The following is a 57671-nucleotide window of genomic DNA, read 5'->3' as shown; positions in this document are numbered from 1 at the left end:
TAGAGTTAAAATACTTTGCTTCACCTTGTGGGTTAATCCATTCTCTTCCTCTTAAATTAATAGAAACCTTTACATCTTGTCCTACTTGATAATTGTTTAATAAATCACATTTATCTTGAATAAACTCAATTAATATCATTTGAGGATATTGTTCATCGGTAGTTACTACCATTTCACGTTTTCTAAACCCGTTAGAACCAAATGTTTGTGTCTCGTTAATTAATTTAATTTTTCCTATTACTTCCATTTCTTATCTATTTAATCAAAAGTACTTTCCAAGCACTTTCTACATCATTATTTTGTAAATACTCTTGTGCAAAAGTATGTTTTTTTTCAGTTGAAATCCCCACAAATTGCGCATGTTCTTTTGCAAAGTTATTAACAGCTTCTTCTGTGGGTAACTGTTCTACATTGCCTAACATGCCTAAATTATTGCCTGTTAATATGGTACTGTTTCTTATTTCTGTAGGTATTTGGTCTACCCCAATCCCTAGGGTACTTAACGGTTTGGGTATTTCAAAAAAACCATCTCTAGCTCTACTGTAATAACTTCCTCCTGCTCTGGCTACTAAATCTATTTTATACTGGTCTATACTTCCATCTTCGGCGAGCACTTCTTCCTTAACGTGTAATTTTACCACTTCACATACAATTAAGTTCCCTGCTCCGCCTTCTTCTCCTGTGTAAATTATATCTTTTACTTTACATTCAAATTGCACGGGAGACTCAGCGACTCTAAACGGCTTTACTTCATCTGAAGGCAACATGGTAAAACCAGCTTTTATAAATTCGTTTACCCCTTTTGGATACATGGTACTACTCAACGACATTTGTTGCACCATGGCGTAGTTTACAATATTAATCACTACTTCTTTGGTTGCTTCAGCATTATCTAAGGTATGTTTTGTTTTATTACCCCTTACGCTACGTGCAGGAGAGAAAATCATAATGGGAGGGTTCGCTCCAAATACGTTAAAGAAACTAAATGGTGATAAATTTGGATTTCCGTCTGCATCTATAGTACTTGCAAAAGCAATAGGTCTTGGAGCCACAGCTCCTAATAAGTATCCATGCAGCTTAGAAGTTGGTATCTCTTTAGGGTTTATTGATAACATACTATATTTTTTAGTGTAAATATACTACCTATTTATAAATTTAGTTATTGTAGAGAATAGTTTATATTTGATTGATGGCTTTTTTTACAAATACGTATTGGGTAAAACGAATTGCAATTAGCATCTCTTTACTTACCGTTTTATTTATTTTATGGAATACTTATGTGTTTTTCCAAAAATTTAAAAAAGATGAGCGTGCTAAAATGGAGATTTATGCTACCGCAATTAAAGAAGTAGCTTCTAGCCCTAATTCTGATGGTAATTTTAATTTAGTAAACAAAGTTTATGAAACCATAGAGAATATTCCCTCTATTATGGTGGGTAAAGACGGAAAAATAAAACAGTTTCATAACTTAGACTCTGTAAAATCTACAAACCCTGCATACCTTCAGAAGCAATTGAGTATTATGAAAAATCAAAATGAACCAATTGCCATAGAGTACTTAGGAATTAAAGAGTATATTTATTATAGAAATTCAGACCTTTTATACAAACTTAAATACTATCCGCTTGCCTTAGTTTTAATACTAGGACTATTTCTTACCATTTTATACATGGTATACAAGTCTAGCAAAGTTGCCGAACAAAACAAATTGTGGACCGGTATGGCGAAAGAAACAGCACATCAAATCGGAACACCACTTTCTTCATTATTGGGTTGGATAACTATTTTACGTACTGAAAATGTTAATAGTGATTATGTTGACGAGATTGAAAAAGATGTAAAACGCTTAAATACGATTGCGAATCGTTTTTCTAAAATAGGTTCACTACCAGAATTAAAAAAGCACAATATCGTTTCGGTTACCAAAATTGCTTTTGATTACTTACAAAATAGAAGTTCTAAACAGATATCTTTTTCTTTTAGTACTGAAGCAGAAGAAATTTTTACAAACCTAAACTCAGAACTTTACGGGTGGGTTATAGAAAACCTGCTAAAAAATGCTATTGATGCTATGCAAGGCAAAGGAAGCTTATCTGTGGGCATTAGTGAAAATTCTAAAAATGTGAAAATTAGAATTTCAGACACGGGTAAAGGAATTCCTAAATCACAATTTACACAAATATTTACACCAGGTTTTACGACAAAAAAACGTGGTTGGGGACTCGGATTATCGCTCTCTAAGCGCATTATTGAAGATTATCACAACGGAAAAATACACGTACTCAAATCAGAACTAGGCAAAGGAACTACTTTTGAAATCTTATTGAATAAGGTTTAGTAATTCCTTCTCTCTTATTTAATGTTGCCTTAATTAATAACCAACTCTGTTGTTACTGTAATTTCTTTTGATGAATTCTCATCTTTTAACTTAGCTACTAACCTACATGGATTGCTAATTTTCCCCTTAGAGAAACTAATTTTTGCTGTTAATTGGTTTTCTAAAGCTTTAGGGTCAACTCCTTCCTTATAAGCACTCAATAGATTCGGGTTAGAAATGATCTTACCTCCTTTACTATCTGAAAGTTCAAGCGAAAAAACAGGAAAAACTTTGTTATCGCTTAACTCTAAACCTTTTGCTCCCTCAATTATTAAAATAAATAAATGTTCAGGACTTATATTTTTATTAAAAACGGGTTGTTTAAGCGTCTCATTCCACAAATAAATATTTGTATACTCAATATCATTATTTGTTATTTTAAGTAAATCGTTTTCCTTTACAGTAAATGGTAATTCATAGTTGAACTTCCCTTCCCCTTTTTTATCCCATATTTGTACATAAGCCTTATACTTTTCGTTATTTTGATATGGTAATGCTGCTCTAAAGTTAGCTTGTAGTTTAAGAGGAAAAAGTGCTGTTCCATCAGTTATGTTTCCTAGTAAATCAGGGTTAGAGAGCACAGTGTCCTTTTCATTTTTAACAATATACATTGAAAGCCCAGGATACGTTTTTTTATCTAATTTTGTTAAACCAGTAACATTATTAAAAACTAAATTTACTTTTTCGCCAAAAACAAATTCATTTCTCTTTTCAACTTTACCATTAACTTCTATAATTACATCATCAGATCCTAATCCGTCTCCTCTTGAATATGCTCCTGTTATTAAATCTTTATTTGCTGATTGATTAAATTGACAAGAACTAAATAGTATAGTGAATGTTACTAAAATAGGTATGATAGTTTTCTGCATTAATTTTTTTCTTATTTGGTTACTTAATCTTTTGTGTTTATAATCTCGTTAAAATAAATGATAACTCAATTACTCAAAATTCTTAGCAATCCCTTCAGCAACAGCTACAAACTCTTCGTTTGTTAACTTTTCTTTCTTTACAAATCGGATATCCTCCATGGTTTGTAACGGAATTAAGTGTACGTGTACATGAGGTACTTCTAAACCAATTACACTCATTCCTACACGTTCGCACGGAATCGTTTTTTCAATCGCTTTTGCTACTCTGTAAGAGAAAGACATTAATCCGTCATACTCTTCTTTTGATAAATCAAATAGTTTATTTTCTTCACGTTTAGGAATTACTAACGTATGTCCTTTTGCATTTGGATTGATATCTAAAAAAGCAAAATAGTTATCATCTTCAGCTATTTTGTACGATGGAATTTCTCCGTTTATAATCTTTGTAAAAATACTTGCCATGTTTTTTAATTTAATTTTACAGTAAAAGTAAAAAAGAAATCGGGTTCTAGCGAAGCTAAAACCCGAATAAATCTTTACTCTTTTGTATTTGTTTTTTCTCTTATCGAGAAATTTCCATAACTTCAAATTTCATAATTCCGTTAGGTACTTGTATTTCGGCAATATCACCTACTTTTTTACCTAGCAAACCTTTACCAATTGGTGAGTTTACAGATAATTTACCGTTTCTTACATCACTTTCGCTATCTGCTACCAAGGTATAGGTAAACTCCATTCCGTTCACTGTATTTTTAATTTTAACAATAGAATGAATTAAGATTTTTGACAAATCTAATTGACTTTCATCAATAATACGAGCATTGGCAACTACGTTTTTTAGCTTTGCTATTTTGGTTTCTAATAACGACTGTTCTTCTTTGGCAGCATGATACTCTGCATTCTCGCTCAAATCTCCTTTATCACGAGCATCTGCAATTTCTTGAGAAACACGTGGTCTTTCTACTTGTTCTAAATGTGCTAACTCGTTCTTTAATTTCTTTAATCCTTCTTCTGTATAATATGATACATTACTCATCTCTTTTCTTTTTAAATCATCAAACTATATATACTTTTCATGTAAAGATAAAAAGCATACAACTTTTCTCCCTAAAACCCTGTGGGTTAAACTTAAAAATCTCATGCCGCAAGGAATGAGATTATCTTACAAATGTACAAAATATTTGTAACTTAGTAGCGTTACAATACTAACTCTATGTAAAAAAATGAAAAAAGTCTGTTATTTGTTTCTTCTTATAATATGTTTCGGCTGTAGTGAAAATACACCTATAAACAATTGCTTTTCAGGAGTAAAAATGAATGCGATTATCGATTTATCGCTACCTGAATTTAGTGGACTATTGGTTCCTGGCGGAGAGTCGCAAAATGTAATACAAGGAAGAAATGTTTTTATTTTTAGAACAGGAGCTTCTGGCTACAGAGCTTTTGACCAACAATGTCCTGAGCAAAACTGTAGCTCTTTAATGACTTTTAATGGAGTAGAAATTAGTTGCCCTTGCGACGACAAAAAGTACAACTACCTTTCAGGAGGTGCTCCCTTAGATGGTAAAGGCTGTAATGCGTTACTGTATTTTGTTACTCCTATTAGTAACAATCAGCTAAGAATATCTCGTTAATACTATTCGTACTAACAATTAGATTCTTATTTTTGCAACAACAACACAATTAACACTTTTATCGTGAAAAACTACTTTTCTTCAAACTTTAAATTGGGTGTGCTAGGAGGCGGTCAATTAGGAAGAATGTTACTTGCCGAAACACAAAAATTCGATATTTATACTGCTATTTTAGACGGAAACGCCGATGCACCATGCGCACAAATATGTAATGAATTTCATCAAGGAGATTTATTAGATTATGATACTGTTTACAATTTTGGTAAACAAGTAGATTTGCTAACCATAGAAATTGAAAACGTAAATATTGATGCCTTAGATGCCCTAGAAGCTGAGGGATTGACTATTTTTCCGAAGCCTAAAAACTTAAGAATTATTCAAAATAAAGCACACCAAAAAGTATTTTATCACGACAACAGCATCCCTACGGCTGACTTTTCGAGATTTACCTCGTTAGAAGAGTTAAAACACGCTGTTAGTAATGAAGCGGTTACCTTTCCTTTTGTATGGAAATCTGCTCGATTCGGATACGATGGTAATGGTGTAAAAATAGTTCGTACAATTAGTGATTTAGAAAGCCTGCCTACTAGCGAATGTATTTCTGAAAAACTAATTCCTTTTAAAAATGAATTGGCAGTTATTGTCGCTAGAAATACCAATGGCGAAACCAAAACCTATCCAGTAGTAGAAATGGAGTTTCACCCAGAAGCCAATCAGGTAGAATACGTAATTTGTCCTGCAAGAATTGAAGCTAACGTAGCACAAAAGGCACGTGAAATTGCTTTAAAAGTTGCCGACACTTTTAATTTCGTTGGCTTATTGGCCGTTGAAATGTTTCAAACAGAAAACGATGAAATACTTGTGAATGAGGTTGCTCCAAGAACTCATAATTCTGGACACTATTCTATTGAGGCCAGTTATACCAGCCAGTTTGAACAGCACCTACGCAGCATTTTAAATCTTCCATTAGGAAATACAGAAAGCAAAGTTGCTGGTATTATGGTAAACCTCGTCGGTGCAGAAGGATATACAGGCGATGTAATATACGAAAACATCGAAGAAATTTTAAAAATTGATGGAGTTACTCCCCATATATACGGAAAAAAAACAACCAAGCCTTTCCGTAAAATGGGACACGTAACGATTGTGAATGAAGACATTAACGAAGCGAGAAAAATCGCACAACAAGTAAAAGAAACGATTAAGGTAACAGCTAAATAAAAAAACGTCATTACGAGTGAAACGAAGTAATCTCACCATTAACAGATTGCTTCGTCATTAATTCCTCGCAATGACAAAAACATAAATTTATGGTAGGAATAATTATGGGAAGCGATTCAGATCTTCCAATCATGCAAGAAGCAATTAATATTTTAGAGAGTTTTGATATTCAAGTAGAAGTAGATATTGTATCTGCACACCGAACTCCAGAAAAATTATTCGATTACGCTAACAATGCACACAAACGTGGTGTAAAAGTAATTGTTGCTGGTGCTGGAGGTGCGGCTCATTTACCTGGAATGGTAGCGAGTATGAGTCCGTTACCCGTAATTGGAGTTCCTGTAAAAAGTAGAAATTCCATTGATGGTTGGGATTCTGTCTTATCCATTCTTCAAATGCCAGGAGGCGTTCCTGTGGCTACAGTGGCTTTAGACGGAGCTAAAAATGCAGGAATCTTAGCTGCACAAATTATTGGAGCTTCTGACAAATGTGTGTTAGATAAAATCATCGCTTATAAAGAAGGCTTAAAAATAAAAGTTGAAAAAGCTTCTGAAAGAGTACGTAAACAATAAGCAACAGATTCATTAACACTGTTTCAATAAATCATTGCCTCAGTAATACATTAAATCATTGTCTCATTAACACATTAACCCATTGTCTCATTAAATCATTAACTCATTGAACATAATGAATCCACTTTTACAAGACTTTAATACCCCTCCTTTTTCTCAAATCAAAGAAGAAGATTATAAACCTGCTATCAAAAAAGCCATACAAATTGCAAAGGACGAAATTGATGCCATTGTTAAAAATGTTGAAGCTCCAACTTTTGAAAACACAACTGTTGCTTTAGATAATACAGGGAATACATTAGACAGGGTTACTGCTATCTTTTTTAATTTAAACTCTGCGGAAACCAATGAAGAAATTCAAAAAATAGCAAAAGATATTTCGCCTTGGTTGAGTGAGTTCAGAAACGATATGATTTTAAATGAAGGATTGTTTACACGTGTTAAAGCGGTATACGATCAACTTTCTGAGTTAAACTTAACTCCAGAGCAAGAAATACTACTCGATAAGCAGTATAAAAGTTTTGCACGCAACGGAGCCAATTTAAAAGAAGCTGACAAAGCTGAGCTTCGTAAAATTGATGCTGAGTTGGCTAAATTATCGTTACAGTTTGGAGAGCATGTATTGGCAGAAACCAATGCTTTTGAGTTATTGATAACCAACGAAGCTAAATTAGCAGGCTTGCCAGAAAGTGCCAAAGAAGCTGCCAAAGAGCTTGCAAATTCAAAAGGTAAAGAGGGTTGGATGATTACCTTAGATTACCCAAGTTACATACCTTTTATGACCTATGCTGATACTAGAGAATTGAGAAAAGAATTAGCTATTGCTTTTGGTAAAAAAGGATTTCAGCAAAATGACTATAACAATGAGCAAATTGTAAAAGACATTGTTACTTTACGTCATAAACGTGCCAACCTACTGGGTTATAAAACCCACGCTCATTTTGTATTAGAAGAGCGCATGGCTGAAACTCCTGAAAAAGTGATAACGTTTTTAAACGAACTACTAGAAAAAGCGAAACCTGCGGCTCAACGTGAGTTTACTAATTTAGAAGCCTACGCTAAAAAATTAGACGGAATTGACCAATTACAAAAATGGGACGGTGCTTACTACGCTGAAAAACTAAAGAAAGAGTTATTCAATCTAGATCAAGAGTTACTCAAACCCTATTTTAAATTAGAAAATGTAATTGATGGGGTATTTACCATTGCTAACAAATTGTATAACTTACAGTTTGAAGAAATTGATACTATTGACAAGTATCATGAAGATGTTAAAACTTATACGGTAACAGATACGAATGGGGATTTTGTTTCGTATTTGTATGCTGATTTTCATCCTAGACAAGGAAAACGTGATGGTGCTTGGATGACTTCTTATAAATCACAATATAAGAGTACTGGTACGAACGAAAGGCCGCAAGTCTCTATCGTTTGTAACTTTACCAAGCCTACCAAAACAAAACCGTCGTTACTAACTTTTAACGAAGTTACTACCCTATTCCACGAATTTGGTCATGCCTTACATGGTATGTTGGCAAACACCACCTATAAAAGCTTATCCGGAACTTCTGTTTCTTGGGATTTTGTAGAGCTACCGAGTCAAGTATTAGAAAACTGGTGTTACGAAAAAGAAGCCTTAGAATTGTTCGCAAAACATTACGAAACCGGCGAAGTTATTCCGATGGAATATGTTGAAAAAATTAAAGAATCTGCTAGTTTTCACGAAGGAATGCAAACCTTACGTCAAGTAAGTTTTGGGTTGTTAGATATGTCTTGGCATTCTGGAAATGCTCCTGAAAACATAGCTTCAGTAAAAGAATTTGAAATGAATGCTTTTGCTGCAACGAAACTATATCCAGACGTAGCAGAAAACTGTATGAGCACCTCTTTTTCTCATATTTTTCAAGGAGGATATTCTGCTGGATATTATTCTTATAAATGGGCAGAAGTTTTGGATGCTGATGCTTTTGAATATTTTAAAGAAAAAGGTATTTTTAACAAAGAGGTTGCCAATAAATTTAAAGATAATGTATTGTCTAAAGGTGGCACAGAAGAACCTATGGAATTATACAAACGCTTTAGAGGAAGAGCGCCAAAACCTGATGCTTTGTTAAAACGTGCTGGGTTGATTGACAAAAATTAACAAATAAAATTTTATCACTTTAAATAAGTCCCTATTTTTATGGAAACTATTTTTCATGAAAAAGGGACTCATTCTTTTACTGCTTTTGGTAAGCTCAATATCGTTTTCTCAGATTGTAATTAAAGGAAGTGTAGTATCAGAAAGGAACGAACCCTTAGAAGGAGCTTCTGTTTACTTTAACAATACCACCAAAGGCACCATAACGAATGCTGAAGGGAAATTTGAATTAAAAATTAAAGAGGGATATTACACCCTCGTTATTTCTTTTTTAGGGTATGCAACCAAACAACTTTTAATTACCCCACAAAGCAAAAACAAAAACCTACATATTACACTTAAAGAAGATAGCAGTGTTTTAAATGAAGTGGTCATTAGAAAAACCATTTATGATGATAACTGGAAATATAATTTAACACGTTTTAAGCAAACTTTTTTAGGAAGAACAAAACTCGCACAAACCTGCAAAATAGTAAACGAAAAAGACTTGCACTTTGAGTATAGTACCAAAACCAATACACTAACAGCATTTGCTAGAAAACCGCTTACAATTAAACATCAAGGTTTAGGTTATATCATTACCTATGATTTGGTTGATTTTACCCTAAAAGAAGACCGATTATTTTTTAGCGGATTTGCACGTTATAAAAACCTTCGAAAGAACATTAGAAGAAAGTGGAAACAAAACAGGCTTGAAGCTTATAACGGTTCGCAAATGCATTTTTTAAGAAGTTTGACTTCAAAAAAGCTTAAAGAAGATGGTTTTGTAGTCAATCAGTTCAAAAGAGTACCAAACTCCGATAGACCTTCTGAAGAAAAAATAAAATTTGCTAGAGAGTTTTTTAAGCTCTATAGTAGATCTGTCAATTTATCTAAAAAAATCACCCATCCAAAAACTACGTTAGATAGTGTAATCGTTACCCTTCAAAAAGCAAAACTCCCCAAATATCGAGATTACCTATATCAAAAAAACGTTCCTTATGAAGATATCATTACCTACGATAACAAAACACCCTATTTGAGTTTTAAAGATTACTTAATGGTTATTTACACTCAAGAACCAGAGGAAGAAAATTATGTAATCGGAATGTTTGGAAAACGTAGAAAAGCCAATGGTGTGCAAACCTCAAATATTGTTTTATTAGAAGGAAAAGCCCAAATAGATATCCAAGGGGTTCTTATGAATCCTGAGGCTGTATTCAATGAAGGGTACTGGGGCTTTGAGGCTTTTGCGAATATGTTACCTTTAGATTATCAACCCACTAAAAACTAATTACTTATTCTTCTCTTCAATCCACTTACTCATAAACTTTGTAGCTTGTAGGGTTTGAAGTTGTAACATGCTTCCTAAAAAATTTTGTGTGCGATGTACCTCAAGATTTTCTTGGATTTTTTTCAACCTATTTAAAAAAGAAGCGGCTAATTTTTCTTTATCATATAGTGAGTTGATCATGTTAACTCCGTTTTGCTGCGATTCCAACCAAAGGTTTTTATCAGTATACAATCTTACTGCTTTATCCGCAAACTCTTTAAAATCATTTTCAACAACCCCATTCCAAGGCAAGCTGCCGTGCATTCCTTCTGCACCTATTTGAGTAGTTACAGAGGGCGTTCCGCACTCCATCGCTTCGGTTAACTTCCCTTTAATTCCTGCTCCAAAACGAATGGGAGCAAGCACTACTCTAGCACTTTGAACCACCGCTAACGCATTTTCTACAAAACCTTTAATTATAAATCCTTCTTTTGGTTTATGCAATTGCTGAATTTGCTGCGTAACATAGGCCCCGTAAATATGCAATTCTGCATTGGGTAATTTCTTCCTAATATTTTTCCAAATGGTTTTTAATTGTAAAACAGCATCGACATTGGGTGCATGAAAAAAGTTTCCTACAAAGACAAAATGTGCTCGTTCTTCAAATGGCATCCAGTTTTCAATTGCCTTTTCATTAATCCTATTCAATAAAAAAGGAAAATGATAAAGCAACGCTTCATCAATATTAAAAACTTCTTTCAACAATTGGATTTCATAAGAGGATATAATCAAACTCATATCACAACGTAGTATAGCCGCTATTTCTCGCTTCGCTTCGTCCGATTGCAACAATGCTTTTGTAGAAAAAGATTCTCCTTTTTTTAATTGTACATGACGCGTTTTACGTAAAAAATGCAAGTCTTCCGTATCTAAAATCCGCAAAGCTTTGGGACAATATTCAGCAACACGCCAACCGAATTGTTCTTCCATCATAAAGCGATCGAATAACACAACATCAGGTTTTAGTTTGCTAACAAAATCATCAAAAGTAGGTGAATTTAGTTCAATAGATTGCTCTTGAACTCCTAATTCGGTTAGATTTAAAGAGTTTTCCGTTTTTTGGGCAGGGGTCGCAAACGTAATGGTGTAGTTCTGCTTTTTAAAAACGTTGAGCAACTGTAACATTCGATTCCCAGCTCCCGTAGTTTTTTCTATCCAAACGTACCCAATTATTAACAGTTGTTGCATTAATTTTAGTCTGCTAACTGCGTTTTGTAATCACTTTGTACACTTTTAGCCCAGTTAACTACTTGTGCTACTTCTTCTTTTGTTAAACGAGCATTGGCGTGCGTCCATCTGTACGAATCTAAGGGCATTTTTCCTTTTTCTACTTCCTCCCAAATCTCTTCCATCTTATGCTCTTTTCTTTTCAAAGAATAAGTAGCCCACTCAGAAAAGTTCAACTCTTCTTTTCCTTCTTTTATATGGTTTGCCAACCAATAATTTACTGGCGTAATACTACTGTACCAAGGGTAACGAGTTGAGTTACTATGACAATCAAAACACACTGTTTTTAATATTTTATGTACCTCGTCACCTGGTTTGGTTTCTTTTATAAAAGGTTCGACCGAAGCGATTTTACCCTCGTTTTTTTGGGGTTGAAAAAACTGTGCGATGACTAAGAGTATTAGTAAAAATCCTATAATTTTTTTAAAAATTTTCATACAACGAATTTAAGTTTTAAAGATATGAAAACTAATTTTATCGACAAATAATTGTACTTTTGTACTTCATTTTTATAAAAGCTCATAATGAGCATCTTGCAAGCAATGGTGGTAGCCAGTAAGAATACTTAACTTATTAGCAACGGACATTGTGCAATTTAAATGGATGAAATAATAAAACACAACTCATGAAATACGATTTAATCGTTATAGGTTCTGGTCCAGGAGGGTATATTGCTGCTATCAGAGCCGCTCAATTAGGTTCTAAAGTGGCTATTATCGAAAAATACTCGACTTTAGGCGGAACTTGTCTAAATGTTGGATGTATTCCTTCAAAAGCGTTACTAGATTCTTCACATCATTACTATGATGCCGTACATCATTTTGAAGAACACGGAATTTCTGTTGAAAAACCTTCTTTTGACTTCGGAAAAATGATAGCTCGTAAAGCAAATGTAGTAGAAACTACTACAGGAGGTATCAAATATTTAATGGATAAAAACAATATTGAGGTTTACGAAGGTTTAGGTTCTTTTGAAGATGCTACGCACGTAAAAATCACTAAAAATGATGGTTCTGAAGAAACTATTGAAGCAACTAACATTATTATAGCTACAGGTTCTAAACCGTCTTCTTTACCTTTTATTACGCTTGATAAAGAGCGAATTATTACTTCTACTGAAGCCTTAAAACTTCCTGAAGTTCCTAAACATTTATTAGTAATTGGCGGTGGTGTTATCGGTTTAGAGTTAGGTTCTGTTTTCAAGCGTTTAGGCGCTGAGGTAACGGTTATCGAATATGCACCTACGATTACGCCAACCATGGATAAAGATGTTTCTAAAGAATTGACGAAGGTTTTAAAGAAACAAGGAATGAAAATTAACGCAAGCCACGGAGTTACTGCTGTTGAAAGAAAGGGTGACGAAGTTGTGGTAACAGCGACCAATAAAAAAGGAGAAGAGGTTACTTTTACGGGTGATTACTGTTTGGTAGCGGTAGGTCGTCGTCCGTATACCGAAGGATTGGCTTTAGAAAATGCGGGTGTAAAAGTTACTGAAAGAGGCATGGTTGAAGTAAATGATCACTTACAAACCAACGTTTCGAACATTTATGCCATTGGTGATGTAGTTCGTGGAGCGATGTTAGCACATAAAGCAGAAGAAGAAGGTGTGGTGGTTGCTGAATATTTAGCGGGACAAAAACCTCATATCGACTATAACTTAATTCCTGGAATTGTATACACATGGCCAGAAGTAGCGGCTGTTGGTAAAACTGAAGACGAATTAAAAGAAGCTAAGGTGGATTACAAAGTAGGAAAATTCTCTATGCGTGCCTTAGGACGTTCTCGTGCGAGTGGAGATTTAGACGGATTTGTAAAAGTTTTGGCTGATAAAAATACCGATGAAATTTTAGGAGTACACATGGTAGGTGCTCGTGTTGCCGACTTAATTATGGAAGCAGCCGTAGCGATGGAATACAGAGCTTCTGCGGAAGATTTAGCACGTATTTGTCATGGACACCCAACCTACTCTGAAGCGGTAAAAGAAGCCGCGAAAGCTGCTTGGGACGGACAACCTTTAAATGCTTAAAACATCATTGCGATACTTTTAAAGTTGAAGCAATCTTATCATATTAAAAAGCAACCTTCTTTGGCTACGCTCAGTACCAAAAGGTTGTTTTTTTATTTTGTTTCAGTTAATTTAGTTATTGATAAATAAGACCTTAAGTACAAAAATTACAAATCTATATGAAAAGAAGAATAACTCTTTTACTTTCTATATTTTTCTTTTTTAATCTAACTTCTTGTAAAACAAACAGAGAAAACATTGAAAAAGAATTTTATTATCCTCATTCCTCCGATTTCTCATTAAATGAAAATTACCAATATGTAGACCTGAGAGGAATTACTGATTTTAACCAGTTGGTCGATAGCCTTCAAAGTTTAAATTATGAAGAAAAAAGAGCTTATTTAAAAATTTATAATAATAAAACAAGATATAACGTTCTAGTATCAACAACTTTTGGCAAATGTTATCCTATATTTATAAAGCGCAATAATGTTTTAAGTATTTCAAGAGATAGTTTAAAAAAAGAAAAGAGTTATCCAATCCATAATTTAAAAAATATTCTTAAAAAAGACTTTTCAAATTTTGGTAAAGATTACAACTATTCAAACTCTCCAGAGCAACTTATTATTTCTTTGACATGCAAAATATCCGAACTGGATAGTTTAATTGTAATAGTATGTAAAACATTTAATGAAATCAAACAAGAATCATCTGACTCACTAATGTAAGCTTCCCTAAAAACCGAACTGTTTAAAAGTAGAATAAAAAGCTTAATTTTAAACAGTAATTATGAGAAAAAGTAAATTTAGTCCGACACAAATCGCAAAGATTTTAAAGGAGTTTGATAACGGTAAGCCAGTGCCAGAGATTACTCGTGAACATGGTGTAAGTGCTGCGGCCTTTTACAAATGGAGAAGTAAGTATGCAGGTATGAACTCCAAGGAGCTTAAGCGTTTAAAAGAATTGGAAGAAGAAAACCGTAAACTTAAGCAAATGTATGCCACACTTGCTCTTGACCATCAAATGGCAAAGGAGATTATAGAAAAAAAGCTATAAAGCCTTGTCGTAAGCGAAGTATTACGAAAGAACTTATTCATTACGGCATCAGCAGGGCGTGCCGTGTTCTTAAAATGAGTAAGAGCGTTTACTATTATAAGCCATTGGTTAAGGACGATTCTGAAGTAGAACAGGCATTGAAGCAAAAAGCAGAACAACATTCAGAAGAAGGGTTTTGGAAAGCTTACGACAGATTACGCAATGAAGGGAAATCTTGGAATCATAAGCGTATGCACAGAGTATATGTAGCATTAGGGCTTCCTTTAAGACCAAAAGCAAAGAAACGATTACCAGCAAGAATAAAAGAACCACTTGAAGTTCCTCAACAAATCAACCATACTTGGAGTATGGACTTCGTAACAGACGTTTTAGAAAATAAAAGACGCTTTAGGGCATTTAATATTATCGATGATTATAACAGAGAAGCGCTGCATATAGAGATCGACTTTTCCTTAACCAGTAATCGTATTGTATGGGTACTTAATCACCTTATCAATAAAAAAGGAAAACCTACAAAGATCAGAATGGATAATGGTACTGAATTTATCGCACATATAACCAATGAATGGAGTAGGATGCACGATATTGAATTTAAGTACATACAGCCTGGAAAACCAACTCAAAATGCATTTGTGGAGCGATTCAACGGTTCCTATCGAAGAGGTGTACTCAATAAATATATTTTTGAGAATATAGATCAAGTAAGAGAACAAACACAGATATGGATGGATGATTATAACAATCATAGGCCACACGATGCTTTGGGTAAAATTCCACCTGTAAAATATGCTCAAAAGCAACATGACGCTGCCGCTAGGCTCATTTTAAAATAAATTGGCTTTTAAGCAATAATATGAAAGGAAAGCCAATCTATTTTAAAACGGAAAACCATATATTTGGATTAACAAACAGTTCTAAAATAGGGAAGCCTACACATTGACCTAAATAGTGCATTTGAAGAAACAGTATCATAGGCACTGAACAACGCTTTTTCAATTCAACAAATCGGTTATAGGAAACTAAATCTGGAAATTCTTTTGACAAGTGTTTGCTAACATATTCGATATAAAAGTGTTTAAAACACCTAAAACCACTAAAATGGAAAAGCACCATAATTGTGATTATTTCACTTTGGGTGAGTTTAGGCTTTCTTCGTCTAACTATCTTTGAACAGGTTTCTAAAGCATTTTTATCAATAACTTGATTAATTTCGGTACAAAAATCATCAATTAAACAGAAAAATTCAGTAATTTTAAAATCAGAAACCATAGTGGAAAATTTAGTTATACAATTAAAAATCAGTACTTTAATTTACTAAATTTTTCGCTTTTTTTCGTGTAATTAAAAAAATTTTTTATCCCGAACTCACGTTATTTAGGAAATACTCTCTCCCACAGTCTGATGTATAATTTCTAAAATAAAATATGCTTCTCCTGAGCTGATCATTAATTGATTTTTATATTTATCAAATAAATTTATTAATCTATCTTCTTCTTTAATACTATCTGTATTAATAAGGTTGCCATAAAAAAATTTCCATTTGGACACTAGTTGCCAATCACTACTCACTAAACTAGAATCTTGATTAAATTTAGAAAGTTCGAAAAAACAATCATCAAAATATCTTTTAAGCTCTTTATAGTTTTTATTGACTACATTCTTAGCCCTGACAACTATGTTTTTTTTATTTTCATTATTGAATGAAAATGAATCTATCAAAACACTACAGATTTTATTTATTTCAAAAAAAGAATAGCCCCCTATACAGTACAAAAAAATAAAAAATAAAATAATTTTATTTTCTTCATCCTTATTATCATTAAAATATTTCAGAATTTGAATGTTCCCCATAGTAAACTTCGATATTCTTGGAGAAAGTTCTTGATCCGCTTCATTAATGTTATAGTTATAAAATTTTAAATAACCATTAGGGTATTTTAAGAATAATGTATTAATTATAGCTTCATTATAATTAAAATTTGTTTTAAAGCTTGATGAAAAGGTTTCCCACGAACTACTAATATCATTGATAATCTCTTCTCTAATTTTATGTGAATTAATAGAAAAAAGTACCCAGAGACCTTCAAAGTTTATAGAATAATCAACATACTTTACTTGATTAGATTGAATTAACCTGCTTGTTAAAGGTTCTAAAAAGTCAACTATAACGTTAGTTAATAGTTTTTTATCTAGAAAAATGGAGAATCTTATTATCATAATTACGATTTAATTAATTTAGAAAGACCCCAATTATTTTCAGTATTAGCTTGTACCTTTGCATTTTTTATCGTCGATTGGAATATGTTTTTATTTTTGAGTGATGTTAATTGTATAAGTAGAAAATCTAACAACTCTTTCTCAAAAATTTTCTTATAAATCTTTCCTTCTGAATTTTTAAAAGACTTAAATTCATCTATAACCAATAATTTTAGATTTGTTGTATCGGATTTCAGCAATAAAAAATTATTTTTTTTAACAAAAGTTCCTTCTTCCCATGCTTCATCTAAATGAATTTCATCTAACTCAAATTCATTTTTTCTAAAAACTCTACCCATGTTATATTTTCCCGTATCGAACAAATAGATTACATGACTTTCAAGACGATTTATATGATGGATTAAAATATGCTTTACAGAAAGTACTTCTTTATCATTACTAAAAGAAGCATTACTCTCGTGCTCAATTGAATTTAAAAATTTTGATTTGAAAATTTTGATTTTTTGTAAACCTAACATTTCTAGTCTATGATATAAATCATCATCTTCAAACCCCCAACCAGACATTCTTTCATCATATCCCCTAATACTAAAAAAATCTCTCCTTTTTACACAAACTCTTCCATATGAACCATCCTTTTTTCCTGAAATTAAAAAAATATCATCTCTGAAACTAAAGTGATAATTTATATAGTGGGCAAATTCTTTTCCTAAAAAATTATCAGCATCAAGATTGCATAAAATGTCTCCTGTTGCTAACTTAAAAGCTACATTTCTAGAATGTGATCTATGAAAATATTTAGGTTTAATAGTTTTATAATACTTTAAAATCCCAGAATCAAGATAATTATTTAAATTCTGTTTAACCCAATTCTCTAATCCGTCTTTTGAATTATAGTCTAGTAAAATAAACTCTACATTCGGATAATTAATATTGTCCTCAATATTTTTTTTAATGGTTTTTCTTAGGTTTTCCAATCTATTCATACAAACCATACAAAACGAAACTTTATTCATCAATTTTAATTTAAATATTTATTCCAATAGTAGTTTTCCAAAAAAGGGAAAACTAAATAAAAAATCATAGAATAATAGAGTAACAACATTTTACTTTGATTAGCATTAACTAAATTATTGAATTTAAAAAATACTTTATATCTTCAACTCTGTATTCTTTTGGGCACAATCGATTATTAATCAGTAAACATGGAGTATCTGTTAAATTATTCGATTCAAGTATTTCGATATTTTTTAAAATTTTTTCAGTAAAAGATGAATCTTTCTTCTTCCATTTTCTTAACCACTTATGACTTGTGTAATTCATCAATAAAAATTCATCCAAAGATTGCGTAGCTTTTTTAACATCATGCCTAAAGCTATATATTCTATTGATTATTTCTATATTATGTTCATCCATTTTATCCTTTTCAAAATTGAATATTACTTTAAAATTAACTTTATTCTTATAATAAAAAAAGAGGTTTCTAAAGCTATTATATACTGATTTACAATAACTGCAGTCAAGAGATAAAACTAAAGTAAGTGTGTTTTTTGATTCAATATTATTCAATTTAATTGAAAACAAATCTTCATAATCTTTTTTAGGAATCAAAATCTCATTTTTTGAAAATAAATCAAAAACTTCCTTGTTTTTATAGATTTCTCCTCTCTGATATTTTTCAAATGTTAAATCACTAAGTTTATTTAGCAGTGGTTTTACATTGTAAAAAAGGGTAAATACTAATAGGTAAATAAAAAAAGAAAAAAACAAACTTCGAAAGCTTGTAATAATATTAACTTCAAAAGAAGAAATAATAATTAGAGATTGGATTAAAGCAAGAAATGAAATTCCTAAACAAATTATACACCATTTTTTTAAAATGTTCTTTTGTTGATATATTGATAAAATGATTACCCCAATAGTTAGAGGTAATATAACAAAGTTTAAACTAAGAACTTCAGGATGATTTTTAACAAATAGACTAATAATGAATGAAAAAAGAAAAAAGATGAGAGATAGATCACTATAAGTAATTCCTAAAAACAGATGTGCACTTTCTGACTTTATGACTTGGTTACAATTTCCATTTTTTATTGTTGAGCATACTTTGAACGTATGTTTATTACCAAAACCTAAACTTTCTTTTACTGCTAAAAAACTTAAGAATATGCCCAAACTATTTATAAACAATAAAGAAGCAGATTTATAGTTTAAAAAATTGAAGTAATATCCCATTATTGAGAATGAAATGAAAACTAATAAGAGGAGTAGTTTCGAGAAATAAGGTTTAAAATCTATTATTTTTTTTGGAGTGTCTATCGTTTGTTCGTTTTCTTCAATAACTAAAATGTAACCATTCCAAATTCTCAAAAATTCATCTTTTGTTACTTGACTAACAGAATCGAAAAAAATTAAATTAATACTACTTTTATCGCTAATATTAACTATTAAGGTTTCTATACTTCCATCAAAATCAACCATCCCGATAAAAATCTCTGGTAAATCATCAAATAATTCTTTGGGAACTTGGGCTATATAGTTGTCAATTCCATATTGATTAAAAATATCAGCAATAGAATTTAACTGAGGAAAATCTGGATGATCCTTAACAGACTTATCCCAATCTTCCTTAATTATAAAATAATTATACTCCTTTAATAAGGTAGTAATTTTATGATAATCCATACTTTATTCTTCTATTCCTTTACTATTAACAACAATTGAATTATTTTTATTCCTAGGGATTATAAATGACAGATCTTCCCAGTCAGATCCCTTTAAGGATTTTAAATGAATTTTATTTCCTTTTTTCTCGACAGAAAATAAAAAGGTTGATTGTTTTAAAGCATCTAAGTCGCTTTTTATATCCACCATACCATGCTCATTTATATAAAATGATTTTTTACGTATATATAAATCAGTCCAAGAACAATCATTATCACATAATAACCCTATAGCACCATGATTATAATGAAATCTAATTTCATAGTTACTCTCTTTTTTTGGCTTATACATTGATAAATAAATTGTTAGAGAAATTAAAGTCAATAATATTTTAATTGAATTTTTCATTTTTTAATTGTTTTAATAGTCATTATCATATCTACTTGCAGGATCACTTTCATAACTACTTGAATGCGTTACAAACTTTCTAGAGGTTGTGGCTCCTCTTGAACATGACACTCCTTAACTTCTAAGATTTTACTAATTTCTAAACTTTGGATTTTTAACTCTAAGAGATTATTTTTTTTGTTTTCATAACTATGAAATTTTAATTGTCAATTACATTTTTTAGGTGTCAACTTTTACCTTCTTTATTTTTTATTTAAATAATAATCCAAAACTCTTTCCAGAACAGATTTATCATCAAACTTGATAATAAGAAGCGTAATTATAATTATTAAAGAGGCAATTATGATTATGTACAAACCATAATTCACAATAAAAAAGTCTTTCCTATTAATAAATTCTTTTTTCATAAACTCTAAACACTTAATTCTAATTGATTTTTCACTAAATTGTAATACACTCCTTTATTGGATACTAATTTTTTATGATTTCCTATTTCAACAATTTTACCTTTTTTAATTACGATAATTTGATTTGCATTCTTTACCGTAGATAATCTATGAGCAATTTTCACGACTGTTTTTCCCTTAAAAAACAAATCCAAATTATCATATATTATTTTTTCATTTTCAGCATCTAAAGAAGATGTAGCTTCATCGAAAAATATGAATTTAGGATTCTTATAAACAGCTCTTGCTATTAAAATTCTTTGTTTTTGCCCTCCAGAAACACCATTCCCTCCAGACCCTAACATAGTTTTATATCCTTGAGGTAAACTATCTACATAATCTTGTAAATTGGCTATTTTAACAGCATTTTCAAGTTTAGAATTATCTATCTCTTCAGAACCAGTTGCAATATTCCTTTCTAATGTATCTGAAAATATATAACCGTCTTGCATCACTACACCACAGTTTTTTCTTAAGTCCTTTGCTGAAATATCACTTATAGGAAAACCTGAATAATTAATTTCACCTTTTGATGGCGAATAAAATTTTAACAAAAGCTTCATAAGTGTGGTTTTACCACTACCACTTTCACCAACTATAGCTGTAGTTTTTCCAAACGGGATTTTAATACTTAAATTATTAATAACTTTTGGAGAACGAAAACCATGATAATGAAAGTCTAAGTTAGAAATCTCAATAAAACTATTCTGTGAAAAATCTGAAACTAAAATATCGGATTTATTATCTTCATTTTCCATTAATTGAACTTCATTCAATCTAAAAAAACTTAGTTTTGCAAATTGCCAAGATTTTAAAAACTCTATCAATTGGCTAAGGGGGTTATTCATCATTCCAATGATGTAGCTAATCGCTAGTAATGTTCCCAATGTAATATTTCCGATAATCACTTCTCGAGCAGCAATGAAAATTATTAATATATTTTTAAGTTGATTAATAAATTCAAAACCTAAGTTTTGGTATTGGGTAACTTTTAAAGATTCAAAGTCTACAGAGAAAAGCTTTGACTGATTAGCTTGCCATTTATTAACTTTATATTCTTCGGTATTATTTAGTTTTATTTCTACAATTCCGTTGACTAATTCAAAAACATTTTGTTGGGCTGCTTTTAAATAACTAAACCTATTATAGTCTAGCCGTTCAATTTTCTTAAGAAAATATAAAGACCAAATTATTGATATCAATGTTAGAGATAAATATATAATAAGAATTTTAGGATCATAAAAAGACAAAACAAAGAAGTAAATAATAAAATTGAATGATGAAAAAACAACTATAAGACTTTGCGAGGTTAAAAACTCTTGAATCCTATGATGATCTTGAATTCTTGATGTGAAATCACCTAATTGTTTTGTGTCAAAAAAATGAAAAGGTAACTTTATTATCTTATTTAAAAAATCTGCAATAATCTGAATATTAATCATTGAGTTGACAAACATTAAAACCCAACTTCTGACTACGTCTATTATTGTTGTACCAAAAAACAGAAAAAGTTGTGCCAGTAATATTAAAAAAATGTAGTTTAGGTTTTTGTCACTGATTCCAATATCAATTAATGCTTGTGTTAGGTATGGAAATATTAGAGTAAAGAAACTACTAAATAAAAACCCAAACAGGAGTATAAAAAACTCTTTTTTGTTCGGTTTTATTATATTAATAATATTCGAAAAAGTAAACTTATTAACGTATTTAGGTGTCTTTTCAAAAAAAGAATCTTTTGTATTAAGAATTAAAGCAATACCCTTACTATTATTATTTAACCATACTTTTTCAAAATCAGATTGTTTTATTTTTATTCTTCCAAAGGCTGGATCAGAAATATGAAAATAATAATTATTTGTAAAAATAGATTTAGTTATTTTGTATAATACAACAAAATGATTATTATCCCAATATAAAATACAAGGTAGAGGATTCTTTATTATTAAATCTTGTGTAGAAATTTGTACCGCAATTGTTTCAAAGCCTATCTCTAACGCTCCATCTTCAATGCCTAACATTGTAACTCCATCTCTAGCCAAAGAACAATATTCTCTTAATTCTTGTATAGAATATTCTTTGCCATAATATTTTGAAATAATAGCTAAACATGCTGGACCACAGTCCATATGATCATGTTGAGAAACATGAGGGAATTTTTTCAAAAAACTTTTCAAGCCCATTCGTTTGTATAAGGGTTATAAGTACATTTTAATGGTTTAGAATACACATAGTTTGCTTTTACAGTAAAAGCTCTACAATCATTACAATTGTATCTAAACTCGCAGTCTTTACATATTTCAATATCATCTTTTTTTATGAGCCACATCTTCTGAAAATCAGGGTTACTAACCACATTAGCAATTGTATTATCGTTACTGTTTGTAGTTAAATGTGGACAGTTTTTTAAATTTCCTTTCGAGTCTATTGTTAGCTTCTTATATAGACAGCTATTAAATTTTTTATTAGCCCTAAATTGATTTTCATCGCCAAATGAGAGACTTTCAAAATTTATAATTCCACAATTATTTGAGCTTAAAGGATGACTAATATAAATTAACTGCCCCATCAGCATAGGATGTTTATTCTCATGAATACTCATTATATCATGTACGTAAGAACTTTCGGCATTAAATAAACATATTTTGCTTATACAAGGGTGCTCATCAATTATCTTTAAATAAAATTCTTCTTCAAAAAGCTGAGAATGGTTAAAATAAGGCTCTATACATTGAAAATCAAAACTACTAGTAAAATTGATAATATCTAATAACAAACAAGAATCAATTTCATCTTTAAACCACAACTGAATATCTTGACACATTATACTATCAAGTTGTTTTATATTTGACTTAAATATATTTAAATCAAAATCATCTTTTTCTACTTCAATTATACAATCTTTGAGCACTACGTGCTCATCGTAAAGTATATTAGATTTTTCGGGGAAAGAAGTTATTTCATCAACAAAAAAAGCATATTCGTTTTCATACATAAAGTTGAGAAAATCAAAAAAAAATTTTGAAGAACTATCGTCAATTTCTTTCAAAACATCATTAATTCTTTTACGATTAATGTAATTTATCAAATCAAAGTATTCATTTGAGATTAAATTAGATGTTCCTCTAATAAAATCTTGAATTAAACTTCTTTTTGCTCCTTTGGTTATACTACAACTAGAAGATAATATAAAATAATTGGTTAAATTATAATTCATCTTGGTTAGGTTTAAAATAATTAGTATTTATAGAATTACAGATTACTCTACTAGGTTCATAATGCCTCATTTGTATAGCATTTAAACTCTTATTAAATTTCATTAACTTGTTTTCATCTTCAAGATCAGACATTTCATTAAAATAAATTACTTTAAAAAATAAAGGTAAATTCTCTAAATCTTCTATTTTTAGTTCAATTTTTTTAACTAATAGTTCCATATATTAAAAAATTTGCAATTACATTATCTAAGTTATAGTTACAAGGCTCACTTGTCATACCATATTGACCAACTGGGTTTATTTCAAGAAATACATATTCATTATTATTATCCACAATTAAATCCACTGAACCAGTATTTAAACCAATCTGTTTAAATAATTTATCCAGTTTAATTTCAATTTCATCGGGCAATTTGTAGGGCTCTGTTTTATTTGGTTTAGTTTCACTATACTTTCTGAAATCTACTTCTGTTTGTTCATTAGATTGCGAAAAAATGGCCATACTATAAAATTTCCCATCAATATAAAAAGATCTTATTTCAAACTTTTTCTCTATTACCTCCATCAATAATGAGGGAAATAAATTTATATTTTTACCCTTAAAAGCATTTTTAGATTGGAGTTCTGTATAGGTATAGTATGACTTACCATCAACTAAATTGTATAACCCATTAGAGATGGCTTTAGTTACAAAAAGATTGCCTATAAACTTGGATTTTGGAATTTGATTTGCATTACTCACAACTTCATAATTCGGTGCTTTCAATCCATAATTATTTGCCAAATTCAAAATATTCAACCTGTTTAATCCAAAAAGTTTAGGGTGACCTAAATTTATTTCAGCTGTTTCAAATACTCTCTGAAAAATGTATTCTCTCAAATCTTTAAATTCAGAACTTAAAGGATTTTCTTTTCCATTAATTAATTCTTTGAAATTATGATTCTTATTCTTAACAATTTTTTCAGAATATTTATGAGATTTTATAAAATTGTTAATCCCCAAACCTGTTCTTCTCCACCAGCATGCTGTAACTTTTAAAAAATTAATTTCTTTTTTTAAAACGGAATGATAAAAAAATATTCCTTCTTGATTTAAACGACTAAACTTAAAAACATCTTCATCTGGATTTACTATATAAAACTCTTTTTTATAATATCTTAATAACTTTGCAACTTGTAATGTTGATAGTTCATTTTCACTTGTAAATATTATTATCATATATTTTTATTTCATTTTTTACATTAACAACCTAGACAAGAATTAAACAATCCTTATCTAGATTTTTAAACTAACAGAAGTAACTATCGCATCTTCTATTGTCCCCATCTTTAGTTGCAACATTAGTTGAACAACCTGGAGATCCAGTAACACAAGAACTACCTCCTTTTACTTCTAGGAGTTTCTTAACTTCAACTTCAGAAGTTTCAAACTCTTTTAAGCTTATTTTTCTCATTTTAAAAAAATTAATAAATTAAAGTAATGGAGAAGTCATCTCTAGACTTTTCAAGAGATGACTTCAAACTAATGTGAATTAGAAGTCTGAATCACAACTCTTTGAGTCTGAATCACCTCCACAAGATTTAGTGCTACAGTATTTTGTACCACTCGTATTACAAGATCCTCCTTTAGTTTCAAGTAGTTTGCTAACGGTTAACTGATCCTGTTTAAATTCTTTTAAATTTATTTTTTTCATTTTAAAGTAATTTAAAATTAAACAATTGTGTTTTTTAGATACAGGCATCCACTTCTTCCTGCCCATTTTTGAGAAAAGTAGGAAAACTATTATTGCGCAATATTTTTTTGTATTTGTTTATATGTAATGGATAAAAAATTCCAAACGAAATAAAAATTGAAATTCTCTTTGAGAGGACTTCAAGAAAATTATCGATTTCTTCTTTTGGAAAATCATCATCGATATACTTAACAGCTCTATCTTCAAAATCAGAATATTTAATATTAGAATTTATAATGTCGAAAATGACATAATCAATTGCTAGAAGCTTTATTTTATAACATTCTTCATGTAGTTGCTCAATAGTCAAATTTTCAGATTCAGCTTCAAATGAGTAGTTTGTTAATTTTATCAAATAAAAATCCTCCTTATTTTTAATATAATTTAAAAACGTAGTTAAAGCACCCTCAGATAATACGTTTTTTGAGTATATTTTTTGAGTTTTACTTAGTTGTGATATATTATCTTCTAAAATTATTTTGCTTAAGTAAGAATTGGTTAAATTAACTAAATCACTACTCTTATACCTGAACCCAAATGAAGATAATTTAGGTTTTAAATTCAATAAGTTTTCAAGGTGGTTGTAAAATTTGGGATAAAATTTCTGAACATAAACATCCATCTTATTACAGGCTAAGTTTTGTTGTTTATAAAAACCTAACAGATGAAGATATTTTCTCTTATTTGGAACTTCTTCAAAATTCCCCAAGCCCTCATATTCATTATCTTTTATATCTTCATTTATCAGAAAATCTACTTCAATTTTTTTTGATTAGTTAATTCATATAGTAATACTTGTTCAAAAAATATGTTGAAGTTATAGGCATTTCTTTTAGATAAATTATTCTTATTCTCATTAACAAAGTTGAAAGAAGTTTTGGCATACTCATTTATAAATGATAAATTATGACCTCCAAAAATCCCCATATTATAAGCTTTACTATGTATTTTTTGATCATAATTTGCAATACACTCAGGGATGAAAGTTAGTTGAGGCTTTATTTTTGTCCACATCTCCCAATAATAATTACTTGTAGTTTCAATATTTTGAGTAATAACTCCTCTGGAAATTAAATCATCATCAAATGCTTCAAAAATAAATACATCACCATCTACATGTAAAAAAGGTTCTTTCATTACACTATAAGCCTTTATCTTTGCTAAGGCCCATAAATTGTCATCATATTTATTAAGCTCATCTAATACAACATGAACTTTTGTATACGGTAAGTTTAGTTTTTCAATGAGCAAATTATATCCCAACTTATCCGTAAAGAGCTCTAATTCATCATAATATTTCCGTAATTGACAAGCACTTAAAATCCAGCTCAAATAATTATATTTAGCTGAACTCCAACCAAAACCAAAATTCAGATTTTGATGTTTTCCTGTCCAAAAGCTTTGAATAATTTTCATTTTATTGCTCCTTTTTTAATCTATCTTTTTCAGAGAAATTAATGTCTCTTGCTTTTTTAGATTTATTATTTCCAAACTTATACGTTAGAGATATATTGAATTGTCTATTGTCATTAAAAATCCTATTCTTAAATAAAAATGTTTGAAAATTTACCGTATTCCTCGCTATAGTGGTATTGAATAAATCGCCTATATAGCAATTAATATTAATCTTTTTATTAAGGAAGTTTAAATTGGCACCAAGTTTAAGAAAGAAAATATTTTTAGATACATAAGCCTCTTCAACTCCAGGAAACGCGTAAAATGCGTTGAGAAAAAATTTATGATCTTTCTCACTATTAAAAACATACGTTGTGTTTGAAGATATTGAAGCATTTAACCCTTTTAAATCATCATCAGGAAGGTTGGCATCCGAAGATGTTGATTTTTGATATGTTAAATTAAAACTGTTAAAAGACCTTAAATTGTTATTTATTTTCCAATAACAACTTATATCGCTGCCAAAATCATAGGTAGTTAAAGCATTTAGTGGTTGGGTAATTATGGTTTGATTATCATTGGAGGGAGTAGTTATTATGGCTATGTTATCTGAAGTTCTTGATACATACATAGCTATAGAAAGCTCTCCTTTATATGTATAACCAATCTCAACATTATCGCTAAGCCTAGGCATTAAATTTGGATTTCCAACGCTATAATTAAATTCATCTTGATATACTCTAAAAGGATTAAGATCTGTTAATGTTGGTCTAAAAATTCTTCTGTTGTACGAAAGAGAATAAGAATGATTGTCGTTAGGATCATAGGAAATAAAAATATTTGGAAATAAATTATTGTAGTTATTTATAAAGAAGGCATCATGACTTATCAAATTACCATTTACTTCAGTACTTTCAAATCTTAACCCAACTGAGGTATAAACTTTTTCACCAAAACTTTTATTACCACTAAAATAAGTCGCTATAATTTGTTCGTGATACCTAAAATTATTAGTTAAATCACTATCAATTACATCTATTCCTGAGCTAGTGTTAAAAAAATGGACATTATTATCCGCATCAAATTTTAAATATTTTGCTCCAAACTCTATTTTCATACTTTTTAAGGGCAATTCAACATCAACACCTACAGAATTAACAGTAAAATCGTTTTCTATATCATTTCTAGATGATGAAGTTTCTTCCAGAGTTTGAAAACTACCCATGTAATTTTCTGAACTTAAATTGCTGCTATTATCTGTTTCACTTTTTATGAAGTTGTATCTTAATTTTATGACTTTCCCAATGGAGTCTAACTTAATATCATAATAAGGAGATACCGAAACAAAGTTATATTTACCATCAATAATTGAAGAAAGAACTTGTGCTTTACTTGTGGTATTATTTTCTATAAATTTAACAGTTGAAAGGTAATCTACATCATTATTCCATTTGTTAAAATTTAAATAAAAACCAAAATTGGAATTTTTAGTTAGTTTGTAGTCTAAATTAAAAGTATTACTCAAACCCTCATTGTTTCTTTTGGAATTCTCAGATGAGCTTCTTGTTTCATTTAGAAAAAAATATTCGTTATTCTTTTCGGAAACTCTATTTTCCTTACCTAAAAAAACATTATAACCAATAATGAGTTTTTTATTAGAGTAACTTAAATTCAAAGATTGATTATTCGTTGGTTTGGTTCTTTGAATATAGGAAGATGTAATACTACCATCAAAACCTAAAACAGACTTTTTTTTAAGCAAAATATTTATAAGTCCACTATTACCAGATGCATCATATTTTGAGGAAGGACTGGTAATAACTTCAATTTTTTCTATATTATCCGAACGTAATGAGTTTAGATAATTTTTTAAATCAACACCGTCAATATTTAAAATTTTACCGTTAATCAATACCTGGACATTGCTTTTCCCAATTATTCTTAGGCCCTCAGATGTAGGGTCAATTCTAGGAACATTCTTCAGAAGATCAATACCACTAATGCCATTAGCTAGGATACTATTTTGTACATTAAATATTATTCTATCCCCTTTTCGTTCAATTATTTTTTTTCTTCCAGCAACTACAACTTCATCTAAATTATTCTGACTTTCTTCAAGAATTACAATTCCAAAGTCAAAACTATCATCTAAAGTTACTTTTTTTACCCAATCCTTATACCCTAAAAAACTAATTGATAGTTTATATGTCCCTTTTTTAGCTGATAAACTAAATTCTCCCTTTTCATCAGTAATTACTCCTTTAACAATTTCATTTTTTTCATTGGTCAGTACAACATTAGCAAACTCTATAGCAACATTTGAAGAATCTTTTACAATTCCTTTTAGTTCTATTTGAGCATAAGAGGAATAAGAAAAAAGTACAATGATAAATGTAATTCTTGGTGAATTCATTAAAGTTCAATTTTTAAAATATAAACCTATATTATTAAAGCTATACTCCTACTACACAAAAGTGTAGTTTTTATCAAAAGTCGTTTCTTCAAGAAGACTTTGTTTAGATATTAAGTATTTATTCTGTTCATAAAACCTTATAAGATCAGTGTAAGAAAAGCTTACAGGAATAGTTTCATAACCTAAGTAATTAATTGATTTACCGACTACTTTAGCTTTAATTCCTAGTAATGACATCTCTCTTAATAATTTGCTATCACATTCTGCAAAAGCAATATTTTCAGTATGGCTACATACTGGTGAGATTGCACAAACCATTAGTTTTTTAAACAGGTTTGCGTCTTATACCACTTTTTTAATGGTAAACCTATCAATATGCCATATATCATTAAAAGGTTTATCTTCGATAGTTAGTAATGGATTTATCCCAAACAAACTCTGTATGGGTAGTTTATCTATAAAGTTCCATATTAAAACCCTAATGGACCAAGTAATTTTTCCTAAATTATCCCTACTAACAAATATTTTGGAATTTTGCACATATTAAATTTCTTCTTCATAGACAGATAAAATATCTCTTTTAATACTTTTAAAATCATCCTTTTTTGTGTGATGATTGAGGTTTTCTTCAACTATAAATTTTGATAAGTTATACACTTCATTTGTAGTTAATCTTTCTAAATAGTTTTTTGTGAGTATAATAGTATAATGTTTTACTCTCAAAACTATATAGTTAACCCATTCAAAGCACTACACAAATTAGTAATAGTAGTAGTAGAAATGTAATTAAAAACCGTATTCTAATTAATATAGAGACTCCCATTTTAGTTTAAAATGGCTACATTTGAATTTTAACGATTTGAGCTCTGGCGGATGTTAATGATTTTTTTTCTTCACGAAATACCGTGACCAACATTTCTGAAAATGAACGCAAGCAAACGGCTAATTATTTAGAAACAATTAAAGCCTTTGCTAGAACTACCTATAAAAGTATCTATGTAATAGATTATGAAAAAAAAGGATTCGAATATGTTTCTGAAAACCCTCTTTTTCTATGTGGACATACTGCGGAAGAAGTGCAAGAAATGGTATACCTTTTTTACTTCAATTATGTTATTCCTGAGGATGTAGAACTATTACTTAAAATAAATTGTAGGCTTACCGAAAAACAGGACAGTTATAAATTCGAATTTACTAACTTTAAATTCAAACTGTCATTATGAAAATCAGCAAATTTAGCGAGAGTCCAATCATTAAGGCTCTCAAGGAGAATGAACAAGGAAGATCTGTAGGAGATTTATCCAGAGAATTAGGTATTGATAAGAGTACATTTTATTACTGGCGCAAGAAATATGGCGGCATGGAAAAGCAGGAACTCAAACGTCTAAAAGACTTAGAAGCTGAGAATCTACGACTCAAACAGATGTATGCGGATATAAGTCTTGATAATAAGATGCTAAAAGACATTTTATCAAAAAAGTTTTAAGACCTTCCGAGAAAAGAGTTCGAGTAAACTATTTGGTCAAAGAGTATTTAGTACCTGTAATACGTGCTTGTAAAGTTGTAGGACTTACACGTTCAATGTGGTACTACCAGAGTAAAAGGGATGATAGTGAAGTTATTGATAAACTCAGTGAGCTAACAGAAGCCTATCCTACTCGTGGTTTTGATGAATAACGTGAGTTCGGGATAAAAAAGTTTTTTAATTACACGAAAAAGGCACTTTCAGAAAACAGATTGTTTTCTGAGATTTAAGAAAAATCGGTATTCGAATTTTACAAATTTAATCCCGATTTTTGATTTTAGTGGCTTTTTTGAGTTTCTTCAAGGTAAAATTTTAGGAAAAAGATCCGACAAGACATACCTCTCTCATTAACCTTATTTTTGGGCTTTAAAATTAGGCTGTTTTTTTGTCTATTTCTCTCGCTTTTCTACGACCAATTTCAAGTGCGTTCCCTGTGTGTATTCCAAAGAAAATCCAAAGAATCTCATTTTTTTTAGTTTTAGCCTTTATCTTTTTTAAATGATAATGTTCTTTATCCTTACCAAAAGACCCTTCTAATCTTGTAGCTCTTTCTTTGGAAATAATAGCTCTAAGTTTCTGTTTTTCTTTGTGGTTTTTAGATTTTTTCCCCTTAGGAATAAAGTCTGTTTGTATAGCTTTAGAACTACAGTATTTTCTGTTTTTATTGGTGGCATAAATTTTATCTGCTCCAGCTATTTTTACTTTCTTTCGAGTTAATCCTTGCACTTTTTGAACCGTTTGTATAAAACGATTTCCCTCGTGAAAAGCATTAAAATTGATGTGTTCTATAAAACTAATCCCGTCTATTTGAACTTTGTTCACTTTTGCTCCAAATTCAACAGGTTTTACTTCTTTTCCCCTGACAATAGGACGAATATAATCCTTATGAATACTCACAATTCTATCCTTTATTTTCTCTCCTGTATCAAAGTGATGCTTTTGTTGCTCGTAAATCTTTTGAATTGTAGTTATTCTCTTATAATATTGTGGGGTAAACTCTAGGTTAGAATGGATTTGTAGTTCTTTTTCAAAATTGATAAACTTCAATAGTAATTTTAATAATGCTCTAGTTAATGAGATTCGTTTTGATTTGGTTTTTCTTCGCATTTTACTAAACCCTTGATACCGTTTCTTCCATTTCAAATACTTACTTCGAATCATTTTAACTCCTAACACTGAGCAGGTTTTTTGTAGTTGTTTATAAAGCCAATGCGCAGACTGCCAAAGTAATTTTTGAATGCTAGGATAAGATAGTTCACTCTCATAACAAGTTGCATCCATAACTATTTGATTGGCGCTCTCTATTTGACCTTTCCAAAAAGAAAAAAGAACTTTTTCAACTGAACTAATCTCTAATTTCTCTGATAATTCACAACGTATTTGACTTACTATTTTATAATTGGTCAAACGTTCAAATCCTAGTTCAATATCACAAAAAAATTGATAATCAAGATTAGAATTTAATTGCTCTATTAATTTCTTATCTGAACAATTAGCGTAATGCTTCAAAAACATTAAACCAAGCCTCCCTTTAGGACTAAAAAGATAGTTTCGCCCTGTTGATTGTTCGTGGATACCAAAAGTATTTACCAAATCATCCCAAGGAATAGCAGCATGGATTTTGCCTAAATCTCCCTCTAAAAAACGTGCATAATGAGCATCATAATTCTCGCTTAGGGGAAAAAATTGAAATACGGTGTTGCATTTCAGAAATTCTTCGTATTTTCATAATTAAGTAATGTGAAAACCCCGTTTTTTGCCTTTTTAGGTGATTTTCGGGGTTTGTTTTGAAGATAAGGTACAACAAATCCCCTGTAAAAACAAGGGATTTCTATTTTATGAAAGTGCCGAAAAAAAGCGAAAAATTTAGTAAATTAAAGTACTGATTTTTAATTGTGTAACTAAATTTTCCACTATGATTTCTGATTTTAAAATTACTGAATTTTTCTGTTTAATTGATGATTTTTGTACCGAAATTAATCAAGTTATTGATAAAAATGCTTTAGAAACCTGTTCAAAGATAGTTAGACGAAGAAAGCCTAAACTCACCCAAAGTGAAATAATCACAATTATGGTGCTTTTCCATTTTAGTGGTTTTAGGTGTTTTAAACACTTTTATATCGAATATGTTAGCAAACACTTGTCAAAAGAATTTCCAGATTTAGTTTCCTATAACCGATTTGTTGAATTGAAAAAGCGTTGTTCAGTGCCTATGATACTGTTTCTTCAAATGCACTGTTTAGGTCAATGTACAGGGATCTCCTTTTTAGATTCTACCACTATTAAAGTATGTCATTATAAAAGAGAAAAGCAGAACAAAGTTTTTAAAAACACCGCAAAAAAAGGGAAAGGAACCATGGGGTGGTTCTTTGGTTTTAAACTTCATATTATTATCAATGAAAAGGGCGATATCGTTGACTTTTTAATTACGCAAGGTAATATAGATGACAGGCAACCACTTAAAGATAAAGCCTTTCATAATCGTGTGTTCGGAAAAATATTTGCCGACAGAGGGTATGTAGGTAAAGAACTGTTTGAACAGCTTTTTGTAGATGGAATACATTTGGTTACAAAAATTAGAAAGAATATGAAAAATACTCTTATGCATATCTATGATAAAATTATGCTTAGAAAAAGGGCTGTTATTGAAAGTGTAAATGATATTTTGAAAAACGTATGTCAAATAGAGCATACAAGACACAGAAGCTTCGATAACTTTATCTTAAATTTAGTCGCAGGGTTAATCGCTTATTCGTTTTATCCAACTAAACCTAATATCAATATCGATAACTTACAAAGAATAGGATAAACTATCCCGAACTCACGTTATTTTAGATACTATTTCTGTTATGCTATCTATCTCTTTTTGATATTCATTTTTAGCAATAAAAAATCCTTCACTATAATCATTAATAAACTCCAATGAAAATAATGAGGTAAAGCAAACTAATGCGATACTATATGTAAAGAAAGTTCTAGCCTTCAGTATAGTCAGGGTCTTCTTCTCCTGAACCTCCTGGGTTATTAACATCTTCTTTGTTTGTTCCGAATAGTTCTTGCTCATGCAACTGTTGTTCTTTTGCTGTAGGCACCACCTTGTTTTCATTAGTACAAGAAGCGAAACCTATTACTAAAACTAATGTGATAACTTTAAATAAACTCTTCATGTATTTTAATTTTAAAAAATAAAAATACAACAATTTAGAAGCCACACGAATTAGCAACATTACTTCTTAATTACAAACAATAATAGCCTTTAAGTCCTTTCTCCGCATAACTTACATGAAAAAGCACTCCTTTAATATCCTCATTAACTGAATCATAATCGAAATCTTTATCTTCTCCTTTTATCATTAAATTTTATTTTTAAATCTCAATAAATTTTAAAAAAATCAACTATTTTTTAACTATCTTTGAATATCTCTGAAGACGTTTAGAGATACTTTTTCTTTTTCATAGCAATTTTCCCACTCTTTATCTTTAGAGTGGGTTTTTACTTTTAGCAAAAACCTAGATTTTATTAAGATCCTCTTTTAAATTGAGTTAACGAAATAAAAAAGCCAAGACTTTAGGTTAAGAACGAATATGACTTAGCGATGGTTTTATAAAACTTGAAAGAGTGGTCGTAAAATGAACATAGAACATTGTACCCTAGTGTATAAAAACATAGCGTACAAAAAATGATTTCGGAGAATTTGCAAATGAGTTTAACGTAGGGGACTCTAGTTATTTTTTGCTATTTTTTTTATCATATCGAGCATTTCTTCTCTCTTTTCTGGTTTGGTATTCTTAAAAGTGAACTTGGCTACTTTCATGAGATTTTGATGTAGTAACTCTTCTTTTGTTCTTTTATTTTTCAAGAGTTTATACAATATATATACGATTACAAAAGAGAAAGCAAATGCTGTAAATACATATTCAGCTTGACTAAAATCTTGAAATTTTTGTAAAATCCAGAAATATGTAAACATCTGCACAAAAAGATATGTAACACAAACAGCTAACCTACAATAGAGTGTAAACTTATCATGAACCTTTGGCGCAAATAAAAAAACGTATACAACCCAAAGGCAAAAAATAAAATTAACTGTTGTTTTACCAAATCGTTCCCAGAAAAAGTGAAAAGAGTCAAACCCAAAAAATTTATTATCCTCAATTGTTGCTGTATAAACATCGAAAGCAAGTTTCTGGTTTTTTCTTGCTTTCAAATAATTATCATGTACTGGCTTTCCTTTTGTATAATCTTTTACTTTATTTAATGCAATAGTAGACTTGCTCTTAGCCGATTTAAACTCTTTACCGTGAGTATAGTAGTCTTTGTTGAATGGAACAATACCTCGGTAAGAAAAATAGAAAAAGAGTATAGATACAATAATTAATACACTAAAGGAAAATTTTTTAATCCTCGTCCATCGTAGGGTTTTCTGCTCCTTCAGATTGATCTGTTGTTGAGTCTTCTTTGTTTGTTCCGAATAATTCTTGCTCATGTAATTGTTGTTCTTTAGCTGTAGGCACCACCTTATTTTCATCGGTACAAGAAGCAAAACCTATTACTAAAACTAATGCGATAACTTTAAATAAATTTTTCATGATATGTATTTTTATTTTAAAAAATAAAAATACAATAATTTAGTAGCTACGCGAATTAGCAATATTACTTCTTGCTCATAAATAATCTGGTCTTGTGCTTTATAGCTACAAGGGCCATTTGTATGTCTCCGTTTACTCCTAAATTTTTTCTTATCCGTTCTTTATACGTTCTAAAGGTAGAAGGCTTTATTTCCATTTGGCTACAAATATCATCGGTATTAAAGCCTTCAACTAAAAGCTTTAAAACTTCCGTTTCTTTTTTTGACAAAACATCCGTAATTAAAACCTCCTCTTTGGTTTCTAGCTGCATGTCTATAATTGCATCACGAGCGAGTTCAGAAAAATACGTTTTTCCGTTATAAACAGCTTTAATAGCATCTACAATGCAACTGGCAGATTCGTCTTTTAACACATACCCTTTAGCACCGAGTTCTATTACCTTCTGAATAATGGCTGCTTCGCAATAACTTGTAACCATAATAGTTTTTACACTGCTTTCTTTTTTTTGCAAATATTTTAGCACATCGAGTCCGTTAAAATAAGGCATTGATATATCGAGCAATAACACATCGCAATAATTATTTTCAAGCCAATCGATGAGTCCATGCCCGTCAGTAGAAGAACCTACGACAGTTATTCCACTAGCTTTTAAAAGCACTTTATAACCTTCTATCACCACAGGATGATCGTCTACTAAAAAAACTTTCATTTTTCGATTTTAATTTCTACAAATGTAAATGAATGAATTTGAATAGTTTGTGGACGTCTGTCGCAAATGATAAAAAAATCATACTTCTGTAACAGTTTATACAATAGATGCTTTATCTTTTCGACTTTTTGTCTATTATCTCTTCGAGTAAAATTGTTTGAAACGGAAATCATTTTGAGCCGAGAAGTGAATCGGTTGATTCTCGATAGCTTTGCTGAGTATGACCAAAGTACAATTTTTAAATCATTCCCATTCTTAAAAATTACTCGAACTGACGGTATACGAAAAAATTATTTGTTAACTGTATAAATCATAGAAACAAAACCCCGAAAATGACCAATATGATTCAAAAACGGGGTTTCTTTTTTTACCTTTATGAAAACAAAAAAGTGTAACAAAATTTTATGGTGTTACACTTTTTTTGTGTTAGTGATTCGAAGTTTCGTCTGCTTTTACCTCACCTTGTAAACTCATTTCCATATCGTGATCGTATTGACAACAGTTTGGTAAATTGCTATAAGCTTCTTCACTACCAGCAACTTTATCGGTATCGTAACCCGAAGCTGCAATAGCATTGTGAATGGCATCTAAATTGGTTTTAGAATCATCAAACGATACGTTTATTTGTTTTCTTAGTTTATCCCAATCTGCTGATGCTACCCCTTCTACTTCATTTACTGCCTTTTCAATGGTATTTTTACACATACCGCAGTTACCTCGTACTCCAAAAGTTGCCGTGGTCATGGCTACTTCAGGGGTTGAAGTTTGCTCTGTTTGTGCGTTGTTTACATCGGTGTCTTTTTTAGCTTCGTTTTTACAACTTGTTAAGCCAATAGTAGCCAATATAGCTACTCCTAAAACTACTTTTTTCATGTTGAATTGATATTTAATTAGAGTTTATTGTTTCTTTTACTTCTCCACATTTTAGCATCATATCGCCAAAATACGGATTTAATACTTGTTTTTCTTTACTTAACCAATAGGCTCCTTTGTCGCTATCTGCCATAGGACAATATTGTTTATAAGTAACCTCATTGATTCCAAAAAACTGAACTGCTGTAATAAAATTGTCAGATAATGTTTTAAAATAGGTTCGTTGTACTGCCACATCGGTTGTTTTTGCTATTTCTGTGCTGCTTGACTTTAACCTATGAATTAATTGCATCCACTGTTGATGTGCTTCTTCATCTGTAAGCAACTTCATATCAACCAATGCTAAATCTTTTTGTAAATTTTCTGCTCTTGTTTTTGCTGCGTCTGCATCCGTTTTTACCAAGGCATCTTTTAAGTCGATATAACTATTGTAGGCTTTTTGCAATTGTTCTTTGAATTTTTCGGGAACTGTAAACGACGTAACTATTTCTTTGGTATGGTTCATCATAGATTTTTTCCCTTGTAACTGTGCCGATGCATCTATGGTGAACACTCCGTTAGTAACAATTTCTTCTCCCGAATTCAACCCTTTTGTTATTTGATAATTTTCTCCTACTTTTTTCCCTAAAATCACTTCACGCATTTCAAAAACAGGCTTCTCTGATTCTGGTTTTACATAGACTACCGAGCGTTTCCCTGTCCATAAAACTGAGGTAGCAGGAATACTTAACTCTTCCTCTGCAGCTGCTTGTTTAGCTGCTACCTTGCCTGTTACGAACATTCCTGGCTTAAACTTTTGGTTACTATTCTTCAATACAGCGCGTACAATTACGGTTCTTGTTTCAGGATTTAAAATAGGGTCAATAAACGAAACTTTTGCTTTAAATGTTTCATTCGGATAAGCATTGGTAGTAATTGATATCTGTTGTCCCAACTTAAAATTACTAATTTGATTTTCGTACACATCAAAATTTGCCCATACCGAACTTAAATTGGCTATTTTTAACAAGGCTTGTCCTTGACTTACATAATCTCCTTGCTCGACCAATTTTTCTGAAACTGTTCCTGACACCATAGCGTACACGGGAAAGTTTTCTTTTACCTTACTTGTTTTTTCAATTTGATTGATTTGATTTTCAGACAGCTTCCACAATTTCAACTTATTTCTAACAGCCTTATATAAAGCCGGTTGACTTTCTTTTAAAGAAACTGCTGTTAACAGTTCTTGCTGCGCTTTTACCAACTCTGGAGAATAAACCGTAGCCAACAACTGCCCTTTGTTTATTTTCTCTCCTGTAAAATTTACATATAAGCGTTCTATTCTGCCTGCAAAATAACTTACTTGTACCGCATTTGATTGCTCGTTTTCGGCTATTTTTCCTGAAAGCGTAATAACACCATCAGTACTCTTTGCGTTGCCAACCACGGTGGTTTGTACATTGGCTAATGCCATTGCGTTTTTGGTTAATTTAAATTGATTGGCTGCCAATCCTTCTGCCCAAGCTTCGGCAGGAATTAAATCCATACCACAAATAGGACAATCTCCCGCTTCGGGCTGCATAATTTGTGGATGCATCGAACAAGTCCACATTTTTTTGGTTGCTGTTGTTGTGTGATTATGCTCTTTTTCATTGCTTGATGAACCTCCAGAAAGCAACCACCCTAATAGTACCCCAGCAATTAAAATTCCTATATAAATTATATATTTTTTCATTTCTATTTATGTTTCTTTTTGATGAGTCTTCTAACAGAAGGAGAACTGGTGTACCATAGTAAAAAACCACTCAATACTGTTACCAAACCTAACAATGAAAATGTTCGTAGAATGGTAGTATTAAAATCATCTCTACCTTCATAATCCATGGTGTGCGTCATCCATAGAAAATCGAACCATCGCCAACTTCGATGTCTGACTGTTTGAAATTTTCCGTCATTAACAGACACGTATGCTTTGATATTTTCATCAGCTTTATAAGAAATTACATAGGCTGGAAGCAACTTTTCTCTGTACTCATGGTGTTTACCTACTTCAGTAATCTGCGCTACAGAAGCAACCTCTAAATTGTTTTTCATGCGATTGTTTGCAATGCACAGGGCTTCCTTTTTTGTAATTCCTTTCTTTACACTACCATCGTGTGCATTGTAAAGGCTTTTCTTATTTACCCAATAATAAGGTACCTTGGCAATATCTCTTAACTCGATCGTATGTATTTCTTCTGATGTTTTAAGTTTTGAAGGACTTATTAAATTACTGAATGATTTGGGTTTGTATTCCAGATTTTTAAAATGATCTCCATGAATTTCATCAATGTCCGTCCAACTGAAATACAATCCACTAATCGTCCACATTAAAAACTGAATTCCTAAAAACAGTCCCAAATAGCGATGTGCTTTTCTAATTTTTAACGCTGTGTATCTGTTAACCATAGTTATATTTTAACATTTCGTAATCGTAATGCATTGGCAATTACTGAAACCGAACTAAAACTCATAGCCAATGCTGCAATCATTGGCGATAATAACATTCCGAAGAAAGGATATAACAACCCAGCTGCGATGGGAATTCCTAGCGTGTTATAAATCATAGCAAAAAACAGGTTTTGTTTGATGTTTTTCATAACTGCATGACTTAGGTTTCTTGCTTTTACAATTCCTTGTAAATCGCCTTTTACTAAGGTTATCATGGCACTTTCAATAGCGACATCGGTTCCTGTACCCATAGCTATCCCCACGTCGCTTTTTGCTAAGGCAGGTGCATCGTTAATACCATCGCCTGCCATGGCAACGATGTTGCCTTTTTGCTGCAACTCTTCTACTTCTTTTAGTTTATCTTTTGGTAGCATACCTGCTTTAAAGTCGGCTAATTGTAATTCAGTAGCAACGGCTTGTGCTGTATTTTCATTATCGCCAGTAAGCATAATTACATCGATTCCTTTCTCTTGTAGTTCTTGAATGGCCTTGGCACTGGTTTCTTTTATTTTATCGCCAATCACCACATATCCTACCACGGTGCTGTCTACCGCCAAAAAGGAAACTGTTTTCCCTTGTTTCTGATACTTTTCGCCTTCTTTAAGCATTTCATCAGTGAGGTTCGCATTGCCATACGCCATCATTTTTGCATTTCCAAGAACAATTTTTTGACCGTTTACCATTCCTTCCACTCCTTTGCCCGTTACCGCACTGAACTCAGTTGCTTTTAGTGCCGCTACTTCTTGCTCTTTTGCATATTTTACGGTTGCTTCTGCTAGTGGATGTTCGCTATTGCTATTCAGAGAAACGATGTATTGAAGTACTTCTTTCTCGCTGGTAATCGTGTTAAATGACCCCACTTTTTCTACCGTCGGTTTTCCTTCGGTAATGGTTCCTGTTTTATCAATAATAAGCGTATCGACGGCATCCATTTTTTGTAAGGCTTCTGCATTTTTTATCAGCACACCGTTTTGTGCTCCTTTACCCACACCAACAGTTACTGACATTGGAGTTGCCAAACCTAATGCACAGGGGCATGCAATGATTAATACAGCGATGGCATTCACAAAACCATATACATACGATGGTTCTGGTCCCCAAATAGCCCAAACTATAAAGGTAAGGATTGAAATAACGATTACTATAGGCACAAAATAAGCAGATACTTTATCAGCTAAATTCTGAATAGGGGCACGACTTCTGCTGGCGCTGTTTACCATATCAATGATTTGAGACAATAAAGTGTCGCTTCCCACCTTCTCTGCTTTCATTAAAAAAGTCTGGTTTCCATTAATAGTTCCGCTACTTACCGCATCGCCAACCTCTTTATTTACTGGAATAGGTTCCCCTGTAATCATCGACTCATCTACCGTGGTGCTTCCCTCTGTTAATTTTCCGTCTACAGGTATTTTATCTCCTGGCTTTACTTTTAAAATATCTCCAATAACTATGGTATCGATCGATACTTCAACCTCTTCTCCATCTTCAATTTTTATAGCTTTATTTGGGGCTAATTTTAACAATTCTTTTACTGCGGAATTGGTCTTGCTATGCGCTCGTGCTTCTAACAACTGCCCTAATAGTACTAGGGTTAAAATAACCGTGGCCGCTTCAAAATACACATGTACTGCTCCTGATTCAGTTTTAAATTGCGCTGGAAAAAAATCGGGGAATAGCATTCCAAAAACACTAAACAGCCAAGAAACACCTGCTCCGATAGCAATTAGGGTAAACATATTCAGGTTTCCTGTTTTGATACTTCTATAGCCTCTTTCAAAAAACATCCAAGTTGCGTGAAACACCACAGGAATAGACAATGCAAACTGTACCCAATTCCAATATTTCTGATCCATAATTTTATATAATGGATTGTTTGGAATCATTTCGCTCATGGCTATCAAAAATATGGGCAATGTAAAAGCAACCGCCAGTTTGAATTTCTTCAACAAGTCTTTATAGGTTTTCTCTTCTGCGGAAATACTTGGTGCTACAGGCACTAAATCCATTCCGCAAATCGGGCAAGCTCCAGATGCGTCTTTTACCACTTCTGGGTGCATCGGACAAGTCCATTCTTGTGCGGTAGTTGCTCCTATTTTTTGCTCTTCAACTAAATCCATTCCACATACAGGGCAGTCGCCAGGTTTGTTGTATGTTTTATCGCCTTCGCATTGCATTGGACAATAAAAGGTTCCTGTACCAACACCTTTTGGTTTCTTCTTTTTTTCTTTTTTTATAGGAGGTAAATGTTCTAGACTATGAATGCTATACCCTTCTCCATCATTTTTTAGTGCTTCCTTAAAAACTTCGATGGGAATATGAGTAGTCATTTCGATAGTTGCCTCTGCTCTTTTCAAATCAACCGTTACTTTAGAAACTCCTGAAACCTTAGACAGTCTTTCTTCAACATGACTGCGGCATCCGTTACAAATCATTCCGTGTATATGATATATATGTTTCATTTTTATTGAGTTAGGTAGTTAATAATAGTGCTTTGTGTATAATAATTTACCGCTGATGTAATTTTATTCATTTGAAATTTTAATTGTAACTCTTGAATCGCTAACACATCGTTAAAATCGATAGTTCCTGTCTCGTAACTTTTTACTAAAATTTGCTCTGCTTTTTTTGCGCGCTCTAAATTTTTAAGTTGTGTGCGATAACTAATTACAGATGCGTTTCTATCTGAAACAGCTCTGTACAATACTGATTCTAGCGCATTATAGCGTTGTTCTTTTTGCGATAAAATCTCTTCTTGTTGTAGTTTATTTTGCTTGCTGATAGAGTTGTTTTTCTTGTTGAAAATAGGAATTGATAAAGATAGCATGGGCATTACAATATCTTTTCCGTTGTCTGGTACATTCATATCTGTTCGTTTACCAACATTAACATAATCGAGACCAAAACCAATCATCGGTTGTTTTTCTTTTTGATTTACCAATTCTGATTGTGCTACAGATGTGTATAACTTATCAAACTTTACCAATTCTGGATGTAGTTTTAAGCTGTTTGCTTGTATGTTATTTGCTCTGGTTGGCATGGGTAAACTATCAATTACCGAAATAGGTGTGTTAACATCTTGATTTAATAGTTTGTTAAATGCTTTTTGCATTCCTACAAAAGTTTCTTCTAATACTTCTTTTTCTTGTGCTAGCTCGTTTTGTCGTATTTGTAACCTCAACACATCGACGACTGAAGCTTTTCCTACTTCCACAGAAGTTAAGGCTAACTTTTCATAGGTTTGAAGTAAAACTATATTTTCGTCTACCACTTTTTGTTTTGTTCTCACTTCATAAAGTTTGTAATACGATTGTGCCACCGATGTTGCTAGCTTTCGTTTTACTACAACCATATCTTGATAGGCTGCATCTGCCAATGAAGATACGTAATTTTCTCTTGCTGTGATAGTTCCGAAAAAAGGAATCATTTGTTTTACAGATAACTTGAATTGCTGCGGACCTGTACGTGTTTCTGGGGTACTTAGAAAATATCCTGCTCCAAACTCGGTATTGGGTAAGGTGTTTACGGCTTCTTTTCTCTCTGAAATGCGCTTATACTTGGTATCAAACTGTTGTACTTCAGGATTGTTTTCTAAAGCTATGTTGATGTATTCTTGTAAATCTTGTGCGCTTGAAAAGTGAAAAACTAAAAGTGAACAACTAAAAACGAGTCCCCTTTGTAAGGGAAAAGTTATGAGTGTAAAACTACTTTTCTTTATTACATGAAAAATGACTGTTAAAAATTGTTTCATGATATTGATTTCTTTGCGGTTTTTATGGTACTTACCAACATGGCTACTAATTCCTTACACGTGGTATATAATAATTTATATCTCTTTTCTTCCATATACTTGGTATCTTTTAAAATGTCTAACCAATATAAAGTTTCGTTAGCTTCTTTTAGAGAAATACTCATTTTATGGATAAAATCTTTCTTACTTTGGGCAAATTCAGCTTCTCGTATCAAAGCTCCTATCGCAGTGCCACTTCTTAAAAGCTGTTTACTTAAAACAAACTCCTTTTTATCGGAAACTAAGTACTGAGAAAGTCTTACAGTTTCTAACGCAAATTCGTAACTTTTATCTTTTAAAACACCCATACTTAAAACCTTTACACTTTTCGCTCTTCACTTTTCGCTTTTCACTTTTAGCTTTTCGCTTTCTGTTTTAATAAAAATTCTTCTCTCCAACTGTACAATACGGGTACGATAAAATACGACGTTACATCTATAATCATTCCTCCAAAAGCAGGAATTGCCATTGGAATCATAATATCGCTTCCTCTTCCTGTTGAAGTCAATATTGGCAGCAGGGCTAAAATAGTGGTTGCGGTGGTCATTAAACAGGCTCGTATACGCTTGTTTCCTCCATACAATGCGGAGGCACGAATGGCTTCGATTGTTTGGGGTTTATCTCTTTTAAAGGTTTGCGTTAAATATGTTGCCATTACCACCCCGTCGTCGGTTGCGATTCCGAATAAAGCGATGAATCCTACCCAAACTGCGACACTTAAATTAATGGGATGCATTTGAAACAGTTCTCGCAAGTTTTCTCCAAAGACACTAAAATTTAAAAACCAGTCTTGTCCGTATAGCCACATCATGATAAATCCACCTGCAAAAGCTACCGTAATTCCTGTAAATACCATTAATGAAGTGGCTACTGAACGGAACTGAAAATACAGAATTAAAAAGATAATTAGCAAGGCGAGCGGCACCACTACCGATAGTGTTTTTTCTGCTCGCAATTGATTTTCGTACGTTCCTGTAAACTGATACGATATTCCTTTAGGAACAATCAGTTCTCCTGAGTCTATTTTTTGTTGAATTGCTTTTTGGGCAGCTTCCACCACATTGACTTCAGCATTGCCATCTAACTTATCAAACAGCACATACCCGATTAAAAAAGTATCTTCACTTTTAATCATTTGCGGCCCTTGCTCATAGCGAATCGTTGCTACTTCACTTAACGGAATTGGTCTTCCTTTAGCAACGGGTATATAAATACGTTCTAAATCCGTTGGATTCGAGCGTAATTCTCTAGGATACCGAACTCGAATTCCGTAACGTTCTCTTCCTTCTACTGTTTGCGAGAGTTGCATTCCTCCTACCGCTACTTTCAAAACATCTTGCACGGTTTGAATAGCAATTCCGTAGCGCGCTAATTTCTCTCTGTCAATATCTATTAACAAATACGGTTTTCCTACAATTCTATCAGCAAAAACAGCTTCTTTTTTAACACCTTCAACCTCTTTTAAAACGCCTTCGAGTGCTACTCCAAACGCTTCAATTTGTTTTAAATCTTGTCCTTTTACTTTAATTCCCATAGGAGCGCGCATTCCTGTTTGCAACATGACCAATCGTGTTTCAATAGGTTGCAATTTAGGCGCCGACGTTACTCCTGGTAACTTGGTTACTTTTACGATTTCATTCCAAATATCGTTAGGCGACTTGATATTTGGTCGCCAATTACGATAAAACTCACCGTCTTCATCTTCTATTAATTCATTTGAAGAAACCTCATAAAAGGCAACTTCTGACGTCTTATCTGTTAAACTAGGATTTGCTACCGTCTTACCATTTTTCAATACAAATAATCCATCCTCGTTCACTCTATAACGTTGACGTTCTCCTTCAGAATTTAACGCATATTCTGGCTTGTAGTTAATTACGTTTTCATACATGGATAAAGGTGCGGGGTCTAACGCTGAATCTGTTCTTCCTGCCTTACCTACTACCGTGGCTATTTCAGGAATATTCGCCACTGCCATGTCTAACTGCTGTAATACTCGTTTGTTTTCTTCAACTCCCGAATGGGGCATGGAAGTGGGCATCAATAAAAATGATCCTTCATTTAACGAAGGCATGAATTCTTTTCCGGTGTTTTTAAAAATAAGGAATCCGCCAATTAACACTGTTAACGGAATGGTTAAAAACAATAATTTATGGTTCAATGCCCATCTTAATATCTGGTCGTACTTTTTTTGAAGCAAACTGAAAAAGCCTAGTAATCCGAAGCAAATCAATCCTACAAACAAAAGATTGGTAATTATGCTTTTATCTACTCCTAAAGGTCTCCAATATTCTGCTAACAAACCAACAATTGCCAAGGAAGTTATAATGATATTGATGGTATTGACTGGCAGTGAAAAATGATGGTTAGAAAACGAAGCATGCACCGTATTTTTTCCTGAATAATTACTCCATAATTGTACAGCTCCGAAAGCCACGAGTACAATGCCTAACCAATATCCGTAAAAAACAGCGGTAATACCTAAGGCTATTAAAACGACATTTATAAGGTATTTCCCATTTTTCGTCAACTCCTTTTTCTTAAACAGAACAGCTGCAAAGGGTGGTATTAAAAACAAGGCTACTACAATAGCTGCTATTAAAGCAAACGTTTTGGTAAATGCCAGTGGGCGGAATAGTTTTCCTTCGGCACCAATCATGGTAAATACGGGTATAAAACTAATAATTGTTGTCATTACCGCAGTTACAATAGCACCTGAAACCTCGGCGGTAGCATTGTAAACTATTTGATTCAGAGAGAGCGGTTCCTCGTCGTTCGTATCTAATTGTGTCGCAATACTGTGGTCATTTCCTCTCTTCTCTCTCCTCTCTTCTCTCTTCTCTCTTTTCTCTATGTGACTGATGATATTTTCGGATAGTATGACGCCAACGTCTACCATGGTTCCGATAGCAATCGCAATACCCGACAAGGCTACGATATTAGCATCGACTCCGAAGGCTTTCATGGCGATAAACACCATCAATACTGCCACAGGCAACAAACCCGATATTAATACTGAAGCTCGTAAATTAAAGACCATCACTACGATTACCAAAATGGTAATCAATATTTCTAATGTTAGTGCCTCATTCAACGTGTCTAAGGTTTCATGAATCAACTCTGTTCGATCATAAAAAGCAACAATCGTTAATTGAGAAGTGCTGCCGTCTTTGAGTTTTTTACTTGGTAAACCTGCACTTAACTCTTGAATCTTCGCTTTTACATTGGTTATTACTTCTAAAGGGTTGGCTCCGTAACGTGCAACCACCACCCCTCCTACGACCTCGGCTCCTTCTTTATCTAAAATTCCTCTACGTGGTTCTGCTCCTAACGATACTTTTGCGACGTCTTTTATTCGTATGGAAGTATAATCTTTAGCTCTTACTACGGCATTTTCAATATCTGCTATTGATTTTACGTACCCTAAACCACGGACTAAATATTCTGCTTGATTGATTTCTATCGTTTGTGCTCCAATATCTTGATTACTTTGCTTTACAGCGCCTACAATTTGTTGTAGACTGATATTGTACTGACGCATCAATTCTGGCTGAACGTCTATTTGATATTCTTGAACATAGCCTCCGATGGAACTTACTTCAGATACACCATTTGCAGAAGATAGTGCGTATTTTACATAGTAATCTTGTACGCTACGTAATTCGTTTAAATCCCAACCTCCCGTTACATTGCCCTCTTCATCATGTCCTTCTAGGGTATACCAAAAAATTTGTCCCAAACCTGTTGCGTCTGGTCCAAGAGATGGACTTACGCCTTCTGGCAATACGTTATTTGGTAATGAATTTAGTTTTTCAAGAATTCGAGAGCGACTCCAATAAAAATCGACACCTTCATCAAAAATCACATAGATGCTCGACAAGCCAAACATGGAAGAACTACGAATGGTTTTTACTCCTGAAATTCCTAATAAAGAGGTGGTTAATGGGTAGGTAATTTGGTCTTCTATATCTTGTGGCGATTGTCCGTCCCACTTGGTAAAAACAATTTGTTGGTTTTCTCCAATATCTGGTATGGCATCAACGGCTACAGGGTTACTTGGTAAAAAGCCCGTATCTAAATTAAAAGGTGCGTTTACTGTTCCCCATCCTACAAATAAAATGAGTAAAATAACTGCTACCAGTTTGTTTTCTATTAAAAATTTGATGCTTTTATTGAGCATAAAGAAATGATTTTAAACAATTAAACATGGATGTTTATAAAACATCGAATACAACAAATCATCCGATTGAAATCTTCAAAAAGGACAACTAGTTATTGTTTAAAAAATCATATTAAGTATACTTCATCAAGTACGTGAATATCCCTGACGACCAGCGGAGGCTTGTAATTTTTAAAAGAAATTACTTTATCGTGAGTTCCTTCGAATAAAGTAACATAATAGTGGTAAAACGATGCAATAAATACTTGCTGATTGAAAGACAATGCATCGAAAGAAGTAATTTTTAAGGTATCTTGTCCTTCAACTACTGAAGCCACATCTTGACAACAGTTCTTTTTCATTACTGAGCAATCTTCAGACTTTGTTTCTCGCTTCATATCCATGCCGCAAGATTCAGCTTTTACAAAATAACTTGTACCCACTAACATATCTCCACAAAAGTGACTGTTAACCGTAAATGACATTGTAGAAAAAACTACAATGAATGCCATTGTGATGGATGTTATTTTATGAAATGCTTTTTTCATCTCACTCAGTGAGTTTATTAAAAATTTATCTAACGATTATTTACTTTTAACTGCTTTTCTTAAAAACCAGAAATTATAATCGTGGTTATTTTAACTGTACAAAAGTACAAAAAATTAAATTTCAAAAGTTTAAGTAATTCTTAAAACCATTTTTTATATTTAAAATACCCTAACATGCCTATTACTATTAGTAAAATAACACCCCACATTGCAAAGTACCCGCCACGATACCTTAGTTCTGGTATATATTCGAAATTTGTACCATAAATACCTGCTATGAAGCTAATGGGTATAAATACTACTGAAAATATAGTGAGAATTTTCATGATGTCGTTCAAGCGGTTGTTTACGTTCGTTGAATATACCGTAAGTTGTTCCGTCAGCATACTTTTGTAGTTTTCTACAGAATCGTGACTTCGTTGAATGAGGTCGTTCAAATCATTAAAAAAGGGTTGTTCTTTTTTTGTTATTAATTCGGTTTTCAATGCTCTAAAACTATTTATTCCCTCTCGAGCCGGTCTTATGGCTTTTCTGAAATAATTCAGTTCCATTTTATATTTGTTGATTTCTTGTAGAATATTTTTGTTCGGTTCTAGTAAAATTTTATCTTCTAAATCCTCCACTTTTTCTCCAAAAGTTTCCATCAAAAAGTTATAATTATCTACAATTACATCCAGTAAACAGTAGTTTAAATAGGTCACGTTATAGCTTCGAACTCTTCCTTTTTTATGTCGCAATCGTTCTCTTACCGACTCAAAAACATCTCCATGTCGTTCTTGAAAAGTAATCAATACATTTTTCAACAAATACATAGAAACTTGCTCTGCTTCTAGTTGTTGTTTGTCTTTGTGTAAAAACATCATTTTTATACTGGTAAAAATATACTCTTCTTCAATATCAACTTTTGGTCTTTGGTCTGTGTTTACTATATCTTCTAAAACGAGTGTATGAATATTAAATAGCTTTCCTATTTCTTCAATCAACGCTATATCATGCAATCCATCTATGTTAATCCAATTTTTTTTATACGTATTAAAGTACGTTTTCAGCTCATCTATGGTTGTCAATTCAATCTCTACAAACTCGTGTTCATCATACCCTATGAATTGTATTTTAGTTGTTTCTTCTTTTTGATTTCCAACAAAAACTGGATTTCCTGGAGCTACATCTTTGGTGTTATTTTGTTTGGCTATAAACCTTGTCATATTGCTACTTATACAAGTTTAAATAATTTGTGTAATCTTGCCAGAATAATAAGCTCTGACTTGTTTTTTCTTGCAAAAGAGCCTGCAATTTCATGTGATGCGGCTACTAAATCGTGAATTATTTTTTTAGAAAACTCCTCTTGATGCGTTACATAGTATGTTTTAAAATTTTGATAAGCCTCTTTCGACGTTGTTTTTTCTCGAATCAACGCTCTTAGCGTTTCATAAATTAATTCGCTGTCTGATTTATTTTCTGAAGCAGCCCAATTGAGCTGTACTCTTTTAACAATGCTCTTTTTTTCTTCTATACTCATGTTTTTATCGGCCATAGAAACTGCATAAAACAGGTTCGCTATACTTTTATAAAATTCTTCTGTAAACTTCATAATTACACTATTTCAGGCAAGATCAATATAGGTATTTTACTGTGAAATGCCGATTTTTTTAGCACGTTTTCATCTAACAAACGATTAAAAAAATTGTGCTTATGATTTATTAAAACCAACAACTCACTTTCTGTTTCTTCTATATGTTCTTCTAGTGTTATTGTTTCAGAATCTTTCCAGTCTAACTTTTCATACACAACATTCAACTCTTGTAACAACTCTCTTAACTTGACTTTATTTCGCTGCTGGTTTTCAGACAAAAAATTTTCTTCTGACAAACTTACAACCTCCAGCATACACTTTTTAAGCACGCATAAATTAATTAAGAATTGTAACTCTTTTATTGTAAATTTTCTTTTAAAATTAGTAGAGAATACTATTTGGTGTAATGGTTTGTACTTGTAATGCATGGGCACCACCAATATTGGACATTCATTAATTGTATTAATTATTTTCATGGCATTGGTACCAATAAATGTTTCAGCTAAACCCTTTGCCCCTTTGGTACCTGCAATAATAACATCAATATTCTTTTCTCTTACTGTATTCTTTACTGCTTTGGTTAATGAATTAGACGCTACAACATAATCGTAATTAAAATTAGCACCTTCTCTTTTTAAAACGTCAATTAAATACTTCAATTCCTCTTCAATTTCATTATCCATTTCATTAAACCACTTCTCATTTTCTTCATCACTTAACATTTCTGAGGGCTGACTTACATATACGTTTAGTAGGCAAATATTTACCTCAACTTCTTTAAACAGTTGTTTTGTATAATTCAACGCATTGATTGCTGCTCCAGAAAAATTATAGGGTATTAAAATATTTTTCATAATGATGTATAATTATGGTTTTCTACCAAATATAATTTTTTATTTTGAGATTGTATTTACAAAACCAAAAGTATATTTGTATTAAAAAAACTATAATGAAAAATCGTTTTTCAGAATTCTCTATCTACAGTCCATTTTTACAATTCTTACTTTTAATAATTGTACTGTTTTTTTTAATTCATCTTACTAAAAAGCTTACGCGATCGTATATTGTAAAAAATGCTATTGAGCCTCATAGGAGAAAATTAATCTTGAACCTCAGTTACTTTTTATATTATACCCTAGCTCTCTTTATTTCATTAATTATTTTTGGTATCAATTTTAAAGAGGTGATTGTTTTTGCATCTTCAATACTTGCCGTGTTGGGAGTTGGTTTTTTTGCGCAATGGTCTATTTTATCCAATCTAACAGCGAGTATTATTTTATTTTTTTATCATCCTATGCGCATAGGTGACACCATAAAAATTATAGATAAAGATTTCGACTTGCAAGGTACCGTTAAAAACATAACTGGCTTTTATGTTTTGTTATATATGCCTGATGAAAAAAGAGAAATTACCATACCAAACACCATTATTTTGTATAAAGGAATTGAGTTAATAAAGAAACAAAAAAATAGCTAAACAGCTGTAAGTTAATTTTTTAAAAAAATAAAAAAAAGTTTGTGGTATTAAAAAATAGTTTACATTTACCTCATCTTATTATATAAGTCAAAATGTTATGTTTTACTTATTTCGGCAATAGCTTTTACAGGAAGATAGTAAGTTATTTAGTGTTTGAGAAACACAACCGAAAAATTAAGGTTTCTTCCTACTCTCAATACTCTCTACCACTGAATTTTTATAAACAGTGCGGTGATTGTTTAGCTTTAAGAGTCTGACTATTCCATTTATTTTGGTTTTAACACTTTGTTACAATCCGACAAAGCTTGTTATACATCTTATTTAAAAGTTTTGGCACACACCTTAACTACTGAATGATTTTCTGTATCGAACATACAGATTCAACTAAAATAATAATGAATACTAAATATAAAGACTTAATAGAACAAACATTTGATTTTCCGCAAGAGGAATTTCATACAGTAAACAATAATTTATTTTTTCACGACATCGATATGATGGAATTGGTGAAGCAATACGGAGCTCCGTTAAAATTCACCTACTTACCTAAAATATCAGAAAATATAAACAGGGCTAAAAACTGGTTCAACGAAGCTATAAAAAAGCACAACTATCAAGGTGTATACAACTACAGCTACTGTACTAAAAGCTCGCACTTTAAATATGTGTTAGACGAAGCTTTAAAAAATGACATCCACATTGAAACATCGTCTGCTTTTGATATTGATATTGTAAAATCATTAAAAAAAGAAGGAAAACTAAGCGACGATGCTTATGTATTGTGTAACGGTTTTAAACGCGACCAATACATTGCCAATATCGTGAGCTTAATTGATGGCGGACACACAAATTGCATCCCTATAATAGACAATTATGAGGAATTGAATCTACTGCTAGATGAAACTAGAAGTAAATTTAATGTAGGAATTCGCATCGCTTCTGAAGAAGAACCTAAGTTTGAATTTTATACCAGTCGCTTAGGAATTGGTTACAAAAATATTGTATCTTTCTACGAACGTGAAATTGCCAACAATCCGCAAGTAGAATTGAAGATGTTACACTTCTTTATCAATACAGGTATTAGAGACAATGCTTATTACTGGAATGAGCTATCAAAATGTCTACGAGTATATACCAAACTTAAAGAAGTATGCCCTAGTTTAGACAGCTTAAATATTGGCGGAGGCTTTCCTATTAAAAACTCTCTAGCATTTGATTACGACTATGCGTATATGGTCGATGAAATTATTAACCAAATAAACCTAGCTTGTAAAGAAGCTGGTGTAGAGGTTCCTAATATTTTTACTGAATTTGGTAGTTTTACCGTAGGTGAATCAGGAGGGGCTGTCTATGAAGTACTATACCAAAAAAAACAAAACGATCGTGAAAAATGGAATATGATTAACTCATCTTTCATTACCACCTTACCCGATTCTTGGGCGATTAACAAACGTTTTATCATGCTTCCTCTTAACAAATGGAATCATCGATACGAACGCGTTTTATTAGGCGGTTTAACTTGTGATAGTGATGACTACTACAACTCAGAGCAGCATATAAACGGAATTTACTTACCTGTATACGAAAAAGAGAGTCCGCTATACATCGGTTTTTTTAACACAGGTGCTTATCAAGAAACTATAGGTGGTTTTGGCGGATTACAACACTGTTTAATACCAACCCCGAAACATATATTAATTGACAAAAACGAAAATGGTGATTTAACCACTAAATTATTTAAAGAACAACAAAAAAGCGAAGAGTTATTATCAATTTTAGGATACTAGTAAAAACATTAACATGAAAAAAAGAAACTACGCAGGAATACCTGACCAATACGCAAAATTAGAAAACGCCAAAGTAGTATTAATTCCAGTTCCTTACGACGGAACTAGTACTTGGCAAAAAGGAGCTGACAAAGGTCCAGATGCATTTTTAGATGCCTCTGAAAATATGGAATTATACGATATAGAAACCGATAGCGAAGTATATAAAGAAGGAATTTATTTAGCCGATGCTGTTACAGAAAACGCTTCTCCTGAAGCTATGGTAGAAGCAGTACATACAGCAACTAAAAAATACATTAACAAAAATAAGTTTGTAACACTTTTTGGTGGAGAACATTCTATTTCTATCGGTACTATCCGTGCTTTTAACGAATGTTTTAACAACTTAACAGTGTTACATATCGATGCGCATGCCGATTTACGCAAAGAATACGAAGGTAGTTCATGCAACCATGCTTGTGCTGTATATGAAGCAAGTCAAACGACCAATTTAGTACAAGTAGGTATTCGTAGTATGGACATATCAGAAAAGTCTTCTATGAACACAGACAAAGTCTTTTTTGCACACGATATGGCAGTAAATGAATATTGGATGGATGAAGTTATCGACCAATTAACTGGTAATGTTTTTATCACGTTTGATTTAGATGCTATCGACCCATCACTATTGCCAAGTACAGGAACACCAGAACCAGGAGGGTTATTTTACTACGAAACCTTAGAGTTTTTAAGAAGAGTTTTTACCCAAAGAAATGTCGTTGGTTTTGATATTGTAGAGCTATGCCCTAATGAAAATGAGAAATCATCAGACTTTTTAGCTGCTAAATTATACTATAAAATGCTGAGTTATAAATTCTCTTCTACCATGGAAGATGAAGAAGATTACGATGATGACGAAAACTCTCCATTTAACAAATTAGCAAAGTTTAAAAGCGACGACGACGATTATTAAAATGTACTTGCAAACAATTGCATATCATCTTGAAAAACGAATAGCACTTGGTGCTATTCGCTCACAGTTTGAATCGTATGAGCTAATAAAAAGAGAACATTCTTTTTTGCTATATAAAATTACAAACAACTCGTATATTTATATAAAAGATTACGGAAGTGTTGTTTTTATGAACTGTGCAGATGATTTCATACATCAAACTGTTCGTTTTTTAATCAACAAAGAAAAGTCAGTTATCAATAATTTACCTTCAGAAAAGTACCAAATCTCTTTTTCTGAAACGATTGAAGTTGACTTTGGAACTATTCAAATTAAAGAATTAAACGATGATGTGGCACATATCATTATGCTAAACCTAGCACAATCGGTAGCATTGATGAATTATGTAAATAAAACATCTGATTTACACGACAAAACTTTAGTGTATTCAAAGCAATTAGAAAAAACAGGAAGTTTTAAACTTTCTAAAATTCAAATGAGAAAATTCATTGGTAAAACCATGAATTTAAAAAACAACATTGCTGAAAATCTGTTTGTTTTTGACTCACCAGATGTCGCTTGGAATAACAAAGATTTGTCTGATTTAGATTACAAGTTAAAAGATGAATTAGACATCGTAAAACGTCATCAAGGAATTGAAAATAGTTTAAATGTAATTAAAGAAAATTTAGATTTGTTCAACGATATACTACAGCACAAATATAGTAGCATGTTAGAGTGGATTATTATTATTTTAATCCTCTTTGAAGTGATACAAGTTATTGTTGAAAAATTAATTTAAAAAACATACAATGAACAAACCTATAACTAATTTTATAGAAAAATACTTCTTACACTTTAATGCTGCAGCGTTGGTAGATGCTGCCAAAGGGTATGAAGCACAACTAGAGCAAGGCTCTAAAATGTTAGTATCATTGGCTGGTGCTATGAGTACAGCAGAGTTAGGGAAAATTTTTGCTGAAATGATTCGTCAAGATAAAGTACATATTATTTCGTGTACAGGAGCCAATCTTGAAGAAGACATTATGAATCTGGTAGCCCACTCACACTATAAAAGAGTGCCAAACTATCGTGATTTAACTCCACAAGACGAGTGGGACTTGTTATTAAAAGGGTTAAATCGCGTTACCGACACCTGCATTCCTGAAGAAGAGGCGTTTAGACGCTTGCAAAAGCATATTTTCAAGATTTGGAAAGATGCCGAAGAAGCTGGTGAACGTTATTTTCCGCACGAATTTATGTACAAACTGTTACTTTCTGGAGTTTTAGAAGAATATTACGAAATCGATTTGAAAGACTCTTGGATGTATGCCGCAGCAGAAAAAAACTTGCCTATTGTTGTTCCAGGATGGGAAGATAGTACTATGGGAAATATTTTTGCTTCCTATATAGTAAAAGGAGAGTTAAAAGCTTCTACTGTAAAATCAGGAATCGAATACATGACATTCTTAGCAGATTGGTATACTGAAAACTCAGAAAATGGGATCGGATTTTTCCAAATTGGAGGAGGAATCGCTGGAGATTTCCCAATTTGTGTAGTGCCCATGTTATACCAAGATTTAGAAAGAGAAGACACTCCGTTTTGGAGTTATTTCTGTCAAATTTCAGATTCTACCACCAGTTATGGTTCGTACTCAGGAGCAGTTCCGAACGAGAAAATTACTTGGGGAAAACTAGATATTGACACTCCTAAGTTTATTATAGAAAGTGATGCAACGATTGTTGCTCCGTTAATATTTGCTTATTTATTAAAAATGTAACCTTATGAAAAGAGTTATTGTAGACTATGCTAAGTTAACTACCGATATTTTAGATTTATTGGTAGAGAGGTATCCTGACGGGTACGATCATTCAGACATTATTTCCTTTAAAAATAGTAAAGGAGAAACAGTAAAAGCTGTAGAAGTAAATACTGAAGACACTCTTTTTTTAGTAAAAATAAGTTCTCAGTTACAACAAACCATGGAAGATTATGATGGTGATGATAGTGATGACGGTGACGATGATACTTTTGATGAAATAGAAATAACAGATGATTTTGATAAAGAATAAATAGTAAATTGTATGTAAACCATGGCTTATTATAACTCACAACAAACAGTTACATTAGTCGGCGTTTATCAAGGATACACAAACGGCTATTATGTTTTTGAACTAGAAAACGGAGACATTATTGATTTTGAACAAATCAATAAAAAAAATCTTGAGCATTGGGATTTGAAATCATCAACATACAAAAACAAAAATTTTGAAATTACTTATAAAGAAATTTTTGACGATTTAGATGATGAAGATCTTGTAATTTTTAAGCTAGAAAATTTACAGTTGCTTTAAAAAAATCCCATTCTGAGAAGAATGGGATTTTACTTTTTATAAGATATTCAGTATCAATTTATACTCGTCTAAATCAATTTTACCACTAAAAATTCGTGTGGTTTTAGCAATAATCTCCTCTGCCTTTTGTTGTGAAAAACCAAGCTGAATCGCATACCTTAAAATTAATTTCAACTCAGTCTCATCTATTTCATGATCTGAATAAATTATTTTAAATAAATCAAGCAAACGCTCTAATCTATCATCTGTTTTTGCTTGAGGTACTACAGGGTATTTTTTAGAATTTTTTGTTATTTCTTTATATTCTGCTTCGGTTATATCTAACTTTCTTGCAAACCTGTTTACCAATTTTTTCTCATCATCATTCAAATCACCATCAATGGTAGCTAAATTAACAATAGCACTAAAATGTGCTATATTATTTCTGTGGTTACTCGACTCGTATAAATCTACAATACTCATAATTATTCTATCTTTTTTATTGATTGAAGTACAGGGGTTTCAACTTCATCGTCTAACACTTTGAAGTCATACGTAATTTCAAACACCTCACCTATAAAAGTATCATCTTGTAAATTATGTACTTTTAATAGTTCTTCTGATATTGTTTCAAAGGTAATTACGTCTTCATCGCCCTCTTCGTTTTCAAATGAAAAAGTATAACCATACTCGTCGTAACCTTGAAAAGTTGCAACAATTTTTATAGGGTCAATAAATTTATTTTGCTTCGTAGTTAGAGCGAAACTTACTCCAACAAATAATATAAAAACAGTTTTTACAATTGTGTATTTCATCTTCTTTAAAATTTTTAATCAACAAACTTCTTATCTTGGAAATTAACCACAACAAGTCCAAGCCTCTTTTAGCAAAAACTAGCTTTTAGCGATGCTCGTGGTATTTAAAGAAAATGATATTACATAGGCTTTTGTCATTACTATTCTACCTACATAATGATACATTATTTTTCATTCTTTTTTTACAGGATTCTAATATTTTTTAGTTAAAAAATAAACAATTAAAAAAGACCTTAAGCTTTCACTTAAGGCCTTTTCGTCTAACCAAACTTAGTATAAAAACTAACTACTACTATTTTTAACCCTGTAAAAACTTCTCCTTTCAATTGTAACTGTCAAAGAGAAGTTTTGTTTTTAAAAGGGGTATATTTTATAACTTCTTTATTTTTGTCTACACTATTAAGACACACTATTTTTTATTTGGTCACGTAACGGCAAAAAAAAACTCAAAAAAGTTTTTTTTTGAGTTTTTTTAATACAAATATTTTTTTAAAATTATTCGGTGTTCTGGTATCGATTTATCGTAGTTACTAACCAATAACTCTAGTATTTCTGGAGGTTCTTTACCTATATATTCTTTTGATGTATATTTTGAAATATATAAATTATATGTTGACTTATTTTTTTCAAAAATTAAAAAATGCTGCTCATTTAATTCTGAAAAACTAATTTCATCTCCCTGAAATGTACCAGAATTGTCTTTAAAAAATGCTGAAAATTCGTAATACTTAAAAACGTTTTCCATTCTTACACAATCTCTGCTGATAAACCTAACTCTAATAATTTAGTGCATCTAGGTTCTAAATCTTTGTATTCTCCTGTTTTAACCGAACACTTTCCTTTATAATGTACTAACATAGTACATTGTTCTGCTTGCTCTAAAGTATGGTCACACACTGTTACAAGACTATCAATTACAAAGTCAAAGGTATTTACATCATCATTGTGCAAAACAATTTCGTGCTTTCTTGTTTCATTTAATAAAACATCAAGCTCTTCTTGAATTTTTTCTATCGTACTCATTTGTTTTATTTTTGATATTGCAAAGCTACCCAATTATTTCTTTTTATGGTATTTTTTAATGTTAAACCATATTTAGAAACCTCATTATCAATTACTGGGATATCTTCACTGTAAAATCCACTTAATAATAATACTCCTTTTTCGTTTAAACAACTTGTATAGGT

58 protein-coding genes and 2 pseudogenes (2 of these 60 running past the window's edge) are annotated in these 57671 nt (G+C 31.7%); 19 read left to right on the top strand and 41 right to left on the bottom strand.

Going from position 1 to position 57671, the window contains the following annotated elements; all coding sequences use genetic code 11:
• Both P8625_RS14445 and P8625_RS14440 read right to left on the bottom strand, forming a co-directional pair.
• Positions 1 to 247, bottom strand: partial view of a DUF3127 domain-containing protein gene (locus P8625_RS14445; protein ID WP_279651142.1) — the 5' portion only. The gene continues 119 nt to the left of window position 1, outside the view; 247 of the gene's 366 nt are visible here — the first part of the coding sequence; it begins with the start codon at positions 245 to 247; its stop codon lies beyond the left edge, outside the window.
• A 7-nt stretch (positions 248 to 254) separates the two neighbouring features.
• Positions 255 to 1115, bottom strand: coding sequence for a flavin reductase family protein (locus P8625_RS14440; protein ID WP_279651141.1), 861 nt, complete (start codon positions 1113 to 1115; stop codon positions 255 to 257).
• Between the two features lie 74 nt (positions 1116 to 1189).
• Here P8625_RS14440 and P8625_RS14435 point away from each other — a divergent pair, with 74 nt between their 5' ends.
• Entirely contained in the window at positions 1190 to 2338 is a 1149-nt protein-coding gene (locus P8625_RS14435) for a sensor histidine kinase (protein WP_279651140.1), read from the top strand.
• Between the two features lie 29 nt (positions 2339 to 2367).
• Here the strand turns inward: P8625_RS14435 and P8625_RS14430 are convergent, their stop codons facing one another.
• The 3 genes from P8625_RS14430 to greA form a co-directional block, all read right to left on the bottom strand.
• Entirely contained in the window at positions 2368 to 3249 is an 882-nt protein-coding gene (locus P8625_RS14430; RefSeq protein WP_279651139.1) for a hypothetical protein, read from the bottom strand.
• A gap of 69 nt (positions 3250 to 3318) precedes the next feature.
• The gene (locus tag P8625_RS14425) at positions 3319 to 3711 is read right to left on the bottom strand and encodes an HIT family protein (RefSeq protein ID WP_099215938.1); all 393 of its coding nucleotides are present in this window, start codon (positions 3709 to 3711) and stop codon (positions 3319 to 3321) included.
• A 100-nt stretch (positions 3712 to 3811) separates the two neighbouring features.
• Positions 3812 to 4285 carry a transcription elongation factor GreA gene (greA, locus tag P8625_RS14420; protein ID WP_279651138.1) on the bottom strand — a complete coding sequence of 158 codons (474 nt, stop codon included), beginning with the start codon at positions 4283 to 4285 and terminating at the stop codon, positions 3812 to 3814.
• Positions 4286 to 4562: 277 nt separating this feature from the next.
• Between greA and P8625_RS14415 the strand changes: the two genes are divergently transcribed.
• From P8625_RS14415 to P8625_RS14395, 5 genes are all read left to right on the top strand, one after another.
• Entirely contained in the window at positions 4563 to 4883 is a 321-nt protein-coding gene (locus P8625_RS14415) for a Rieske 2Fe-2S domain-containing protein (RefSeq protein ID WP_279651137.1), read from the top strand.
• A 63-nt stretch (positions 4884 to 4946) separates the two neighbouring features.
• Positions 4947 to 6104 (top strand): 5-(carboxyamino)imidazole ribonucleotide synthase, encoded by a 1158-nt coding sequence (locus P8625_RS14410; RefSeq protein WP_279651136.1) that lies wholly within the window; start codon positions 4947 to 4949, stop codon positions 6102 to 6104.
• An 89-nt stretch (positions 6105 to 6193) separates the two neighbouring features.
• The gene (gene purE / locus P8625_RS14405) at positions 6194 to 6676 is read left to right on the top strand and encodes a 5-(carboxyamino)imidazole ribonucleotide mutase (protein ID WP_279651135.1); all 483 of its coding nucleotides are present in this window, start codon (positions 6194 to 6196) and stop codon (positions 6674 to 6676) included.
• Between the two features lie 115 nt (positions 6677 to 6791).
• Positions 6792 to 8819: a M3 family metallopeptidase gene (locus tag P8625_RS14400; RefSeq protein WP_279651134.1), complete on the top strand. Its 2028-nt coding sequence runs from the start codon at positions 6792 to 6794 to the stop codon at positions 8817 to 8819.
• A gap of 55 nt (positions 8820 to 8874) precedes the next feature.
• Positions 8875 to 10089, top strand: a complete 1215-nt coding sequence (locus P8625_RS14395; RefSeq protein ID WP_279651133.1) for a carboxypeptidase-like regulatory domain-containing protein — start codon at positions 8875 to 8877, stop codon at positions 10087 to 10089.
• Here P8625_RS14395 and P8625_RS14390 read toward each other — a convergent pair whose 3' ends face one another.
• Positions 10090 to 11316: a glycosyltransferase gene (locus P8625_RS14390; protein ID WP_279651132.1), complete on the bottom strand. Its 1227-nt coding sequence runs from the start codon at positions 11314 to 11316 to the stop codon at positions 10090 to 10092. It abuts the gene before it with no gap.
• 5 nt (positions 11317 to 11321) lie between these two features.
• Positions 11322 to 11792: a heme-binding domain-containing protein gene (locus tag P8625_RS14385; protein ID WP_279651131.1), complete on the bottom strand. Its 471-nt coding sequence runs from the start codon at positions 11790 to 11792 to the stop codon at positions 11322 to 11324.
• Positions 11793 to 11980: 188 nt separating this feature from the next.
• Here P8625_RS14385 and lpdA point away from each other — a divergent pair, with 188 nt between their 5' ends.
• The 3 genes from lpdA to P8625_RS14370 all read left to right on the top strand — a co-directional run bounded on the left by lpdA (position 11981) and on the right by P8625_RS14370 (position 15249).
• Positions 11981 to 13381 (top strand): dihydrolipoyl dehydrogenase, encoded by a 1401-nt coding sequence (lpdA, locus tag P8625_RS14380; protein ID WP_279651130.1) that lies wholly within the window; start codon positions 11981 to 11983, stop codon positions 13379 to 13381.
• Positions 13382 to 13539: 158 nt separating this feature from the next.
• Positions 13540 to 14088: a hypothetical protein gene (locus P8625_RS14375; RefSeq protein ID WP_279651129.1), complete on the top strand. Its 549-nt coding sequence runs from the start codon at positions 13540 to 13542 to the stop codon at positions 14086 to 14088.
• Between the two features lie 61 nt (positions 14089 to 14149).
• Positions 14150 to 15249 (top strand): IS3 family transposase gene (locus tag P8625_RS14370; protein WP_407704750.1). Its coding sequence is split into 2 segments (ribosomal slippage): positions 14150 to 14411 and positions 14411 to 15249, totalling 1101 coding nucleotides; the frame shifts between segments, so codons are not numbered across the junction.
• Between the two features lie 79 nt (positions 15250 to 15328).
• On the opposite strand, the pseudogene P8625_RS14365 reads toward P8625_RS14370, so the two are convergent.
• From P8625_RS14365 to P8625_RS14300, 13 genes and pseudogenes are all read right to left on the bottom strand, one after another.
• Positions 15329 to 15685: pseudogene (locus P8625_RS14365) on the bottom strand (IS982 family transposase); the annotation flags it as partial.
• Between the two features lie 105 nt (positions 15686 to 15790).
• Positions 15791 to 16633: a hypothetical protein gene (locus P8625_RS14360; protein ID WP_279651127.1), complete on the bottom strand. Its 843-nt coding sequence runs from the start codon at positions 16631 to 16633 to the stop codon at positions 15791 to 15793.
• Between the two features lie 2 nt (positions 16634 to 16635).
• Entirely contained in the window at positions 16636 to 17649 is a 1014-nt protein-coding gene (locus P8625_RS14355) for a glycosyltransferase family A protein (RefSeq protein ID WP_279651126.1), read from the bottom strand.
• A gap of 109 nt (positions 17650 to 17758) precedes the next feature.
• The gene (locus P8625_RS14350) at positions 17759 to 19318 is read right to left on the bottom strand and encodes a vitamin K epoxide reductase family protein (protein ID WP_279651125.1); all 1560 of its coding nucleotides are present in this window, start codon (positions 19316 to 19318) and stop codon (positions 17759 to 17761) included.
• 3 nt (positions 19319 to 19321) lie between these two features.
• Positions 19322 to 19705, bottom strand: a complete 384-nt coding sequence (locus P8625_RS14345) for a hypothetical protein (protein WP_279651124.1) — start codon at positions 19703 to 19705, stop codon at positions 19322 to 19324.
• A 412-nt stretch (positions 19706 to 20117) separates the two neighbouring features.
• The gene (locus P8625_RS14340; protein WP_407704749.1) at positions 20118 to 22331 is read right to left on the bottom strand and encodes a peptidase domain-containing ABC transporter; all 2214 of its coding nucleotides are present in this window, start codon (positions 22329 to 22331) and stop codon (positions 20118 to 20120) included.
• Complete coding sequence (gwsS, locus tag P8625_RS14335; protein WP_279651122.1) at positions 22322 to 23365, bottom strand: grasp-with-spasm system SPASM domain peptide maturase; 1044 nt, start codon at positions 23363 to 23365, stop codon at positions 22322 to 22324. Before gwsS ends, P8625_RS14340 begins: the two co-directional genes overlap by 10 nt.
• Positions 23355 to 23585 carry a hypothetical protein gene (locus P8625_RS14330; protein ID WP_279651121.1) on the bottom strand — a complete coding sequence of 77 codons (231 nt, stop codon included), beginning with the start codon at positions 23583 to 23585 and terminating at the stop codon, positions 23355 to 23357. The genes gwsS and P8625_RS14330 overlap by 11 nt, the downstream gene beginning before the upstream one ends.
• Positions 23569 to 24585 (bottom strand): grasp-with-spasm system ATP-grasp peptide maturase, encoded by a 1017-nt coding sequence (gene gwsG, locus P8625_RS14325; RefSeq protein WP_279651120.1) that lies wholly within the window; start codon positions 24583 to 24585, stop codon positions 23569 to 23571. Before gwsG ends, P8625_RS14330 begins: the two co-directional genes overlap by 17 nt.
• A gap of 509 nt (positions 24586 to 25094) precedes the next feature.
• Positions 25095 to 26515, bottom strand: a pseudogene (locus P8625_RS16275) (DUF6734 family protein).
• Position 26516: 1 nt separating this feature from the next.
• Positions 26517 to 28907: an outer membrane beta-barrel family protein gene (locus P8625_RS14310; protein WP_279651117.1), complete on the bottom strand. Its 2391-nt coding sequence runs from the start codon at positions 28905 to 28907 to the stop codon at positions 26517 to 26519.
• Between the two features lie 51 nt (positions 28908 to 28958).
• Positions 28959 to 29225: a hypothetical protein gene (locus tag P8625_RS14305; protein ID WP_279651116.1), complete on the bottom strand. Its 267-nt coding sequence runs from the start codon at positions 29223 to 29225 to the stop codon at positions 28959 to 28961.
• A 225-nt stretch (positions 29226 to 29450) separates the two neighbouring features.
• Positions 29451 to 29630: a hypothetical protein gene (locus P8625_RS14300; RefSeq protein WP_279651115.1), complete on the bottom strand. Its 180-nt coding sequence runs from the start codon at positions 29628 to 29630 to the stop codon at positions 29451 to 29453.
• A gap of 182 nt (positions 29631 to 29812) precedes the next feature.
• On the opposite strand from P8625_RS14300, the gene P8625_RS14295 reads away from it, so the two are divergent.
• Complete coding sequence (locus P8625_RS14295) at positions 29813 to 30130, top strand: hypothetical protein (protein ID WP_279651114.1); 318 nt, start codon at positions 29813 to 29815, stop codon at positions 30128 to 30130.
• Positions 30127 to 30393, top strand: coding sequence for a transposase (locus P8625_RS14290; protein WP_279651113.1), 267 nt, complete (start codon positions 30127 to 30129; stop codon positions 30391 to 30393). Before P8625_RS14295 ends, P8625_RS14290 begins: the two co-directional genes overlap by 4 nt.
• A gap of 411 nt (positions 30394 to 30804) precedes the next feature.
• Here the strand turns inward: P8625_RS14290 and P8625_RS14285 are convergent, their stop codons facing one another.
• Positions 30805 to 32025 (bottom strand): transposase, encoded by a 1221-nt coding sequence (locus P8625_RS14285; RefSeq protein WP_279649935.1) that lies wholly within the window; start codon positions 32023 to 32025, stop codon positions 30805 to 30807.
• A gap of 322 nt (positions 32026 to 32347) precedes the next feature.
• Between P8625_RS14285 and P8625_RS14280 the strand changes: the two genes are divergently transcribed.
• Positions 32348 to 33241, top strand: coding sequence for an IS982 family transposase (locus P8625_RS14280; RefSeq protein ID WP_279650008.1), 894 nt, complete (start codon positions 32348 to 32350; stop codon positions 33239 to 33241).
• Positions 33242 to 33407: 166 nt separating this feature from the next.
• Here the strand turns inward: P8625_RS14280 and P8625_RS14275 are convergent, their stop codons facing one another.
• The 15 genes from P8625_RS14275 to P8625_RS14205 all read right to left on the bottom strand — a co-directional run bounded on the left by P8625_RS14275 (position 33408) and on the right by P8625_RS14205 (position 49994).
• Entirely contained in the window at positions 33408 to 33599 is a 192-nt protein-coding gene (locus P8625_RS14275; RefSeq protein WP_279651112.1) for a hypothetical protein, read from the bottom strand.
• Between the two features lie 555 nt (positions 33600 to 34154).
• Positions 34155 to 34640, bottom strand: a complete 486-nt coding sequence (locus tag P8625_RS14270) for a hypothetical protein (protein ID WP_279651111.1) — start codon at positions 34638 to 34640, stop codon at positions 34155 to 34157.
• A 190-nt stretch (positions 34641 to 34830) separates the two neighbouring features.
• Complete coding sequence (locus P8625_RS14265; protein ID WP_279651110.1) at positions 34831 to 35022, bottom strand: hypothetical protein; 192 nt, start codon at positions 35020 to 35022, stop codon at positions 34831 to 34833.
• A gap of 64 nt (positions 35023 to 35086) precedes the next feature.
• Positions 35087 to 35731 (bottom strand): response regulator transcription factor, encoded by a 645-nt coding sequence (locus tag P8625_RS14260; protein ID WP_279651109.1) that lies wholly within the window; start codon positions 35729 to 35731, stop codon positions 35087 to 35089.
• A gap of 426 nt (positions 35732 to 36157) precedes the next feature.
• The gene (locus tag P8625_RS14255; protein ID WP_279651108.1) at positions 36158 to 36604 is read right to left on the bottom strand and encodes a heavy-metal-associated domain-containing protein; all 447 of its coding nucleotides are present in this window, start codon (positions 36602 to 36604) and stop codon (positions 36158 to 36160) included.
• A gap of 13 nt (positions 36605 to 36617) precedes the next feature.
• The gene (locus P8625_RS14250; protein WP_279651107.1) at positions 36618 to 38318 is read right to left on the bottom strand and encodes an efflux RND transporter periplasmic adaptor subunit; all 1701 of its coding nucleotides are present in this window, start codon (positions 38316 to 38318) and stop codon (positions 36618 to 36620) included.
• 2 nt (positions 38319 to 38320) lie between these two features.
• On the bottom strand, positions 38321 to 39031 hold the full coding sequence (locus tag P8625_RS14245; RefSeq protein WP_279651106.1) for a PepSY domain-containing protein: 711 nt from the start codon (positions 39029 to 39031) through the stop codon (positions 38321 to 38323).
• A 2-nt stretch (positions 39032 to 39033) separates the two neighbouring features.
• Entirely contained in the window at positions 39034 to 41532 is a 2499-nt protein-coding gene (locus P8625_RS14240; RefSeq protein ID WP_279651105.1) for a heavy metal translocating P-type ATPase, read from the bottom strand.
• Between the two features lie 2 nt (positions 41533 to 41534).
• Complete coding sequence (locus P8625_RS14235; RefSeq protein ID WP_279651104.1) at positions 41535 to 42821, bottom strand: TolC family protein; 1287 nt, start codon at positions 42819 to 42821, stop codon at positions 41535 to 41537.
• Positions 42818 to 43168, bottom strand: a complete 351-nt coding sequence (locus tag P8625_RS14230) for a four helix bundle protein (RefSeq protein WP_279651103.1) — start codon at positions 43166 to 43168, stop codon at positions 42818 to 42820. Before P8625_RS14230 ends, P8625_RS14235 begins: the two co-directional genes overlap by 4 nt.
• A 47-nt stretch (positions 43169 to 43215) precedes the next feature.
• Positions 43216 to 47040, bottom strand: coding sequence for an efflux RND transporter permease subunit (locus P8625_RS14225; protein ID WP_279651102.1), 3825 nt, complete (start codon positions 47038 to 47040; stop codon positions 43216 to 43218).
• Positions 47041 to 47147: 107 nt separating this feature from the next.
• Positions 47148 to 47567, bottom strand: a complete 420-nt coding sequence (locus P8625_RS14220; RefSeq protein WP_279651101.1) for an HYC_CC_PP family protein — start codon at positions 47565 to 47567, stop codon at positions 47148 to 47150.
• A 140-nt stretch (positions 47568 to 47707) separates the two neighbouring features.
• Complete coding sequence (gene corA / locus P8625_RS14215; protein ID WP_279651100.1) at positions 47708 to 48772, bottom strand: magnesium/cobalt transporter CorA; 1065 nt, start codon at positions 48770 to 48772, stop codon at positions 47708 to 47710.
• A gap of 8 nt (positions 48773 to 48780) precedes the next feature.
• A complete protein-coding gene (locus P8625_RS14210; protein WP_279651099.1) occupies positions 48781 to 49158 on the bottom strand; it encodes a hypothetical protein in 378 nt (125 codons plus the stop codon).
• 2 nt (positions 49159 to 49160) lie between these two features.
• Positions 49161 to 49994, bottom strand: coding sequence for a universal stress protein (locus tag P8625_RS14205; protein WP_279651098.1), 834 nt, complete (start codon positions 49992 to 49994; stop codon positions 49161 to 49163).
• A gap of 95 nt (positions 49995 to 50089) precedes the next feature.
• Here P8625_RS14205 and P8625_RS14200 point away from each other — a divergent pair, with 95 nt between their 5' ends.
• The 7 genes from P8625_RS14200 (at position 50090) to P8625_RS14170 (ending at position 55690) form a co-directional block, all read left to right on the top strand.
• Positions 50090 to 50617 (top strand): mechanosensitive ion channel domain-containing protein, encoded by a 528-nt coding sequence (locus tag P8625_RS14200; RefSeq protein WP_279651097.1) that lies wholly within the window; start codon positions 50090 to 50092, stop codon positions 50615 to 50617.
• Between the two features lie 395 nt (positions 50618 to 51012).
• Entirely contained in the window at positions 51013 to 52404 is a 1392-nt protein-coding gene (locus P8625_RS14195) for an arginine decarboxylase (RefSeq protein ID WP_279651096.1), read from the top strand.
• A gap of 13 nt (positions 52405 to 52417) precedes the next feature.
• Complete coding sequence (gene speB / locus P8625_RS14190; RefSeq protein WP_279651095.1) at positions 52418 to 53356, top strand: agmatinase; 939 nt, start codon at positions 52418 to 52420, stop codon at positions 53354 to 53356.
• A gap of 7 nt (positions 53357 to 53363) precedes the next feature.
• On the top strand, positions 53364 to 54137 hold the full coding sequence (locus tag P8625_RS14185; protein ID WP_279651094.1) for an RMD1 family protein: 774 nt from the start codon (positions 53364 to 53366) through the stop codon (positions 54135 to 54137).
• 10 nt (positions 54138 to 54147) lie between these two features.
• A complete protein-coding gene (locus P8625_RS14180) occupies positions 54148 to 55116 on the top strand; it encodes a deoxyhypusine synthase family protein (RefSeq protein ID WP_279651093.1) in 969 nt (322 codons plus the stop codon).
• Between the two features lie 4 nt (positions 55117 to 55120).
• Positions 55121 to 55408, top strand: a complete 288-nt coding sequence (locus P8625_RS14175; protein ID WP_279651092.1) for a hypothetical protein — start codon at positions 55121 to 55123, stop codon at positions 55406 to 55408.
• Between the two features lie 21 nt (positions 55409 to 55429).
• Positions 55430 to 55690, top strand: coding sequence for a hypothetical protein (locus P8625_RS14170; RefSeq protein ID WP_279651091.1), 261 nt, complete (start codon positions 55430 to 55432; stop codon positions 55688 to 55690).
• Between the two features lie 36 nt (positions 55691 to 55726).
• Here the strand turns inward: P8625_RS14170 and P8625_RS14165 are convergent, their stop codons facing one another.
• The 5 genes from P8625_RS14165 to prmA all read right to left on the bottom strand — a co-directional run.
• A complete protein-coding gene (locus P8625_RS14165; RefSeq protein ID WP_279651090.1) occupies positions 55727 to 56152 on the bottom strand; it encodes a tellurite resistance TerB family protein in 426 nt (141 codons plus the stop codon).
• A 2-nt stretch (positions 56153 to 56154) separates the two neighbouring features.
• Complete coding sequence (locus tag P8625_RS14160) at positions 56155 to 56484, bottom strand: hypothetical protein (protein ID WP_279651089.1); 330 nt, start codon at positions 56482 to 56484, stop codon at positions 56155 to 56157.
• Positions 56485 to 56956: 472 nt separating this feature from the next.
• Complete coding sequence (locus tag P8625_RS14155) at positions 56957 to 57229, bottom strand: hypothetical protein (RefSeq protein ID WP_279651088.1); 273 nt, start codon at positions 57227 to 57229, stop codon at positions 56957 to 56959.
• A 2-nt stretch (positions 57230 to 57231) separates the two neighbouring features.
• A complete protein-coding gene (locus tag P8625_RS14150) occupies positions 57232 to 57507 on the bottom strand; it encodes an ATP-dependent Clp protease adaptor ClpS (RefSeq protein ID WP_279651087.1) in 276 nt (91 codons plus the stop codon).
• A gap of 5 nt (positions 57508 to 57512) precedes the next feature.
• A protein-coding gene (gene prmA / locus P8625_RS14145; protein ID WP_279651086.1) for a 50S ribosomal protein L11 methyltransferase crosses the window boundary here: on the bottom strand, positions 57513 to 57671 show its end. It continues 675 nt past the right edge of the window; 159 of the gene's 834 nt are visible here — the last part of the coding sequence; its start codon lies off the right edge, out of view — the gene reads right to left on this strand; the stop codon is at positions 57513 to 57515.

It is taken from the genome of Tenacibaculum tangerinum, assembly GCF_029853675.1.
Lineage (GTDB): Bacteria > Bacteroidota > Bacteroidia > Flavobacteriales > Flavobacteriaceae > Polaribacter > Polaribacter tangerinum_A.
The sequence above is the reverse complement of the archived record's forward strand: the minus strand, read 5'-3'. Positions and strand labels throughout refer to the sequence as shown.

Coding starts and splice junctions, on each gene's coding strand:
- P8625_RS14210 (WP_279651099.1), bottom strand. CDS start 49,158: ATGAAGTTTACAGAAGAATTTTATAAAAGTATAGCGAACCTGTTTTAT.
- P8625_RS14240 (WP_279651105.1), bottom strand. CDS start 41,532: ATGAAACATATATATCATATACACGGAATGATTTGTAACGGATGCCGC.
- P8625_RS14245 (WP_279651106.1), bottom strand. CDS start 39,031: ATGGTTAACAGATACACAGCGTTAAAAATTAGAAAAGCACATCGCTAT.
- P8625_RS14375 (WP_279651129.1), top strand. CDS start 13,540: ATGAAAAGAAGAATAACTCTTTTACTTTCTATATTTTTCTTTTTTAAT.
- P8625_RS14290 (WP_279651113.1), top strand. CDS start 30,127: ATGAAAATCAGCAAATTTAGCGAGAGTCCAATCATTAAGGCTCTCAAG.
- P8625_RS14280 (WP_279650008.1), top strand. CDS start 32,348: ATGATTTCTGATTTTAAAATTACTGAATTTTTCTGTTTAATTGATGAT.
- P8625_RS14395 (WP_279651133.1), top strand. CDS start 8,875: ATGAAAAAGGGACTCATTCTTTTACTGCTTTTGGTAAGCTCAATATCG.
- gwsG (WP_279651120.1), bottom strand. CDS start 24,585: ATGATAATAATATTTACAAGTGAAAATGAACTATCAACATTACAAGTT.
- P8625_RS14415 (WP_279651137.1), top strand. CDS start 4,563: ATGAATGCGATTATCGATTTATCGCTACCTGAATTTAGTGGACTATTG.
- P8625_RS14350 (WP_279651125.1), bottom strand. CDS start 19,318: ATGGATTATCATAAAATTACTACCTTATTAAAGGAGTATAATTATTTT.
- corA (WP_279651100.1), bottom strand. CDS start 48,772: ATGACAAGGTTTATAGCCAAACAAAATAACACCAAAGATGTAGCTCCA.
- P8625_RS14390 (WP_279651132.1), bottom strand. CDS start 11,316: ATGCAACAACTGTTAATAATTGGGTACGTTTGGATAGAAAAAACTACG.
- P8625_RS14165 (WP_279651090.1), bottom strand. CDS start 56,152: ATGAGTATTGTAGATTTATACGAGTCGAGTAACCACAGAAATAATATA.
- P8625_RS14260 (WP_279651109.1), bottom strand. CDS start 35,731: ATGAAAGTTTTTTTAGTAGACGATCATCCTGTGGTGATAGAAGGTTAT.
- P8625_RS14195 (WP_279651096.1), top strand. CDS start 51,013: ATGAATACTAAATATAAAGACTTAATAGAACAAACATTTGATTTTCCG.
- P8625_RS14345 (WP_279651124.1), bottom strand. CDS start 19,705: ATGAAAAATTCAATTAAAATATTATTGACTTTAATTTCTCTAACAATT.
- P8625_RS14220 (WP_279651101.1), bottom strand. CDS start 47,567: ATGAAAAAAGCATTTCATAAAATAACATCCATCACAATGGCATTCATT.
- P8625_RS14435 (WP_279651140.1), top strand. CDS start 1,190: ATGGCTTTTTTTACAAATACGTATTGGGTAAAACGAATTGCAATTAGC.
- P8625_RS14310 (WP_279651117.1), bottom strand. CDS start 28,907: ATGAATTCACCAAGAATTACATTTATCATTGTACTTTTTTCTTATTCC.
- P8625_RS14150 (WP_279651087.1), bottom strand. CDS start 57,507: ATGAGTACGATAGAAAAAATTCAAGAAGAGCTTGATGTTTTATTAAAT.
- P8625_RS14255 (WP_279651108.1), bottom strand. CDS start 36,604: ATGAAAAAAGTAGTTTTAGGAGTAGCTATATTGGCTACTATTGGCTTA.
- P8625_RS14360 (WP_279651127.1), bottom strand. CDS start 16,633: ATGATAATAAGATTCTCCATTTTTCTAGATAAAAAACTATTAACTAAC.
- P8625_RS14275 (WP_279651112.1), bottom strand. CDS start 33,599: ATGAAGAGTTTATTTAAAGTTATCACATTAGTTTTAGTAATAGGTTTC.
- lpdA (WP_279651130.1), top strand. CDS start 11,981: ATGAAATACGATTTAATCGTTATAGGTTCTGGTCCAGGAGGGTATATT.
- P8625_RS14175 (WP_279651092.1), top strand. CDS start 55,121: ATGAAAAGAGTTATTGTAGACTATGCTAAGTTAACTACCGATATTTTA.
- P8625_RS14440 (WP_279651141.1), bottom strand. CDS start 1,115: ATGTTATCAATAAACCCTAAAGAGATACCAACTTCTAAGCTGCATGGA.
- P8625_RS14200 (WP_279651097.1), top strand. CDS start 50,090: ATGAAAAATCGTTTTTCAGAATTCTCTATCTACAGTCCATTTTTACAA.
- P8625_RS14155 (WP_279651088.1), bottom strand. CDS start 57,229: ATGGAAAACGTTTTTAAGTATTACGAATTTTCAGCATTTTTTAAAGAC.
- P8625_RS14355 (WP_279651126.1), bottom strand. CDS start 17,649: ATGAATAAAGTTTCGTTTTGTATGGTTTGTATGAATAGATTGGAAAAC.
- gwsS (WP_279651122.1), bottom strand. CDS start 23,365: ATGAATTATAATTTAACCAATTATTTTATATTATCTTCTAGTTGTAGT.
- P8625_RS14170 (WP_279651091.1), top strand. CDS start 55,430: ATGGCTTATTATAACTCACAACAAACAGTTACATTAGTCGGCGTTTAT.
- P8625_RS14225 (WP_279651102.1), bottom strand. CDS start 47,040: ATGCTCAATAAAAGCATCAAATTTTTAATAGAAAACAAACTGGTAGCA.
- P8625_RS14330 (WP_279651121.1), bottom strand. CDS start 23,585: ATGGAACTATTAGTTAAAAAAATTGAACTAAAAATAGAAGATTTAGAG.
- P8625_RS14205 (WP_279651098.1), bottom strand. CDS start 49,994: ATGAAAAATATTTTAATACCCTATAATTTTTCTGGAGCAGCAATCAAT.
- P8625_RS14340 (WP_407704749.1), bottom strand. CDS start 22,331: ATGGGCTTGAAAAGTTTTTTGAAAAAATTCCCTCATGTTTCTCAACAT.
- P8625_RS14400 (WP_279651134.1), top strand. CDS start 6,792: ATGAATCCACTTTTACAAGACTTTAATACCCCTCCTTTTTCTCAAATC.
- P8625_RS14160 (WP_279651089.1), bottom strand. CDS start 56,484: ATGAAATACACAATTGTAAAAACTGTTTTTATATTATTTGTTGGAGTA.
- P8625_RS14180 (WP_279651093.1), top strand. CDS start 54,148: ATGAACAAACCTATAACTAATTTTATAGAAAAATACTTCTTACACTTT.
- speB (WP_279651095.1), top strand. CDS start 52,418: ATGAAAAAAAGAAACTACGCAGGAATACCTGACCAATACGCAAAATTA.
- P8625_RS14385 (WP_279651131.1), bottom strand. CDS start 11,792: ATGAAAATTTTTAAAAAAATTATAGGATTTTTACTAATACTCTTAGTC.
- P8625_RS14305 (WP_279651116.1), bottom strand. CDS start 29,225: ATGGTTTGTGCAATCTCACCAGTATGTAGCCATACTGAAAATATTGCT.
- P8625_RS14235 (WP_279651104.1), bottom strand. CDS start 42,821: ATGAAACAATTTTTAACAGTCATTTTTCATGTAATAAAGAAAAGTAGT.
- P8625_RS14250 (WP_279651107.1), bottom strand. CDS start 38,318: ATGAAAAAATATATAATTTATATAGGAATTTTAATTGCTGGGGTACTA.
- P8625_RS14430 (WP_279651139.1), bottom strand. CDS start 3,249: ATGCAGAAAACTATCATACCTATTTTAGTAACATTCACTATACTATTT.
- P8625_RS14425 (WP_099215938.1), bottom strand. CDS start 3,711: ATGGCAAGTATTTTTACAAAGATTATAAACGGAGAAATTCCATCGTAC.
- greA (WP_279651138.1), bottom strand. CDS start 4,285: ATGAGTAATGTATCATATTATACAGAAGAAGGATTAAAGAAATTAAAG.
- P8625_RS14230 (WP_279651103.1), bottom strand. CDS start 43,168: ATGGGTGTTTTAAAAGATAAAAGTTACGAATTTGCGTTAGAAACTGTA.
- purE (WP_279651135.1), top strand. CDS start 6,194: ATGGTAGGAATAATTATGGGAAGCGATTCAGATCTTCCAATCATGCAA.
- P8625_RS14265 (WP_279651110.1), bottom strand. CDS start 35,022: ATGAAAAATTTATTTAAAGTTATCGCATTAGTTTTAGTAATAGGTTTT.